Source organism: Haladaptatus litoreus, assembly GCF_900156425.1.
In the GTDB taxonomy this organism is placed as follows: domain Archaea; phylum Halobacteriota; class Halobacteria; order Halobacteriales; family Haladaptataceae; genus Haladaptatus; species Haladaptatus litoreus.
The window spans coordinates 1672154-1725446 of record NZ_FTNO01000001.1 but is presented as its reverse complement, the minus strand read 5'-3'; the positions used below and the strand labels follow the sequence as shown (position 1 = coordinate 1725446).

General features: G+C 59.5%; 65 protein-coding genes and 1 tRNA gene (2 of these 66 cut by a window edge). 26 read left to right on the top strand and 40 right to left on the bottom strand.

Features of this window, described 5'->3' with window-relative positions; all coding sequences use genetic code 11:
* The 7 genes from BW974_RS09115 to msrB form a co-directional block, all read right to left on the bottom strand.
* Positions 1-425: the 5' portion of a DUF4013 domain-containing protein gene (locus tag BW974_RS09115; RefSeq protein ID WP_076429822.1), read on the bottom strand. 520 nt of this gene lie to the left of the window's left edge; the window shows 425 of its 945 coding nt (coding positions 1-425); its start codon is at positions 423-425; its stop codon lies beyond the left edge, outside the window.
* An 87-nt stretch (positions 426-512) separates the two neighbouring features.
* Positions 513-1205, bottom strand: a complete 693-nt coding sequence (locus BW974_RS09110; protein WP_076429821.1) for a DUF4013 domain-containing protein — start codon at positions 1203-1205, stop codon at positions 513-515.
* Between the two features lie 103 nt (positions 1206-1308).
* Positions 1309-3411, bottom strand: coding sequence for a ribosome rescue protein RqcH (gene rqcH, locus BW974_RS09105; protein ID WP_076430323.1), 2103 nt, complete (start codon positions 3409-3411; stop codon positions 1309-1311).
* A 110-nt stretch (positions 3412-3521) separates the two neighbouring features.
* Complete coding sequence (locus tag BW974_RS09100; protein ID WP_076429820.1) at positions 3522-3941, bottom strand: hypothetical protein; 420 nt, start codon at positions 3939-3941, stop codon at positions 3522-3524.
* Between the two features lie 55 nt (positions 3942-3996).
* Positions 3997-4569 (bottom strand): SHOCT domain-containing protein, encoded by a 573-nt coding sequence (locus BW974_RS09095; protein WP_076430322.1) that lies wholly within the window; start codon positions 4567-4569, stop codon positions 3997-3999.
* 77 nt (positions 4570-4646) lie between these two features.
* A complete protein-coding gene (locus BW974_RS09090) occupies positions 4647-5405 on the bottom strand; it encodes an SDR family NAD(P)-dependent oxidoreductase (RefSeq protein ID WP_076429819.1) in 759 nt (252 codons plus the stop codon).
* Positions 5406-5597: 192 nt separating this feature from the next.
* Positions 5598-5999 (bottom strand): peptide-methionine (R)-S-oxide reductase MsrB, encoded by a 402-nt coding sequence (gene msrB / locus BW974_RS09085; protein ID WP_076429818.1) that lies wholly within the window; start codon positions 5997-5999, stop codon positions 5598-5600.
* An 87-nt stretch (positions 6000-6086) separates the two neighbouring features.
* On the opposite strand from msrB, the gene BW974_RS25530 reads away from it, so the two are divergent.
* Together BW974_RS25530 and BW974_RS09080 are read left to right on the top strand one after the other, a co-directional pair.
* The gene (locus BW974_RS25530) at positions 6087-6239 is read left to right on the top strand and encodes an HVO_A0556 family zinc finger protein (RefSeq protein ID WP_175609593.1); all 153 of its coding nucleotides are present in this window, start codon (positions 6087-6089) and stop codon (positions 6237-6239) included.
* A gap of 129 nt (positions 6240-6368) precedes the next feature.
* Complete coding sequence (locus BW974_RS09080) at positions 6369-7244, top strand: hypothetical protein (RefSeq protein WP_076429817.1); 876 nt, start codon at positions 6369-6371, stop codon at positions 7242-7244.
* 34 nt (positions 7245-7278) lie between these two features.
* Here BW974_RS09080 and BW974_RS09075 read toward each other — a convergent pair whose 3' ends face one another.
* Complete coding sequence (locus BW974_RS09075; RefSeq protein ID WP_076429816.1) at positions 7279-8250, bottom strand: D-2-hydroxyacid dehydrogenase; 972 nt, start codon at positions 8248-8250, stop codon at positions 7279-7281.
* A 69-nt stretch (positions 8251-8319) separates the two neighbouring features.
* The gene (locus tag BW974_RS09070) at positions 8320-8775 is read right to left on the bottom strand and encodes a hypothetical protein (RefSeq protein WP_076429815.1); all 456 of its coding nucleotides are present in this window, start codon (positions 8773-8775) and stop codon (positions 8320-8322) included.
* 687 nt (positions 8776-9462) lie between these two features.
* On the opposite strand from BW974_RS09070, the gene BW974_RS09065 reads away from it, so the two are divergent.
* Together BW974_RS09065 and BW974_RS09060 are read left to right on the top strand one after the other, a co-directional pair.
* Positions 9463-10026 carry a hypothetical protein gene (locus tag BW974_RS09065; protein ID WP_076429814.1) on the top strand — a complete coding sequence of 188 codons (564 nt, stop codon included), beginning with the start codon at positions 9463-9465 and terminating at the stop codon, positions 10024-10026.
* 121 nt (positions 10027-10147) lie between these two features.
* The gene (locus BW974_RS09060) at positions 10148-10414 is read left to right on the top strand and encodes a hypothetical protein (protein WP_245799975.1); all 267 of its coding nucleotides are present in this window, start codon (positions 10148-10150) and stop codon (positions 10412-10414) included.
* A 4-nt stretch (positions 10415-10418) separates the two neighbouring features.
* Here the strand turns inward: BW974_RS09060 and BW974_RS09055 are convergent, their stop codons facing one another.
* Positions 10419-11375, bottom strand: a complete 957-nt coding sequence (locus BW974_RS09055) for a zinc-dependent metalloprotease (protein ID WP_076429813.1) — start codon at positions 11373-11375, stop codon at positions 10419-10421.
* 61 nt (positions 11376-11436) lie between these two features.
* A complete protein-coding gene (locus tag BW974_RS09050; protein WP_076429812.1) occupies positions 11437-11628 on the bottom strand; it encodes a hypothetical protein in 192 nt (63 codons plus the stop codon).
* A 111-nt stretch (positions 11629-11739) separates the two neighbouring features.
* On the opposite strand from BW974_RS09050, the gene BW974_RS09045 reads away from it, so the two are divergent.
* From BW974_RS09045 to purF, 4 genes are all read left to right on the top strand, one after another.
* The gene (locus tag BW974_RS09045) at positions 11740-12807 is read left to right on the top strand and encodes a M20/M25/M40 family metallo-hydrolase (RefSeq protein WP_076430320.1); all 1068 of its coding nucleotides are present in this window, start codon (positions 11740-11742) and stop codon (positions 12805-12807) included.
* Between the two features lie 72 nt (positions 12808-12879).
* Positions 12880-13062 carry an LSM domain-containing protein gene (locus BW974_RS09040; protein WP_049970133.1) on the top strand — a complete coding sequence of 61 codons (183 nt, stop codon included), beginning with the start codon at positions 12880-12882 and terminating at the stop codon, positions 13060-13062.
* Positions 13059-13235, top strand: coding sequence for a 50S ribosomal protein L37e (locus BW974_RS09035; RefSeq protein ID WP_076429811.1), 177 nt, complete (start codon positions 13059-13061; stop codon positions 13233-13235). The genes BW974_RS09040 and BW974_RS09035 overlap by 4 nt, the downstream gene beginning before the upstream one ends.
* A 158-nt stretch (positions 13236-13393) precedes the next feature.
* Positions 13394-14857, top strand: a complete 1464-nt coding sequence (purF, locus tag BW974_RS09030) for an amidophosphoribosyltransferase (protein WP_076429810.1) — start codon at positions 13394-13396, stop codon at positions 14855-14857.
* Positions 14858-14895: 38 nt separating this feature from the next.
* Here the strand turns inward: purF and BW974_RS09025 are convergent, their stop codons facing one another.
* The 4 genes from BW974_RS09025 to BW974_RS25520 form a co-directional block, all read right to left on the bottom strand.
* A complete protein-coding gene (locus BW974_RS09025; protein ID WP_139328845.1) occupies positions 14896-15264 on the bottom strand; it encodes a hypothetical protein in 369 nt (122 codons plus the stop codon).
* Positions 15265-15527: 263 nt separating this feature from the next.
* Positions 15528-15704, bottom strand: a complete 177-nt coding sequence (locus BW974_RS25525; RefSeq protein WP_175609649.1) for a DUF8027 family protein — start codon at positions 15702-15704, stop codon at positions 15528-15530.
* 71 nt (positions 15705-15775) lie between these two features.
* Positions 15776-16336: a DUF420 domain-containing protein gene (locus BW974_RS09020; protein ID WP_076429808.1), complete on the bottom strand. Its 561-nt coding sequence runs from the start codon at positions 16334-16336 to the stop codon at positions 15776-15778.
* 58 nt (positions 16337-16394) lie between these two features.
* A complete protein-coding gene (locus BW974_RS25520; protein ID WP_175609648.1) occupies positions 16395-16535 on the bottom strand; it encodes an FmdB family zinc ribbon protein in 141 nt (46 codons plus the stop codon).
* Between the two features lie 141 nt (positions 16536-16676).
* On the opposite strand from BW974_RS25520, the gene BW974_RS09015 reads away from it, so the two are divergent.
* Positions 16677-16761 (top strand) — tRNA-Leu (locus tag BW974_RS09015).
* 438 nt (positions 16762-17199) lie between these two features.
* Here the strand turns inward: BW974_RS09015 and BW974_RS09010 are convergent.
* The 4 genes from BW974_RS09010 to BW974_RS08995 form a co-directional block, all read right to left on the bottom strand.
* On the bottom strand, positions 17200-17535 hold the full coding sequence (locus tag BW974_RS09010; RefSeq protein WP_076430319.1) for a DsrE family protein: 336 nt from the start codon (positions 17533-17535) through the stop codon (positions 17200-17202).
* Between the two features lie 55 nt (positions 17536-17590).
* Positions 17591-18049: an acyl-CoA thioesterase gene (locus BW974_RS09005; protein ID WP_245799973.1), complete on the bottom strand. Its 459-nt coding sequence runs from the start codon at positions 18047-18049 to the stop codon at positions 17591-17593.
* Between the two features lie 76 nt (positions 18050-18125).
* Complete coding sequence (locus BW974_RS09000; RefSeq protein WP_076429806.1) at positions 18126-18476, bottom strand: glyoxalase; 351 nt, start codon at positions 18474-18476, stop codon at positions 18126-18128.
* Between the two features lie 69 nt (positions 18477-18545).
* The gene (locus BW974_RS08995) at positions 18546-18749 is read right to left on the bottom strand and encodes a TOBE domain-containing protein (RefSeq protein WP_076429805.1); all 204 of its coding nucleotides are present in this window, start codon (positions 18747-18749) and stop codon (positions 18546-18548) included.
* A 116-nt stretch (positions 18750-18865) separates the two neighbouring features.
* Between BW974_RS08995 and BW974_RS08990 the strand changes: the two genes are divergently transcribed.
* From BW974_RS08990 to BW974_RS08970, 5 genes are all read left to right on the top strand, one after another.
* Positions 18866-19375 (top strand): helix-turn-helix domain-containing protein, encoded by a 510-nt coding sequence (locus BW974_RS08990; protein WP_076429804.1) that lies wholly within the window; start codon positions 18866-18868, stop codon positions 19373-19375.
* A 65-nt stretch (positions 19376-19440) separates the two neighbouring features.
* Positions 19441-20739 (top strand): alanyl-tRNA editing protein, encoded by a 1299-nt coding sequence (locus BW974_RS08985; protein WP_076429803.1) that lies wholly within the window; start codon positions 19441-19443, stop codon positions 20737-20739.
* A gap of 87 nt (positions 20740-20826) precedes the next feature.
* Positions 20827-21951: an acyl-CoA dehydrogenase family protein gene (locus BW974_RS08980; RefSeq protein ID WP_076429802.1), complete on the top strand. Its 1125-nt coding sequence runs from the start codon at positions 20827-20829 to the stop codon at positions 21949-21951.
* Positions 21952-22011: 60 nt separating this feature from the next.
* Positions 22012-22416 (top strand): DUF7522 family protein, encoded by a 405-nt coding sequence (locus BW974_RS08975; RefSeq protein WP_076429801.1) that lies wholly within the window; start codon positions 22012-22014, stop codon positions 22414-22416.
* A 67-nt stretch (positions 22417-22483) separates the two neighbouring features.
* Complete coding sequence (locus BW974_RS08970) at positions 22484-23002, top strand: HAD family hydrolase (RefSeq protein WP_076429800.1); 519 nt, start codon at positions 22484-22486, stop codon at positions 23000-23002.
* A gap of 29 nt (positions 23003-23031) precedes the next feature.
* Here the strand turns inward: BW974_RS08970 and BW974_RS08965 are convergent, their stop codons facing one another.
* Positions 23032-23682 carry a helix-turn-helix domain-containing protein gene (locus tag BW974_RS08965; RefSeq protein WP_076429799.1) on the bottom strand — a complete coding sequence of 217 codons (651 nt, stop codon included), beginning with the start codon at positions 23680-23682 and terminating at the stop codon, positions 23032-23034.
* Positions 23683-23932: 250 nt separating this feature from the next.
* Positions 23933-24175, bottom strand: coding sequence for a DUF5822 domain-containing protein (locus BW974_RS08960; protein WP_076429798.1), 243 nt, complete (start codon positions 24173-24175; stop codon positions 23933-23935).
* 130 nt (positions 24176-24305) lie between these two features.
* On the opposite strand from BW974_RS08960, the gene panB reads away from it, so the two are divergent.
* Entirely contained in the window at positions 24306-25115 is an 810-nt protein-coding gene (gene panB, locus BW974_RS08955; protein WP_076429797.1) for a 3-methyl-2-oxobutanoate hydroxymethyltransferase, read from the top strand.
* A gap of 26 nt (positions 25116-25141) precedes the next feature.
* On the opposite strand, the gene BW974_RS08950 is transcribed toward panB, so the two are convergent.
* On the bottom strand, positions 25142-25918 hold the full coding sequence (locus tag BW974_RS08950) for an alpha/beta fold hydrolase (protein ID WP_076430318.1): 777 nt from the start codon (positions 25916-25918) through the stop codon (positions 25142-25144).
* A 171-nt stretch (positions 25919-26089) separates the two neighbouring features.
* On the opposite strand from BW974_RS08950, the gene BW974_RS08945 reads away from it, so the two are divergent.
* The 3 genes from BW974_RS08945 to BW974_RS24625 all read left to right on the top strand — a co-directional run bounded on the left by BW974_RS08945 (position 26090) and on the right by BW974_RS24625 (position 29045).
* Positions 26090-26332, top strand: coding sequence for a DUF7127 family protein (locus tag BW974_RS08945; protein ID WP_076429796.1), 243 nt, complete (start codon positions 26090-26092; stop codon positions 26330-26332).
* A complete protein-coding gene (locus BW974_RS08940; RefSeq protein ID WP_076429795.1) occupies positions 26329-28593 on the top strand; it encodes a CDC48 family AAA ATPase in 2265 nt (754 codons plus the stop codon). The genes BW974_RS08945 and BW974_RS08940 overlap by 4 nt, the downstream gene beginning before the upstream one ends.
* A 269-nt stretch (positions 28594-28862) precedes the next feature.
* Complete coding sequence (locus BW974_RS24625; protein ID WP_139328844.1) at positions 28863-29045, top strand: hypothetical protein; 183 nt, start codon at positions 28863-28865, stop codon at positions 29043-29045.
* A gap of 18 nt (positions 29046-29063) precedes the next feature.
* On the opposite strand, the gene BW974_RS08930 is transcribed toward BW974_RS24625, so the two are convergent.
* The 3 genes from BW974_RS08930 to BW974_RS08920 all read right to left on the bottom strand — a co-directional run bounded on the left by BW974_RS08930 (position 29064) and on the right by BW974_RS08920 (position 31843).
* Entirely contained in the window at positions 29064-29933 is an 870-nt protein-coding gene (locus BW974_RS08930) for a DNA replication complex subunit Gins51 (protein ID WP_076429793.1), read from the bottom strand.
* Complete coding sequence (priS, locus tag BW974_RS08925; RefSeq protein WP_076429792.1) at positions 29930-31102, bottom strand: DNA primase small subunit PriS; 1173 nt, start codon at positions 31100-31102, stop codon at positions 29930-29932. The genes BW974_RS08930 and priS overlap by 4 nt, the downstream gene beginning before the upstream one ends.
* 252 nt (positions 31103-31354) lie before the next feature.
* Complete coding sequence (locus BW974_RS08920) at positions 31355-31843, bottom strand: GNAT family N-acetyltransferase (protein WP_076429791.1); 489 nt, start codon at positions 31841-31843, stop codon at positions 31355-31357.
* 104 nt (positions 31844-31947) lie between these two features.
* Here BW974_RS08920 and BW974_RS08915 point away from each other — a divergent pair, with 104 nt between their 5' ends.
* The 3 genes from BW974_RS08915 to BW974_RS08905 all read left to right on the top strand — a co-directional run bounded on the left by BW974_RS08915 (position 31948) and on the right by BW974_RS08905 (position 34503).
* Positions 31948-32358 carry an archease gene (locus BW974_RS08915; protein ID WP_076429790.1) on the top strand — a complete coding sequence of 137 codons (411 nt, stop codon included), beginning with the start codon at positions 31948-31950 and terminating at the stop codon, positions 32356-32358.
* 64 nt (positions 32359-32422) lie between these two features.
* Positions 32423-33880: an RtcB family protein gene (locus BW974_RS08910; protein WP_076429789.1), complete on the top strand. Its 1458-nt coding sequence runs from the start codon at positions 32423-32425 to the stop codon at positions 33878-33880.
* Between the two features lie 83 nt (positions 33881-33963).
* Positions 33964-34503, top strand: coding sequence for a hypothetical protein (locus tag BW974_RS08905; RefSeq protein WP_076429788.1), 540 nt, complete (start codon positions 33964-33966; stop codon positions 34501-34503).
* A 24-nt stretch (positions 34504-34527) separates the two neighbouring features.
* Here BW974_RS08905 and BW974_RS08900 read toward each other — a convergent pair whose 3' ends face one another.
* The gene (locus BW974_RS08900; protein ID WP_076429787.1) at positions 34528-34890 is read right to left on the bottom strand and encodes a DUF7969 family protein; all 363 of its coding nucleotides are present in this window, start codon (positions 34888-34890) and stop codon (positions 34528-34530) included.
* 129 nt (positions 34891-35019) lie between these two features.
* Between BW974_RS08900 and BW974_RS08895 the strand changes: the two genes are divergently transcribed.
* Positions 35020-35871, top strand: coding sequence for an eIF2B alpha/beta/delta subunit family protein (locus BW974_RS08895; protein WP_076429786.1), 852 nt, complete (start codon positions 35020-35022; stop codon positions 35869-35871).
* A 20-nt stretch (positions 35872-35891) separates the two neighbouring features.
* Here BW974_RS08895 and BW974_RS08890 read toward each other — a convergent pair whose 3' ends face one another.
* On the bottom strand, positions 35892-36992 hold the full coding sequence (locus tag BW974_RS08890) for a Gfo/Idh/MocA family protein (RefSeq protein ID WP_076429785.1): 1101 nt from the start codon (positions 36990-36992) through the stop codon (positions 35892-35894).
* 352 nt (positions 36993-37344) lie between these two features.
* Entirely contained in the window at positions 37345-37554 is a 210-nt protein-coding gene (locus BW974_RS24620; RefSeq protein ID WP_139328843.1) for a hypothetical protein, read from the bottom strand.
* Between the two features lie 71 nt (positions 37555-37625).
* On the opposite strand from BW974_RS24620, the gene BW974_RS08885 reads away from it, so the two are divergent.
* Positions 37626-38057, top strand: a complete 432-nt coding sequence (locus BW974_RS08885; protein WP_076429784.1) for an NUDIX hydrolase — start codon at positions 37626-37628, stop codon at positions 38055-38057.
* A gap of 14 nt (positions 38058-38071) precedes the next feature.
* Here BW974_RS08885 and BW974_RS08880 read toward each other — a convergent pair whose 3' ends face one another.
* The gene (locus BW974_RS08880; protein ID WP_076429783.1) at positions 38072-39043 is read right to left on the bottom strand and encodes a sugar phosphate isomerase/epimerase family protein; all 972 of its coding nucleotides are present in this window, start codon (positions 39041-39043) and stop codon (positions 38072-38074) included.
* Positions 39044-39119: 76 nt separating this feature from the next.
* Between BW974_RS08880 and BW974_RS08875 the strand changes: the two genes are divergently transcribed.
* On the top strand, positions 39120-40130 hold the full coding sequence (locus BW974_RS08875; protein WP_076429782.1) for a DUF2332 domain-containing protein: 1011 nt from the start codon (positions 39120-39122) through the stop codon (positions 40128-40130).
* 1 nt (position 40131) lies between these two features.
* On the opposite strand, the gene BW974_RS08870 is transcribed toward BW974_RS08875, so the two are convergent.
* The 7 genes from BW974_RS08870 to BW974_RS08840 form a co-directional block, all read right to left on the bottom strand.
* Positions 40132-41199 carry a Gfo/Idh/MocA family protein gene (locus BW974_RS08870; protein WP_076429781.1) on the bottom strand — a complete coding sequence of 356 codons (1068 nt, stop codon included), beginning with the start codon at positions 41197-41199 and terminating at the stop codon, positions 40132-40134.
* 128 nt (positions 41200-41327) lie between these two features.
* Complete coding sequence (locus BW974_RS08865) at positions 41328-41531, bottom strand: DUF8005 family protein (protein ID WP_076429780.1); 204 nt, start codon at positions 41529-41531, stop codon at positions 41328-41330.
* 1 nt (position 41532) lies between these two features.
* Positions 41533-42720 (bottom strand): ABC transporter ATP-binding protein, encoded by a 1188-nt coding sequence (locus BW974_RS08860; protein ID WP_076429779.1) that lies wholly within the window; start codon positions 42718-42720, stop codon positions 41533-41535.
* 6 nt (positions 42721-42726) lie between these two features.
* Positions 42727-43674 carry a carbohydrate ABC transporter permease gene (locus BW974_RS08855; protein ID WP_076429778.1) on the bottom strand — a complete coding sequence of 316 codons (948 nt, stop codon included), beginning with the start codon at positions 43672-43674 and terminating at the stop codon, positions 42727-42729.
* Entirely contained in the window at positions 43675-44655 is a 981-nt protein-coding gene (locus BW974_RS08850; protein ID WP_076429777.1) for a carbohydrate ABC transporter permease, read from the bottom strand.
* A gap of 12 nt (positions 44656-44667) precedes the next feature.
* On the bottom strand, positions 44668-46137 hold the full coding sequence (locus tag BW974_RS08845) for an extracellular solute-binding protein (RefSeq protein ID WP_084186220.1): 1470 nt from the start codon (positions 46135-46137) through the stop codon (positions 44668-44670).
* Between the two features lie 258 nt (positions 46138-46395).
* On the bottom strand, positions 46396-47382 hold the full coding sequence (locus BW974_RS08840; protein ID WP_076429776.1) for an aldo/keto reductase: 987 nt from the start codon (positions 47380-47382) through the stop codon (positions 46396-46398).
* Between the two features lie 563 nt (positions 47383-47945).
* Here BW974_RS08840 and BW974_RS08835 point away from each other — a divergent pair.
* Entirely contained in the window at positions 47946-48749 is an 804-nt protein-coding gene (locus BW974_RS08835) for a DUF8054 domain-containing protein (RefSeq protein WP_076429775.1), read from the top strand.
* Positions 48750-48764: 15 nt separating this feature from the next.
* On the opposite strand, the gene trmB is transcribed toward BW974_RS08835, so the two are convergent.
* Positions 48765-49826: an HTH-type sugar sensing transcriptional regulator TrmB gene (gene trmB / locus BW974_RS08830; protein WP_076429774.1), complete on the bottom strand. Its 1062-nt coding sequence runs from the start codon at positions 49824-49826 to the stop codon at positions 48765-48767.
* A 585-nt stretch (positions 49827-50411) separates the two neighbouring features.
* On the bottom strand, positions 50412-51158 hold the full coding sequence (locus tag BW974_RS08825) for a proteasome assembly chaperone family protein (RefSeq protein WP_076429773.1): 747 nt from the start codon (positions 51156-51158) through the stop codon (positions 50412-50414).
* 130 nt (positions 51159-51288) lie between these two features.
* On the opposite strand from BW974_RS08825, the gene BW974_RS08820 reads away from it, so the two are divergent.
* On the top strand, positions 51289-52275 hold the full coding sequence (locus BW974_RS08820; protein ID WP_076429772.1) for a mechanosensitive ion channel family protein: 987 nt from the start codon (positions 51289-51291) through the stop codon (positions 52273-52275).
* 23 nt (positions 52276-52298) lie between these two features.
* Here the strand turns inward: BW974_RS08820 and BW974_RS08815 are convergent, their stop codons facing one another.
* Together BW974_RS08815 and BW974_RS08810 are read right to left on the bottom strand one after the other, a co-directional pair.
* The gene (locus tag BW974_RS08815) at positions 52299-52697 is read right to left on the bottom strand and encodes a universal stress protein (RefSeq protein WP_076429771.1); all 399 of its coding nucleotides are present in this window, start codon (positions 52695-52697) and stop codon (positions 52299-52301) included.
* A 41-nt stretch (positions 52698-52738) separates the two neighbouring features.
* Positions 52739-53293, bottom strand: partial view of a bifunctional metallophosphatase/5'-nucleotidase gene (locus tag BW974_RS08810; RefSeq protein ID WP_076429770.1) — the 3' end only. 801 nt of this gene lie beyond the right edge of the window; only the last 555 of its 1356 coding nucleotides appear in the window; its start codon lies beyond the right edge, outside the window — the gene reads right to left on this strand; it ends in the stop codon at positions 52739-52741.

The window sequence follows — 53293 nt, the reverse complement described above, 5'->3', positions numbered from 1 at the left end:
AGCCGCCGTTCTCGCACGAAGTGGGTCACCAACGCAGGGAGGAAAACCAACACAGGTAACGCTACGGTGAGGAAAAACAGCGAGAGAAAAACGAAAAAGAGAACGCCGACGAAAGCCCCGCCGAAACCGATTTCACCGAGGAATAGCGAGAACAGGCCGATTACGGCGAAGCATGCGACGCTGATACCGGCATAACAGACGAGAACGAATCCGGACAGCAAGCCGTTTTCGAACAGGTCGTCCCAGTTTTCGAACGAGGGAACGGATTCGCCACGCGAACTCGAATCCAGCACTCGCCCGATGTAACCGACTGCCAACACCATCGGAATCACGAACACGCCGAGCGCGCTCAGCAGCAGCCCGATGACGACCGTTCGCCGCGGACGGTCGCCGGAAACGGGGTATCGAAGCGCGTCGGCTATCACTATTCTCTCGGAGACTATCTTTTCAGGACAATTAGTTGTTCCGGGTACAACTATCCTTGCACACAGGTGAAAAGGAACGGTGAACTATCAGACCGCCGGTCTGCGGTCGTCCACTTCCGGTCCTTCACGCAGTTGGTGTTCGGTGGCTTCCGCATACGACCGAGCGTAGATGTACGCCGCCGTAACCTGCGCGTAGAAGCCGAGGAACACTGCCGCCAGCCAGCCAATCAGCGGAACGACGGAGACGACGCTCACGATGACACCGGCCACGACGATGACGCCGAGTGCGAGGAGCCAACCGGTCGCGTACTCCCTGTCGCGGACGATGGGCGTGAGCGATTCGTAGTCGAATCCCGACCCCATCGTCCCCTCTTCGGCAAATCGGACGAGCGCGGCGGGCACCAGGTACCAGACTGCGAGCGTCGCAAGTAAGGTCGCCAGACCGCCGAACAGGGCCACGAGGCCGCCGATAAACGGCGCGTCGTTTGCGAGCGCGGCTCCTCCACCGACGAACACCGCGGCGAGTATCGCAGGCACGAGGAAGTAGACGAGCGTTATGATGGCGGCTTTCAGGCCGTCAACCGTGAGTGTTCCCCAATCGCCGAACGTCGGCGCGTCGATGTCGCCCGCCGACACGCGGCGCAGGACGCGAATCACGTAGCCTTGTACGATGAGCGCCGGGATGATGAGGAAGCCGAAGATTGCGAGTACTCCGCCGATGAGTACTGTTTTTGCGGCGTCATCACTGTCCTTCAGATAATTGATGCTTTCGTTGAACATTTTTGTCCCCCTGAGCGCGGTTTTGTGCAGTGCGCGAAACCGCTGACTCTACCAGAGAGACGTTCGCTAAGAGCTTAATCCTTCTTTGCGAAAACTGGACGTGTCAGTCCACCATTCGACTGCCTCCGGCGGGCAAGAACTCCTGAATCAGGTCGGGACTCGCCACCTTTCGGACGAAGGAAGTGTCTTTGAATCGCTCGCGGAACTCGCGGTACAGTCGCTTCGCGGCGTCGTTCTGGGCGTACTGGCCCGGTTCGACTTCGATGTGCGTTTCGGCCTGCGATTCGATGGCCGACGGCGGGCCGCCGATGACGCGAGTGTGCGGTTCCACGGTGATACCGACCGCGATGCCGACCGGCGTATCGTTGAAGTAGGTTCTGTCGCCGCGGATGGCGAACGCGCCCTTTTCCAGATATTCGCCGCTTTCGGGCGTCTTCGACACCTGTTCTGGCGACACCACGTAGGCGTCACCCGAAAAGCGTCCGTCTTTCCAGACCGACGAATAGGACACCGCGAACTGGGCGGCCTCCTCTTTGCTTTGGTCGGGTACGTCAATATCTTTCGACGGTTCACTCGGGTCGGACGTTTTCAGGATGGTAATCGGGCCGCCGTGGGCCTGCGAGTGGAAGAACAGGTCGGTTTTGTCCATGTATTTTTTGACCAGTTCCTCGTTCTGGTCGGCGTTGCGCCCGCCGATAACGAGGAAGCCGTCGGAGGTTCGGAACCAGCGGAATCGCTCGTACCACTGCTCTTGGTTCCGAATCGGAATCGACGCCCGCGATAGCCAGTCGATGTCTTTCGGTTCGTCGTCTTCTCGCGCTTCTGCCGGTTCCGCTTCCCACTCTTCCTTTCGTTTTTTGACGGCTTCGAGTTCCTCGCGGGTGTCCTCGATTGCGGCTTGTGCACCTTCCTTTTTCTCCTCGATTCGTTTCGCTTCTTGATACAGGCGGTCTGCGTTCTTCTCGACGCCGTCTTCCGGATTCAGCGTGATTTCGGTGTCGTCGATTTCGACGGTGACGGTTCCCTCGCTTTCGTCGATTCTCTGCACGGCCGCCGCCGCTTCGATTCCGCGCTCCGCGCCCTCCTCGAATCTGGCTTCGATGTCCGCCCACGGCGTGTCCTCGGCACGGGCGTTTTGCACCGTCGAGAGGATTTCATCGACAAAGCCGTAGTTGCCGTACAGCAGTTCCGCCTTCTCGCGCTCGACGTCCGCCTGCTGTTCGAAGCCCTCGATTGCGCCCTGCTGCTGGTCGATGATGCGCTGTTGTTTCTCGATTTGCCCTTGGAAATCCGGCTTCTGCGGTTCGTGTGCGTTCGCTCCGCCGCCGTCGCCGTCGTCGCTCAAATCGAGGTTCGTGAAGTAGTCGTCCAGTGCGGCGTTGAACGAGTCGAACGCTTCCACGTCACGCTCTTCGTACTCTTCGAGCGGGAACGGCGTCACGTCAACCCGAGTGTCGTCCTCGTAGTAAACGCGGGGGTCGAAGTCGCCGGTTTCGAGCGGTTCTTTGAGTCGCTCGATGGCGGCGTACAGTCGCTCGTACTCCTCCTCGCCCGCGTCGGTGATGTCCATCGCTTTCTCGACGTTCGCGCGGGTACAGACCTCCTCCGCGTACAGGCCGCCGAAGTTGAGTTGGGTCGCCAACGTCCGAACCACGTCGGTGTCCGAATCGTTCATCCGGTATTCGAACTCCTCGTACGCTATTTCGAGCGGGTTCACCCGCGAGTCGGGGAACTCGTAGCGCGAACCCGGGGCGACGGTTCGGGATTTGAGTCGAACCGTATCGAGGCTGTCCACGACTTCGTAGTTCTCGCCCAGCACGGCGATGTTGCCCTGCCCGAACAGTTCCGCGACGATGGTCGTATCGCCGTCCTCGCGCCGGAACTCGAACTGGAGGATGCGGTCGAACTCGAACTGTTCGACGCCTGCGAAATCGGCTCCCGAGAGCCGATTTCGCAACATCTTGGCGAAGTTCGGCGGTCTGCCCGGTGCGGCCGGAACGTGTTCCGGCGCGGCGGTGTGGGCGCGTTTGATTTCGCCCACTTCGATGAGTAGTTCGAGGCGTCCCCGGTCGAAATCCCGCATCTTGAGGCGCAGGAGGTCGTCGCCGTAGAGGTACGCTTTATCGACCTTCGCGCCCTCGTAACTTGCCAGTTCGCGGACGACGGCGGCGAGGTCGATGCTCGAAAGCTCTCGCTTTCTGTCCATATCCGGATTTTCTCGGGCGGGAGGAAAGGCGTGTCGTTCGGCAGGCGTCTCGTTCGGCAGGCGGGTCGGCGACCTGCCTACCAACTTTTGTCGCTGATTGCTTTCGTCGTTCAGTTTCGTATCCACGATACGAGCCATCGGGCACCAGCACCGACGACGTAGGCAGGAACGCCGAAGACGAGCGCAACCGCGAGTCCTGTGAGAAGGGCCATCCCAACCGACGACGACGGATAAACGAGGTTGAACAGTCCCAGTGGAAGAAAGAATCCGAGTGCGGGGGCCGCGGCGAGCGCGAGACAAATCAGCAGTCCGTCGTTCCAGTAGGCGGCCACGAGGGCCGGAACGACGACTAAGAGCGCGAGGATTCGAATGTCGAGTCCGAAAATGAACGAGGTGGGAGATACTTCGGGCGGAGTGTGCGCGAGAAACGTCAGAACGAACACGAGGAATGCGAGGCCCAGCAGTCGCTTCGAGAGCGCGAGATTCCGGCCGAGCATGATGCCGCTGTGTTCGGTTTCCACGGAGGCCATGGCTAAACTATCTTTCAAGTAATAATAATTCTTCAGGTTGGAATCCGTTTCCGACTCATTCGCCTTCCGAAGTCGTTTCGGGTGGACTGAAACTGTCCTCCGCATTTTCGACGGTGTTCGTCGCCCGCAGTTGTGCGTATTTTCGCTCGAACTGCTCGTCCGTCAGTTCGCACGTGGCATAACGATGGCGGAGTGCGGCGACAGCAGCATCTCCGCCGTCGTCACTGGCGAGCAATCTCTCCAATCGGTGTTCGAACTGCTCCTCGCTCACCTCGCCGTGGGCGTATCGCTGGCGGAGTTCGGTGAGGGCGTCGTCAGTCGTGTAATCGGTGTCGGCGGAGCGGTTCGTCGCGTTGTCGATGTATTTCTCTGGCTTGCTTTCGTCGTTCTCTGAAGGAGATTCGACAGCTGAAGAGGTATCCTCTGGTTCGTCTTCCTCGGCTTCTTCTGGTTTCAACAGGAGATGTCCACCCAAGCACAGTCCGACCAGAAACCACAACAACAGCGCCCCGGAGACGCTCCCCCCGATGTAGGCTCCGACCCCGCACAGAGAAAGAACAATCGCCACGAACGCGATGATGACCTTTCTCGTGGAGAGTTCGATTGTTTTCTCGTCCGGACGGTCCATAATCGAGCGATAGAGATAACGGGTGAAAAACAATCCGAATGAGACGATGGATTCGACGCGGTTTCGCTCGCTCGAAATCACGTCTTTACGAACCGCTCGGTGCCTTTTTTGACGATGGACGGGAATCGCTGGGCGAGATACAATCCCGCTTTCGTCTTCCAATCGGTCATGATAACCGGGTCGGTCGATTCGATTTTTTCGGCCAACTTTCGCCCCACGTCTGCGGGGTCGCTCAGCATGGATGCTGGATAGCCCAGTTTGGCCGCAGAACGGGTGTTCGACAGAGCGGGATGCATTATCGTGCACGAAACGTTCTCGTTCTGCAGTTCCAGTCGCAGGGTGCGGGTGAGTGCCTCGACCGCACCTTTCGTGGAGGCGTACCCCGAGAGGCCCGGATGGCCGACGAGTCCGACGCCGGAACTGACGTTGTGAATGATACCCGAATTTCGGGATTTCATGTGCGGTAAGACGGCCCGAATCGTCCGAACGTACCCGAAGTAGTTTACTTCGAACTCGCGCTTCGTGTCTGCAAGGGTCTGCTCCTCGAAGGGGGCGAAATTGAATACTGCGGCATTGTTGACCAGAATATCTATCCGACTCCACTGGTCTAGGATTTCGTCAACCGCGGCTTGGACATCCTCATCCACCGTCACATCACATCTGTGGAACTGTACGCGATTGGGGTTCGTTTCCTGAAGCGACTGGACGTTGTCCCCGTTAACATCCAAACCGGCGACTCGGTAGCCGTTTTCGAGTAGTGCGGTTGACATGTGATAGCCGATTCCCTCGTTTGCACCTGTTATGACGACGACTCGTCCATCCTCGGCAGTACTCATAGAGCCGTTTAAACGACCCTCAGTGTCATCATTCTATTGATAGTACGGGGCTCTGACTGAATGATGGCAAACCAGTTTTGCGCCGTGACGCGGGTTAGAAGTTGCCTCCCGACCCGAGCAGGGTGATGTCCATATCCACTCGTCTATCTATCGGATGAAAACAAAATCAGTCGTACAGACGAAACTGCCGGACTACTCTCCGTCGAAATCCATCGCCACGCTGTTGATGCAGTAGCGTTGGCCGGTCGGTTCCGGGCCGTCATCGAAGACGTGACCGAGGTGGCTCCCGCAGTTCGCACAGACGACTTCGGTTCGAACCATGCCGTGGCTTTTGTCCTCTCGGGTTTCGACGTTCCCTTCGGGCACGTCGTAGAAACTCGGCCACCCGCAGTGCGAATCGTACTTCGTGTCCGAATCGAACAGTTCCGCGCCACAACCGGCGCAGACGTATGTTCCGTCGTCCTTTCTGTCGAGGTGTTCGCCGGTTCCCGGACGCTCAGTGCCCTGTTCACGCAGGACGTGATACTCCTCGTCGGAGAGTCGCTCGCGCCATTCGTCCTCGTTTTCGGGCAGGTCGGATTGCTGTTCGCTCATGCCTATTCGTAGTGCGCCACGAAGGATAAACTCCCTGTAAGGTGGGCCAGCAAATTCATAGCGGGGGCGATGAAACGTGGGAACGAGATGAGTTTGACGACCCAGCCGAGCGTCATCGGACGCCTCGAAGGAGAGGATTGCCAGTGGTGCCACGACGGCCGACTGAAACAGGGCACCTACAAAGGAAACGACGCGGTCGTCTGCGACGCCTGCGAGACGCCCGCCGCACAGCTCTGGTGAGGAGGCTGGCCGAACCGTCTTCCCTGACCGAACTGCCGTCCTCCGACCGAATCACCACTCAACTACCATCTAACCGCCCTCCGATTTTTCGACGGAATGTATATGCTGTTGACACACAGTGAATAGAACGTGTCCTCCAACGGTGCGCTCTCCGACGAGACGATTCGATGGTCGCTCGACCCGACTGACAGCCGTCTCGCACTCGTCTGCTTGCACGGTGCCTACGGAATCATCGGCGGCGTGACGCTCATCGTCCTTCTCGGAATCGCGCTCGTCGGCGTGACGACGGTGCTTTCGGGCCAGTTCGAGATTCTCGCGCTCGCCCTCCTCCTCGGATTGATCGGCGGGCCGTTCTCCCTGCTCTATCTGCTACCACTGGTTACCGAGTCGAACCAACCGGTATTTTTGGGATTTGCCGAGCATCTTCGACCCCTCCCGCTGGTCGGCTCGTCGATTATCAGCGCAGTGGCACTCATCGGCACGGTGTTTGTCGTCTCGTGGCTACTACTGCTCTTTCCAGCTTTCTACGGAGCGATGCTCGTCGTCGTCAGGACGTTCGAATCCTCCGGCGAGTTAGACCCCGTTCGGCGCGTTCTCACAATCGACGGCACCAACTTTCGCCCCGCCCGCGAACTCACGTTCGACGACTACGACGGGTTCCGCCGATTCGAACTCGCCGGAATGACCGTTTTTCGGCTCTCCTCCGAGGCACAACGCCTGAGCAACAAACAGTGGCTTACGGTTCCTGCGTCGGTCGCACCGGACGTCGAACGGGTTATGGAAGATGGAATCGGCCACGAACCGACGAGCCAACCGACCGAAGTGAATCGAACTGTGCAGGCGACGCTCGTGACGTTCGGTCTGCTACTCGTCGGCACTGCCGCAGGAATCGTCGTCGTGGGGCGCTCCGCGGGTCAGGACGTTGTGGTTTCGCTTCTGCTCGCGTCGATGGTCGGCGTGTTTGGATTCATATTTCTGTATCTCGCCTACGATTACCGAACCTGAGGCGGGTTCCACGGTGCCGCGGAATCCGAAACCACTATCGAACCTGATTTTGCAGGTCGTCGTACTCTCCGGTTTCGCCCACGCGCCGAACGTTTTCGGCGACAATATCCGCTAGTCGGGCGAAATATTTCGGCGTGTGGCCCGCCATGTGGGGCGTGATGAGGACGTTTTCGAAGTTCCACAGCGGATGGTCTTCCGGCAGCGGTTCGGGGTCAGTCACGTCCAACGTGGCCCCGCGAATCTGATTTCCACGAATCGCCGAGAGGAGCGCGTCAGTTTGTACGACTTTTCCGCGAGCGACGTTCACCAGCACGGCACTCGGCGGGAGCGTGTCGAACGCCGCGGTGCCGACCAGACCTTCAGTCTCGTCGGTCAGCGGACACGCCAGCACGAGGTAGTCGGTTCGGGAAAGTGCGTCGTGCAACTCGTCGAATCCCAACACTTCGTCGGTCGGGCCGCCCTTTTCGGATGAGTAGCGCACGCCGATGGTTTCCACGCCGAAACCGTCCAATCGTTCGACCACGGATTTCCCGATTGCGCCCAATCCGACGACGGTCACGGTGCTTCCTTGCAGTTCGTCCGCCTGAAAATGCCGCCACTCTCTGCGGGACTGCTGGCGGCCCGCGCGGAGAAAATCACGGCTAAACGTCAAAATCGCACCGAGGACGTGTTCGCCGATGTTGGGGCCGTGAACCCCAGAGGCGTTCGTCACCGCCACGTTCTGTGATTCGAGAGCATCCAGCGGCAGATGGCCCGTCCCGGCGTAGGCGCAGGCGAACAGACGCAGGTTTTCCGCGTGGCTGAGCAGTTCTTCGTCGATGCTCATGCCCGCCACGATGTCGGCGTCGGCGATGAACTCGCGTTCTTCCTCGGGCGTTCGCGCGTGGAGAATTTCGTGATTCGGCAGTCGCTCTCTGAGTTCGGCGACGTAGTCGAAGACGGGCATTCCGTGGGTTCCGCGTCGGAGGACGAGAACTGTGGGCGAGTCGCTTTCTGCGTCGGTCATGGCGTTCGGTTTCTCCCGGAGGGAAATAGAACTGGGTGTCCCGGTAAATGACCGACCCGAGAATCGGAGTTACGGCGCGGCGTCGGCGGATTGCAGTTCCGTCCGAACTCTGTCTTTCAGATAGTCGATGAGGGCTAACGAGGTCGGAACCGAGACGCAGAAACCACCCAACAGCGCCCAATCGCGGAGCGTCAGGTGAACGCCCAGCACCGCCATCGCGGCGACGAACGTCAAGACGGCCCCGGCGACCATCCCGACCGTCTGCACGGCACGGCGAAACCGGAATCGCTCGGTGGGGCGCGCGACCAGATTCTCCGCGGCGACTGCCAGTCCGAACCCTTCCACGATGCCGAGCAGGGCGTAGAGCGCGACCGGAAGTTCGGGGAGTGGGTCTGGAAGCGCGACAATCGACACGACTGTACAGATGCCGAGGACGCCGACGACCGGGTGTTTGATTGCAGATAGCAGTCTGGCGGTCGGGTGGTTCGTGTCGCGGAATCCGAGGTCGGCGAGGTCGTACGTCATATATCAGCGTCCGATGGAGTTCGTTATCAATCTTCTACGAAACTGAAATCTCTCAGACGGCGTTTTTCCGACCGTTCGAGTATGTCCTCGCGTGTCGTTTTTCGTCTCTTTTTGATCAGAGTTCGCGGTTCCCGACAACACATACCGCCACCGCATCCGCCCGCAAGCCTCCCCCAACCGACTCCTTCACTCGCTATCGCTCGTTCAATCGTCCCTCGCGTGATATTCCGCAGACCCTCGGCGGTGAACGCCTCGGGTCTGCTGGCGCACGCGCCAGTGTGCACTCATGGGGATTCTGGCAGTCCGGATATGCGATTTCGACAGTCCGGATTTCCAATGGCGCGCGCTGGCACAGGGATGAGGACTTCACGTCCGAAGACCTGTGCTGGCAGCGCGCGAGGGATGAGGCTTGCAAGACGCAGAGCGACTTGCTGACCTGCGGCCGTAGCCTGCAGGCATCGCAGGCAGAAAGCCGAGAAGCGCAATCGGTTGGGGAGGCGTGTGGGCGGTTACAGTAGCGGTTATTTTGGAGTCGTGATTACCTAGCGAAACCTCTTCCAAAAATCACTTTTTGTAGTAGTTGCACAATCGATATTCCGAAAAATCGAGTCAAAAACTCCGACTCCGTATCACGAACTATCCCGTAGAAGCGACACGTTAATCTCCCCGGCGTGTCACGGTGTACCTATGCGGGTTCGAGAGTGGCAGGAAATCCTACAGGACGTTATCGACCGCGACGTTGACCCGGACGGGTGGCGGGCCGCAGGGGGACAGAGAGCGGGCGGTGTCGGCGAAGATTTGTATCTCGGCCACCGGAAGGCCGGACTGTATCACCTGAAAACCTACGCGAAAAATCCCTACGAGGTTCGCGGCGTGGGGGCGCGCGTCGCCCGGAAGTTGGACGACGAAATCGGAAGCTATCTCCCGGAAAAGAACTCCCGCGAGGGACGTTTTGCGGTTCGAAATCCTGAGGAAAAAACGCCCGACGAAAAAGAAGCAGAAGCGCGCGCAAAACATCTCGGCGAGGTGCTGAAAGCACACGCCGACGCCCCGACATCCGGCGCAGACCTCTTCGACGACGTGATGGAAGTCGTCGAGAGTCCGGCGTTCGGCCCGATGGATTTCGACGGCTACGACCGCCCCGAATCGGTGAGCGACCTCGGAGAGACGTTCGAGGAGAGCGAGAAACTGCTGACCGAGGAACTGGACGACCTCATCGACGAAGACGAAGTGGGCAGAGGATTCCAGTAGTAATCACTCGATCGCGTACCCGAATTTCTAGTCCGAATCGCAGTTCCACTCGGAACCTCGTCCCGTCGGGGTTTAAGAACCTCCCAATCGCGCCTGTTTTCATGGGGGCAGTACACCCGGAATGCGGCGATGGTACGCAGGTGAATCTCCGAAATCAACGAGCGACGCGCAAAAATCGGGTGCGATGATGGTCACCCCGATGAGTCGTGAAGACCGGTCGTCGGCGATGAGTCGCCTGAAAATCGCAATCGTCCTGTTGGTCGGCGTGTCCGGCGGCCTCATCGCGTTTCAGAGCGGCGCGGACACGGTCGGGATGCTCGCCGCAACCGTGAGCGGTCTTCTTCTCGGCGTACTGTTGACGTGGTATCTAACGTGGATTACGCGGTGATTTCCTATTCGATTCGCGCAAGCCACCGTTCCGGATGGTCGAGTTCGTCGTCGCTGGGCAGGTTCTCCGGGCCGTCCCACACTTTCGTCGCGGTTTCGACGCTTTCGGCGTCAACGACGTACTCGAAGAACTCCTTGCCGCGTTCGTACTGTCTGCGTTTCATGCCGAGGCCGAGCATCCGCCGAACGAGTTTCGAGAGGGGGTTCATCCCCTTCCGCCGAGCCTCGATTTTCCGCCGCAGGTCTTCGTACTCGTCGTCGAACGCCTCGTCCATGAGGAGTTCGGCGTAGCCCTCGACGGAGGTCATCACGGCGTCGAGTTCGCGGAAGGCTTCGCGGTCGACTTCGCCGTGGGCCAGCGCTTCGATGCCGGACTCCATGCGCGATTCGAGGTGGCCGGAGAGCCACGGGGCCGCGCCGAACTCCGCGGCGTGGGTCACTTCGTGGAAGGCTATCCAGCGCCTGAATCGGTCGAAATCCACGTCCAACTTTCCGGCGATGCGCTCGATGTTCGGATGGACGAAGTAGAGCGCGTGGTCGTCGCCCTCGCCGTCAGCGAGCAAAAGAGGGTCGTATTGCCCGAGGACGTTGTTGCCGAGGAGGGCGAGCATGAACGACATCGTGCCCGTGTTGACGACGCGGGAAACGCCGGGGAGCACCGACGGCCCGTGTTCCTCCACGGGTTCCATCACGCGCTTGAACGTGGTGATGTTCGCGTCTATCCAGTGGTGACGGTTCTGGATTTCGATGGTGTCCGGCACGTCGAACGAGACGCCGGAAACCTCCCGAACGCGGGTGCGAGCATCACGAACGTCGGTCGCGTACCCTGTTTTCTGTTCGGCGGAGAGTTCGATAGAACCCGGTTCCGTCGCAGACTTCGCCGCCTCGGCGACCGCGGCCCAATCGATTGGGCCGTTTCCGGACGCGCCGGTGACGGCACGCACACTACGATAGAGATTCACGCGGTTACGTTGTAGTTGCGCGGACAAAATCCTTCTGTCCGCGCCGATTTCGATACCTCTCTTACTCCCGGCGTCGATTTCGGAGGAGTGCCAGCACGATGACTGCGAGCAGAATCAGCACCGGGGCGAGTTTCCCCGTAATCGGTGGCGGTTCCTCCCCACCGTCGGTTTGGCCCCAACCGAGTTCCGGTTCGTTCTCGCCCGTGTTGAGCGTGAAGTTCGGTTCGTGTAGGTGTAGTTCGAAAACCCCCATAGTCATCCATTCAACGATGTCTCCCTTATCGGTTCGGGATAGTTCTCTATCGAATTACATGATGTAGCGATGTTCGGGAAGTTGAAGACACACCATCCCTCGTGGTTCGATATGCACGAACGACATCGTGAGTTCTTACAGACATTGCTGACGACACCCAGTCCGTCGGGATTCGAAGTCCCCGGACAGCGCGCGTGGGTCGAGTACGTCTCCGAGTTCGCGGACGAAGTCCGAACGGACGAGTACGGGAACGCGGTGGCCGTCGTCGAAGGTGACGGCCCCGAAATCGCCTTCGCGGGCCACGCCGACCAAATCGGCCTCATCGTCGCCGGTATCGACGAAGATGGATTTATCCGCGTCGATAAAATCGGTGGCTCCGACAGAACCGTCACGAAGGGACAACAGGTCGATATTCACACCGACGACGGCGTGGTCAACGGCGTCGTCGGCCAGCGCGCAATTCACCTGCGCGACCCCGCGGACGACGAGTTCGAAGACATCACCGAACAGCACGTCGATATTGGCGCGAGCAGTGAAGCGGAAGCCAAGGAACTCGTGGACGTCGGCGACCCCATCGTCTTCACCCCGAACATCGAGGAACTCCACGGCACGCGACTCGCCGGGCCGGGCATCGACAACCGCGTTGGAACGTGGGTTGCCGCGGAAGCACTTCGCCGCGCGGCGGACAAGGGCGCGGACGCGACAGTCTACGCCGTGAGTACCGTGCAGGAAGAAGTCGGATTGCAGGGTGCCAAGATGGTCGGCTTCGACCTCGACCCCGATGCAATCGTCGCCGTGGACGTGACCCACGCGATGGATAGCCCTGACGTGACCAACGAAGAGCAGTTCAAGGACATCGACATCGACCTCGGCGGCGGGCCGGTCGTCGCACGCGGCAGCACGAACCACATCGAAGTGGTCAAAGCAATCCGCGAGGCGGCGAAAAACGCCGATATTCCCGTCCAGCTGCAAGCCGCGGGCATTCGAACGGGAACGGACGCGGACGCCTTCTACACGGCCAGCGGCGGCACGCCGTCGCTCAATCTCGGTTTGCCGAATCGCTATATGCACACCCCCGTCGAAGTCATCGACACGGATGATTTGGAGTTATCTGCCGACCTACTCGCCGAGTTCGCCGTGCGAGCGAGCGACCGCGATGGGTTCTCGGTTGATCTCTAAATTCCGGTCAAAACGAAGGTTTCCGACTCGCGTTCCGGTACGTTTATGAACGCAAACACTGGGTTTGTTGATATGAGCGGACGACCACTCGACGTTCTCGAAGCGTCGCTGAACTCTGTCGTGACCGTACAGTTGAAGGGTGGCGAGGAGTACACCGGCACACTCACCGGCTACGACCAGCACATGAACCTCGTCATCGAAGACGAAGACACAACCATTATACGCGGCGATAACGTCGTTTCGATTAATCCATGACTGGCGCAGGAACCCCAAGCCAGGGCAAGAAGAATAAGACGACACACGTGAAATGCCGCCGCTGTGGCGAGAAATCCTACCACTCGCGCAAGAAGGAATGCTCGTCGTGCGGCTTCGGTAAGTCGAGCAAGAAACGAAGCTACGAGTGGCAGAGTCGAGCAGGCGACAACTAAACGCCTGTTGCTGATTTTCCCTCTCTCACGCAAACCGATGAGCCGTTGGCTCATCCATCATAACGAATATGCACAGTCGTGCATATTTAATGTCTTCGAGGTGCTGAATACGGCACGATAGCGAGGGTTTTTACTACCCACCCGCACAATGGATAGCTATGTCAACTGGCCGGGACGGGAACCTCGGCGGGCCGACGGAGAAATGCGGCGTCGTCGGCGCGTCACTCGCAGGTCGAGACGCGGCACGCCCCCTCTACTACTCGCTGTACGCCCTCCAGCACCGCGGACAGGAGTCGGCGGGCATCGTCACCCACGACGGATTTCAACAGCACGACCACGTTTCGATGGGCCTCGTCGGGGACGCCTTCGACGAAGCGGACATCGACGGGCTGAAAGGGAGCGCCGGAATCGGACACGTCCGCTATCCGACCGCCGGAAGCGTCGATAAGAGCTGTGCACAACCGTTTACCGTTTCGTTCAAGAGCGGGTCGCTCGCGCTCTCGCACAACGGCAATCTGGTCAACTCCGACGAGATTCGGGACGAACTCGCCGGAAAGGGCCACGCCTTCACGTCCGACGGCGACACGGAAGTCATCGCACACGATTTGGCGCGCAACCTACTGGAAGAGGACCTCATCCGAGCCGTGAAACGGACGATGAACCGAATTCACGGGTCGTACTCGCTCGCCATCATGCACGACGATACGGTTCTCGGCGTGCGCGACCCGGAGGGCAATCGCCCGCTCGTTATCGGAAAGGTGGACGAGGGCTACGTCATCGCGTCAGAATCGGCGGCCATCGACACCATCGACGGCGAACTCGTTCGCGACGTGCGCCCCGGCGAACTCGTCGTTCTCCAAGACGACGGCGAAGGATACGACTCGTATCAACTCGTGGAACGCGAGCAAACCGCCCACTGCTTTTTCGAACACGTCTATTTCGCCCGCCCGGACAGCGTCATCGACGGCAGTCTCGTCTACGAGGTTCGGCGGGAACTCGGCCGAAAACTCTGGGAGGAAAGCGGTATCGAGAGCGATGTCGTCATGCCCGTGCCCGACTCGGGTCGCGCGTTCGCGTCGGGGTACGCCGAGGCCGCACAGGAGGACGGTTCGGACGTGGAGTTCGCGGAAGGGATGATGAAAAACCGCTACGTCGGGCGGACGTTCATCATGCCGACGCAGGACGAGCGCGAGCGCGCGGTGCGCCTCAAACTCAATCCGATCAAATCGACCGTCGAAGGCAGAACCGTCACCATCATCGACGACAGCATCGTCCGTGGAACGACCTCGACACAACTCGTCCAACTACTCAAAGACTGCGGGGCAGAAGAGGTTCACATGCGAATCGGTGCGCCGCCAATCATCGCGCCGTGTCACATGGGCATCAACATGGCCACCCGCGAGGAACTCATCGCCTCGGACAAATCCGTCGAGGAGATTCGGGACGCCATCGCGGCGGACAGCCTCGCCTACCTCTCCAAGGAGGCTATCGCGGAATCCCTCGCCGTCCAGCAGGGCGACCTTTGTTTGGGCTGTGTAACCGGCGAATACCCCTACGATATCGAAGACGAGGAAACCGACCGCGACGTGTCGCGTCCCGTGATTGCGGGTTCAAGCGACTGAGAACGAGTTTTTAGAACAGTTTGTGAGCAGTTCGCCCCTCAGTTCGAGAGATAGAGCGGGACGACGACGAGATTGCTACAGGCCAGTCCAAGTATCCCCGAGAGCCATTTCGGCGTGAAGTGGAGTTCAGCAACCGTGATTACTGTGGCGAAGAGGACGAAACCGACGACAATCACGAGAGCCGTAATCGCCATCGAGTTTTCCAGCACTGCACTGATTTCCCTCCCTATTCGTGTTCGATACTCCATCACAATCAACGCACCACCGACCAAAATGCCACCACCGAGCCAGTACGGATTCGCCGCGCTTCCCGGGGCGTATTCCATATGAAACGCCCACACCATCGCAAACCCCATCAGGGCCGAGATGAAGTGGTGACCCACCCGGCGACCAGTGATTTCCGACACGGTTTCGAATACGATGTTTCTCGCCCTTAACTATATTCAATTTTAACCATTTCTCGGCGGATGAAGGGCGAGGACGGAGCGAGTGAAACGAGCGAAATTCGAGGGCCGGAGAAAATCGGAGATTTTCTCCGGCCCTCAGTCGTCTCGAAAGACTCGTATCACTCGTCTTTCTTCGACTCCTTCGCCCTTCATCCGACGAGGCCCGCAGGTTGGTTGTGTAGATTTCGATAAAATAGAGACCCAGTCTGCTCCACGTTCCGAAATTACGCTTCGTCGTTCAACAGTCGGTGAATGTCGTCCTCGCTGAGGATATCGAGGAGGCTGCCGCCGTTTTCGTACTCTTCGCGTTGACTCGGCGTGAGAAACTGCTCGTCGCGTTTTTCCAGTCGTTCTTCGAGCATTTCGTCCAAATCGTCCTCGTCGTATCCCGGAACTGGCATAGGTGTCATTGGCGTTGCTGGCGGAAATATCGTGTGGCTGATTGCCAGACGGAATCCGACAGTCGTCGTGTTCAGTACACGACGTAGAGGAGGGCGTAGACGACCACGCCGAGGGAAAAAGAAATCAGCCAAAGGCTCGCCGCAATGCGCCCGACTCGGGGGTGGTTCGTCTGCGACAGTTCGTTGATTGGGTGCGAAATCGCCAGTAGGAGGACGTAGTAGAGGAGCGGAATGCAGGCGATGGCCAACAGCATGTGAATCGCCAGCACCGGCAGGTAGACGAACTGGTAGATGGTTTCCGGGCCTGCGAAACTGGTCGGCCCCTCCAGCGACACGCGGTAGAGATACAGACCGAGGAAGGCGACGAACAGCACCACGCCGGTTAGCATCCCGGCGCGGTGGCGGGCGACGTTTCCGCGGCGAATGTCGCGCCACGCGGTTCCGATGACCGCAACTGCGACGATGCTGATGACGGCGTTGACGTGCGGAATCGCGCCGAGAACTGAGTCGGGAGCGCGCGGAATCGACCCCTTGGGAACGATGCCGAGCACCGCGGCGAACACCAGCGCGAGCGAAACCACAGTCAACAGCGCGGTCAGCGCCGGAACGTTGTTCCGAACCGTAGACTCCATGCTCGTGCGTTAGGACTCCCGCGGCATACCTGTTGCTTTACCGCAAACGGTATCTCGGTCACTTCACGATTCGGTGCAGAGGTTCACTCTCACACGAAGGACAGGAATCGAGTGGGAGGTCGAACGCTCGCCCGCAGTTCGCACAGACGTAGTCGATGTGGTTGTTTCGAAACCGATTGATGAGTCGCCGGAGGGACATCTTTCTTCCGAACGGGCTCGAACGATATGAACGTAGTGGCCCTCATCTATCATTTCTGTGCGAACCGTTCGCGTCGGCGATTCAAATGAAAGGTCTTTTATTAGGCTACCGTCTACGACTGAGTGCAGAAAGACACAGCGAGCGTGGGTAGCCAAGCTAGGCCAACGGCGCAGCGTTGAGGGCGCTGTCCCGTAGGGGTCCGCCGGTTCAAATCCGGTCCCACGCATCGCAAGATGCAGGTGGTGCCCTTCGAGGACATCACCCACGCACAATTCCTATCGAAGTAATATTCGCCAGCCACTGCTGGTTTGTTTTTTCACAACGACTCCATCGAATGGTAGAACGTTGAGGGCGCTGTCCCGTAGGGGTCCGTCGGTGAGCAGTCGGCGGTTTCGACTGCGAACGTTGTCGTGGAGCGTAGCAGAGCTTGCTCTGCAAGCGTAACGACAGAAGTTCAAATCCGGTCCCACGCATCGCATACGCGGCAACGCCGCGAACACGTGAGGCGGTTTCACCGCCGAACACGATGCAGGTGGTGCCCTTCGAGGACATCACCCACGCACAATCCTACTGAAACTACACTCACCAGCCGTGGCTGATGAGTACTGTTTTGCTATTCGTACCGGCCAGCTTTCGCTAGCTCACTTTCATACACAAAATCGAATCAGAGCCGAATGTAGGCGTACTCTCGCGCCTGGAGTCGGGTCAGTTCACCTACTCCCGAAGAAACTGTTTCGACGCCCGCGACGAGATTCGATTCGTCCACTGCGGGGTTTTGAATCGCGTTACTGCACACCTTGTATTCGACGGTCCAGTCGAGCAGTTTCCGAACATCGTCGGCGAGGTTTGAATCACGTTCGAGGATTGCGATGGCTTCTCCGGCATCGAACAGGACGGCGACGGTATCGCTTTCGAGCGTCTCGTCCGCGAGGAGATTTTGTACTTTCGCAATCGAGCGTTCGGCGGCCTCCGGCGTCGAGACGTGAAAAACGGTTTTCATGCGAACGATTCGCATACGAGGATGAAAGCAGTTGCGGTCAAACAACTAGTGGTGGTCAGAAACCCTCGTGCGTCACGATTCTGTCACGCAGTTCGGGTGCAATCGGGCTCGGTTCGCCCGTCCCCCGGTCGATAGCGACCTGCACGACTTCGGCAGTGGCGGCTACATCGTCTCCTGCGCGAATTTCGTGTTCCATCGTGATGCTCGATTCGCCGAGTTCCGTGACTCCCATGGCGACGGTCACCTCGTCTTCGGGCGTTATCGACCGCTGATAGTCGATTTCGAGATGTGCGATGACACCGCTGATTTCGTTCAGTGGCATCCCGATAACGTCCCGAAAGTAGTCGATTCGCGCCTGTTCGAGGTAGGTCGCGTACACCGCGTTGTTGACGTGGCCCATCGTGTCGAAATCGCTGTAGCGCGTTTCGACTTCGGTTGTGTAGCCGAACTCGTCCATGCAAACCGTAACCGGAAGTGAGTAAATCGGTCTGTCGGTTCGGCGCGCTCGTTCCATTCGTATTTTTATACCTCATGTGACGACTGGTTCTCGCAGTCGAACGAATCGCCGACACGATGGAAGGGTAGTTCGCTCACACCGATTCAATTTCGTGGTCGAACGTCTGCACTTCGACGGCCCGCCCCTCCGGGTCGTTTGCGAAGAAGTGATAGATGTCGTACTCCGGATTCGCACTCGGTTCCTCGTGTGCGCAGTCTTCTAACTCCTCGTACAGCGAATCGACGCCAGCACGGTCGTCCGTGACGAACGTCAGAATTCCGTCGGTGTCTACCGAGTCACGCGCGCAGAAGCCGAACAGCATGTTGTCGTACTTCAGAATCGTGCAGTCGGTTTGTTCGAGCCACACGTCCGCATCGAGTCGGTTGGTGTAGAACTCGACGGTTTCCGCGCGACTTTCGCTGGCGAAAAAGATGATTCCGCTCATATTTCGAACGACACGACGCGCTGAAAAAGCGTTTTCGTCCGCGTTTGGTTTTCGCCACTCCCCACTCGCTCAGTCCGACCGAACCATCACGTCGGTCGCTTTGACCACCGCGGTCAGTTCCATTTCTTCCTCTATTTCGAGATTTTCGACCGATTCGCGGGTGATAACCGCGGTTATCGTCTCGCCGTTTACGTCGATTGTGACCTCGGCGGTCACGTCGCCGGTTTGGAGTTCTACTACCTCTCCCGTCAGTCGGTTTCGTGCGCTTAGCATCCCAGTTCCCCGGCAGGGAGACGACGACGCCGAGGATAAACGTTCGGGCGAGTTTCCGCTACTTTGCTCCGGAATGCAAACGCGATATTGAAATGTGGCCCCTCCCTAACAGGTGTATGGCTAAATATTCGACCGGGAACTCCTCCGGCGGCGGTGGCAGCGGTTCCTGTGAACTCTGTGGCAAAGCGACCGACTCGCTGACCGAGGCGAGTGTCGCGGGCGCGCAGTTGTCCGTCTGTGAGAACTGTGCGAGCCACAACGACGCGGCACAGCCCACGAAAACCGAGAGCCGAGAACCGAGCGAACAGGACAGAAAGCGCCGGGCTGCCCAGCGGACGGCGCGGATGGACGACGCCCGAAAGGGCGACTCCCGCCACTGGGAAGAAGAGGGGACGAACTACGACAGCGACCCACTGCCGTACCTCGTCTCCAACTACGGCGACAACGTCGTGGCGGCGCGACAGGACGCAGGCCTTCAGCGCGAGGAACTCGCCGACGAACTCGACATTCCGGAAAAACACCTTCTCGCGGTCGAACAGAACCGGGCCAACCGCGCGGGCGTCGGCGGGTCGGTCATCGAAGCGTTGGAAGACCACCTCGACGTGACGCTCTCGGAATCGGCGTAGATTCGACTCGGTGCGGATTTTGACTCGGCAGAGCGTTTTTGTTCACCCGTTTCGGAGAACGGAGTATGACTCGCGCGCCAGCGGAACCCTATCGAACGCGCTTCGAAACGACTGTGAAACGACGAGACGGGCGCGACGTGGTTCTCTCGGAGACGTATTTTTACGCCGAAAGCGGCGGTCAACCCGCCGATAGAGGAACCCTCGGCGGCGTCCCAGTCGTGGACGTACAGAAGCGCGACGGAGAAGTAGTTCACACGCTCGGAACGAAAACGAAGTCGGGAGTCGAAATGGAATCCGAGTCGGGAACTGAAACGAAAGCCCACGTGGGAGCCGAAAATCCGGCCGAATCCGGGTTCGACCCGGATTCGGCCGCCAACCTGGAGTTTGACGCAGGCGACACAATCGTCGGGCAAATCGACGAGGCGTTCCGTATCTACTGCATGCGGGCGCACACCGCGAGTCACGTCCTCTACGGCGCTGGCAGGCGAATGTTGGACGACCTCGGCTACGGTGGCTTCGACATCGGCGAGGAGAAAATCCGCGTCGATTTCGAAACCTCGACGGACATCGACGACGAAATTCTCGTGGAACTCGAACGCCTGACGAACCGGGCGGTCTGGGATTCGCTTCCGGTGTCGTGGGAGCAAGTTCCCAAAGCAGAGGCGATGGAGCGCGAAGAAATCGCGTTCAACACCAAAACCGAGGAAGGCGTCCTGAGCGATTCTGATACCGTTCGAATCGTGGAAATCGAGGAGTGGGACGTGGCGGCCTGCGGCGGGACGCACGTCGAAAACACCGCCGAAATCGGCCCAGTTACCGTGCTTTCACGCTCGAACCCCGGCGAAGGACTGACGCGCGTGGAGTTCGCGGTCGGCCCGCCAGCAATCCAGCAGCAAGCGGACGAAAAATCCTCGGCGCTCGATTCGGCGCGACTCGCGGGGACGAGCGTCGAAGATTTGCCCGAAGAAATAGACAGACTCACCGGCGAACTCGACAGCCTCGAAAGCGAACTGGCGGACGCGAAATCCCAACTCGTCGGCGCGAAAATAGCGGAGTTGGCGGACGAAACGGTGTCCCGAAACGGCAGTGAGTGGCTCGTCGGCACCATCGACGGCGTCGGCCCGAACGCACTCGCAGACCGCGTCCGGGAACTTGCAGGCGATGCGGCGGACGTAGTCGCGCTCACCGGAAAGGACGGCGCGACGTTCCTCGTGGTCGGGGCAGATGGCGACGTAGAGGCCGGTGACGTGATAGACGAGGTAACCGCCGAATTCGGCGGTGGTGGCGGCGGCAGTCCGACGTTTGCGCAGGGTGGGGGATTGTCGGCGGAACCGGAAGCCGTAGTTGAATATTTGCGCAAGTAGGACACGAAACAGGTGCTTGCGGACTCTCCTCCCACCTGCTCCGTTGTAGAACGGGTATCTTTTTCCCCCGGCACTCGAAGAACCGCCATGAACCTCTCCCCGGAACAACGGGCCATTCGTGACGTGGTTCGGGAGTTCGCTGTCGAGGAAATCCAGCCGACTGCGGCGGAATGTGACGAGAACGAGGAGTTCCCCGAGGACGTGTGGGACGGACTCGCAGAACTCGATTTGACGGGCATGACGGTGCCCGAGGAGTACGGCGGCATCGACGTGGACAAGATGACCTACAGCATCGCCAACGAGCAGGTCGCCTACGGCGCGCTGTCGGTGGCCACGGCGCTGTCGGTTCACTGCCTCGCAACGTCCTGTCTCGCGGAGTTCGGCGACGAGGAACAGAAAGAACGCTGGCTTCCCGAGATGGCCGACGGAAGACCGGTCGGCGCGTTCGCGTTGTCGGAACCTGAGGCCGGGTCGAACCCGGCGGAGATGTCCACGGTGGCACGAAAGGAGGGCGACGAGTACGTCATCAACGGCAAAAAGCAGTGGATTACGAACGGCAAGCGCGCCGACGTAATCGTCCTGTTCGCCAAAACCGACCGGGACGACCCGCGAAGCGTCACCCAGTTCGTGGTTCCGAAGGACGCTGGCGTCGAAGTCGGCAAGAAGGAAGAAAAACTCGGTCTGCGCGCGAGCGACACGACGAGTCTCATTTTCGACGACGTGCGGATTCCCGCCGACTACCGCCTCACCGAGGAGGGCAAGGGACTCTCCGCCGCATTGCACATTCTGACCGGTGGCCGCATCGGCATCGCCAGTCAGGCGGTTGGACTTTCGCAGGCGGCGCTCGACCAAGCTATCGACTACGCCGAGGAGCGCGAGCAGTTCGGCAAGCCGATTGCCGACATCCAAACCATCCGGCACAAGTTCGCCGACATGCAGACGAAACTACAGGCAGGACGACTGCTGACTCGGGATGCTGCCCGACTCGCAGACACTGGCGAAGAACACCAGATGGCGGCGAGCATGGCGAAGTATTTCGCCAGCGAGTCCGCCGTCGAAATCACGAACGAAGCGGTACAGATTCACGGCGGCTACGGCTATACGACGGATTTCGACGTGGAGCGACTGTACCGCGATTCGAAAATCACGACTATCTACGAGGGCACCTCCGAGATTCAAAAGAAGGTCATCGCCCGCAATCTGCTGGGCTAACCCCATAGATTTATGCCACATCGCCGGGATGGCTGATTCGATAACCAGTTTCGTGATTCGATGACCATCTCCAACCGTTCATCCCTCGTCTCCTTCGATGTCGACTCGGCAGTTGCCGTTCTCAAAGACGTAGCAGGTGATTCCGTTCACCTCTGCGTGGAGTACGACACTGAGGACTTCAACGCCCTGTATGTCGACCAACTGACCCTCGATTTGTACGACAGCGAGCGGGAAATGGTAGACCACTTCGAGGAAGTCCTCTCCTACGTCCACGTCGATTTTATGGAAAAAGACCTCTTCGAGGAGGTGTTCCGCGATGCGGGCGGCGTCCGTTCGTTTGCTACTTTCATGGACCACGTCACCCTCGTTCGGATGCTCGTCGGGGAAGAGGGACTGTTTTTCACGGTCGACCCGGATTCCGACGTGACGGCGCTGGTCGAGACGGTCGAAGACGCAATCGAGTAATCCGACCGAACAATCGAGTAGTCCACCGACCGAAGTCCCTTTGCGCCCATCCTGCCTACAGCAACCTGTGACTGGCGACGTTGCAGCGGTGGTGTACGACCTCGATGGGACGCTCGTGCAACTCATCGTGAACTGGAAAGCGGTGGCACAGGACGTAGCGATGGAACTGGAAACTCACGGCGTCGATGCGAGCAACGCCGACCTCTGGCGGATGCTCGACTTGGCCGACGAGGCGAACGCCCGCGACGAAATCGAGACGATAATCGGCCAGCACGAGCGCGACGGCGCGCGACGTTCGACGCGCCTCCCGCACGCGGATGAATTGCTTTCCCAGGATGTTCCGGTCGGCGTGTGTTCGCTGAACTGTGAATCGGCCTGCCACGTCGGCCTCGAAACGCACGGACTCGCAAGACACGTCGATGCAGTCGTCGGACGGGATTCGGTTCCGACGCGAAAACCGCATCCGGAACCACTGCGTGCGACCCTTCGGGAACTCGGTGTGGATGGTAACGCCGTTTTCGTCGGGGATTCACCGCGGGATGAACTGACCGCAGAACGCGCTGGCATCGCCTTCGAATACGTTTGATTGAGTCGTATCTTCCGACTTCGTCCCGTCTACCGACCGCCAGCGAGCGTATTTTTCACGAGATTTTCGTGCCCGCGGCGAAGTCGCTCCGAGAGGGATTGATGTGTCACACCGAGTTCACCAGCGAGCATTTTTGCGGAGGTTTCCCGCGGAACGGAGTAATACCCCCGGTCGTGGGCGAGTTGAAGTGTCTGTCGCTGACTTTGGGTCAGACCGAACTGGCCGGTTCGTTTCTGTGTGAACTCCTGAATCGTGTTGATTTCGAGGTCGATTCCTTGAGTTTCACAATGTTCGTAGGTACGAGCGAGTGCGTCGTGGTCGCCGAATAAAATTCGGAGCTTCCACGTATCTTTTTTCCCGGTTGCGGTGAGAATCGCTCCTTGTTCCTCCACGAGAATTTGTACGAGTGCGTCGATTTTGGCGACCCACTCCAACTGGTAGAGACATTCGGTGTCGAACTCGGCGATGAGCTGGAAATTTCTCACGCTGTCGTCGGTGAGGAGGGCGGATTCGACGGCCTCGCGGTCGCTCGTTCCGGCCCAGACGAACGGTAGCAGCCGATTTCGACTGTGTGCTACGACCTGTTCGATGTCGAACCGAGTCGTGTCGAGTGTCTGGAGAGTTCGTTGGAGGGCGAACGTATCGGCGGGAAACATCACTTCGGCAATCGTTCCCGTCATACCCCCTTCTCACGCGTTCTTATTGATACCGTTATTGGCCGATTTTGGATAAATAAGCTGTACGATAGTAAAATCAAATCCCGTCCACGGTGCTTTTTCCGCGATGGCGGCGTGGACGCGGTAACAACGTATTCCCATTCGTACCAACAAGTCCGTGGCGTATCGTATCGCCAAATGTGGTCATTTCAGCCCGGTTCGCCGTTTTCTGTCCCTTCGTCCTATTTTCTTACCCTCGTCGGATTTCGGCGTCTCAGTCCGTCTGCTGACGGCGAGCGTAGAAAAACACGCAAATCGCGGTGACGAACCATACGATTGCGCCGACGCGAACCGCGAAGGAGACGCGCGACGCCCACGTCGGCAGGGATACCCCCGAAAAAAACGCGATGAGTGCGACGAGCGGCGCACCGACGACGATGGTCGTGACGAAGGTGACCTGCATCACCCACCCGTAATCGACGCCGTCCGGACTGTAGGTTTCGACTGGTTCGGGCACAGATAAACGCGGGAACCGGGCGGGCTTAAGAGTTATCAGGTCTGGTCAGCAGGCCGAGTAAGGCGGCCAATTTCCGGTTAATCCGTGGCCGACCGCGGGGGTTAAGCCCTCCGAACATGGAGTTCGAGGTATGCCAACGGTGAGGGATATTCGCGCCAAAGCGGGCGAAGCGCCGATTACGATGCTCACGGCCTACGACGCGCCGACAGCCGAAATCGTAGACGACGCCGACATCGACATGATACTCGTCGGGGACAGCATGGGCAATGCAGTGCTCGGATACGACTCCACGCTCCCGGTCACGGTTGACGAGGTTGCGAGTCGAACCGGGGCCGTCTCCCGCGGTGCCGAAGACGCGCTGGTCATCGCCGACCTGCCATTTTTGAGTTTCGGCTTCGATACGAAGACGGCGGTCGAACACGCAGGTCGAATGGTGAAAGAGGAAGGTGCAAACGCCGTCAAAATCGAGAGTGGGAGCCACACCGTGGAGTTGACCGAGACGCTCTCACAAATCGGCATTCCGGTGATGGCCCACCTCGGGCTGACGCCACAGCACGTCAACCAGTCGGGATACGCCCGACAGGGAACGTCGCAGGAAGCCGCAGAGGAAATGCTCGAACTCGCCAGAGAGCACGAGGAAGCGGGGGCGTTCTCGCTCGTCCTCGAACACGTTCCGGCGAACCTCGCGGAAACCATCACCGAGGAACTCGACATTCCAACTATCGGAATCGGTGCCGGGCCACACACGGACGGACAGGTACTCGTCATCACCGACGCAGTCGGATTGGGCGACTGGAGTCCGTCGTTCTCGAAGCAGTTTGGCAACGTTCGGGGCGAAATGAAACGTGCAGTTTCCGCGTACCGCGACGAAGTCGAATCCGGCGAGTTCCCGGCAGACGAACATTCGCACGTCGAGGAGAATTTAGACGACGTGTACTGATTCGGTGAACTTGTTCTGAATTTTTCCTACCGAACGCCTTCCAAAAACCGCGTCAGCGTTCCGTTGAACGCCTCCGGCGTTTCGAGCATGGTCAGATGCGCGGCACCTTCGATTTCGACGTATTGGCCGTCGATGACGTTGTCGGCCAGATATTTGTGATACCGCGGCGGCGTGAGCATGTCGTACTCGCCCACGATGGCGAGCGTCGGGGCGACGATTTCGTTCAACTGGTCGCGAACGTCGAAAGTGTGACAGGAATGGAAATCACGGCTCGTCACTCGCCGTCCGACGTCGTACATCGACTCCTTCGAGAGTTCGATGTACTGGTCTTCCGGGTCGTGAAACAGGCGGTCGCCGTCGTGGAGGAACTCGACGGCGCGGTCGAAATCCGATTCGAGCCAGATGAGCAAATCGTCGAGTACGGCCAGTTTCGCACCGGTTCCGACGAGTGCGAGGGCGTCCGGTTCGAAGTCTCGGTCGAGGACGAGATGCATGACTATTGCGCCACCGAGCGAGTTGCCGACGAGGGTTTTTGCGTCCGTTTCCTCGGCGACGGCCAGCACGTCGTCGGCGTAGGCCGAGATGGTGCTCCAGCCGGGGTCGGCCTCCACGTCCTCGGAGTCGCCGTGGCCACTCAAATCAAGTGCGACGACGGGGAAAGAAGAAGCGAGGCGGGCGAGTTGGGCTTTCCAGAGTTCGTGGGTGCCGCCGCTTCCGTGCACGAACAGAACCGGGTCGCCATCACCACCACGGTCTGCAATGCGATAGGCTGTCGTCCGGTCGTGGTGCGTGACTGTTTCCATGTGGTATCTCTCACGCGCGTAGAGCATAAAGTTCCGGACGAATACGCGGCGGTTTTGGACGACAATCGACGGAACCGCATTTCAACCGATTGTTCGGTAATCGAGGTACTGTAGCTCCTTCGCCAGCAAAAAGTTTAAATACTTTGGCGACTAACCACAGGTTAGCTAAACATGGCACTCGAACGTATCACACAGCAGAGTGGCAGCATCTCCCGTCGCTACAGCTACGACGACGGAGATGTCGTCGTTGCCGACTTCGGCACCGCGGACGTTTCCGTGGACGTGCTCGAAGATGTGGCAATCGTCGTCGTTGAGGACGGCGACGATGAATTTCAGACGGAGATCGACCTGCCAACCGGAGGGGCAGAAGTGTTAATCAACAACGGAATCCTAACCATAATGGAGGAACGATGAAACTCACTGTCAAGCCGTTAAAGCAGAAGGACGCGGGCCGCGGACTCGCGGCGGTTGACCGACGTTCTATGGAGGAACTTGGCGTCGAGAACGGCGACTACATCGTTATCGAGGGTCGTGGACAGGGTCGTGCAGTCGCACGAGTCTGGCCGGGTTACCCCGAAGACGAGGGTCGCGGTATCATTCGTATCGACGGCAAACTCCGTCAAGAGGCTGGCGTCGGTATCGACGACAAGGTCAGTATCGAGAAAGCCGACGTAAAACCGGCGAACAAAGTCACCATCGCGCTCCCGCAGAACCTTCAGATTCGCGGGAACATCGCGCCGCATATCCGCGACAAGTTGAGCGGACAGGCCATCACCCAAGGGCAGGCGATTCCGTTCGGCTTCGGCCTGATGGGAATGGGTTCCGGCCAGTCCATCCCGCTCAAAGTCGCCAGCACCGACCCCGAGGGAACCGTCGTCGTGACCGACTCCACCGAAATCCAGATTAGCGAACGCCCCGCCGAGGAAATCGCGGCGGGAGCGGGCGGTGGTGGTGGGACGGCACGGCCCGACGTGACTTACGAGGACATCGGCGGCTTGGAGCGCGAACTCGAACAGGTTCGGGAGATGATAGAACTCCCGATGCGGCACCCCGAACTGTTCAGTCGCCTCGGTATCGACCCACCGAAAGGTGTGTTGCTCCACGGGCCGCCCGGAACCGGGAAAACCCTGATGGCGAAGGCTGTCGCCAACGAAATCGACGCTTACTTCCGAACCATCTCTGGTCCGGAAATCATGTCGAAGTACTACGGCGAGTCGGAAGAACAACTCCGTGAGGTGTTCGAGGAGGCAGAACAGAACTCCCCGGCCATCATCTTCATCGACGAAATCGACTCCATCGCGCCGAAACGCGAGGAAGCAGGTGGCGACGTGGAACGCCGTGTCGTCGCGCAACTCCTCTCGCTGATGGACGGACTCGAAGAACGCGGTGAGGTGACGGTTATCGCCGCCACGAACCGCGTCGATGCGGTCGACCCCGCGCTCCGCCGTGGCGGTCGCTTCGACCGCGAAATCGAAATCGGCGTGCCAGACCGCGACGGTCGCCTCGAAATCATGCAGGTTCACACCCGCGGGATGCCCCTCGCGGACAGCATCGATTTGGAGGAGTACGCCGACAACACCCACGGCTTCGTCGGTGCCGACCTCGAATCGCTCGCCCGCGAGTCCGCGATGAACGCGCTCCGCCGCGTCCGCCCGGAACTCGACCTCGATTCGGAGGAAATTCCAGCCGACGTGTTGGAGGCACTGAAGGTCACGGAACGAGACTTCAAGGAGGCGCTGAAAGGTATCGAACCCTCGGCGCTCCGCGAAGTTTTCGTGGAAGTGCCCGACGTGTCGTGGCAGGACGTTGGTGGTTTGGAGGACACGAAAGAGCGCCTCCGCGAAACCATCCAATGGCCGCTCGACTACCCCGAGGTGTTCGAATCGCTGGACATGCAGGCCGCGAAAGGCGTCCTGATGTACGGGCCGCCCGGAACCGGGAAAACCCTGATGGCGAAGGCTGTCGCCAACGAGAGCGACAGCAACTTCATCTCGATTAAAGGCCCCGAACTGCTGTCGAAGTGGGTCGGCGAGTCCGAGAAGGGCGTCCGAGAAGTGTTCAGCAAGGCCCGCGAGAACGCCCCGACAGTGGTGTTCTTCGACGAAATCGACTCCATCGCCACGGAGCGCGGACGCGACGGCGGCGGTGGCTCGCAGGTCAGCGAACGCGTCGTCTCGCAGATGCTGACCGAACTCGACGGCCTCGAAGAACTGGAAGACGTGGTGGTCATCGCCACCTCGAACCGCCCCGACCTCATCGACTCGGCGCTCTTGCGTCCCGGTCGCCTCGACAGGCACGTCCACGTGCCCGTTCCCGACGAGGATGCTCGTCGGGCCATCTTCGAGGTTCACACCCGGAACAAGCCGCTGGCCGACGACGTTGATTTGGACTCGCTGGCGCGGAAAACCGATGGCTACGTCGGTGCCGACATCGAGGCCGTCTGCCGCGAAGCGGCGATGGCCGCGAGCAGGGAGTTCATCCAGAGCGTCTCGCCCGAGGACATCGGCGAAAGCGTCGGCAACGTCCGCATCACCGCCGACCACTTCGAGAATGCGCTGGGCGAGGTGACGCCGAGCGTCACCGAGGAAACCAAGGAACGCTACGAGGAAATCGAAGAGCGATTCGACAGCGCGGAACCCGAGACAGAAGAACAGTTGGGTCGGACGTTCCAATAGCACCTTTTGCCGCGTGAATGCGCCTTTGGCGCATTCACTGGCAAAATCTGCACCAAAAGCCTCCTCCCCCCCCAGCGGTCAGTCGTCGGTCCGGAAAATCTTCGATTTTCCGGTGAATAAACTGGCCGCGGTCAGTTGTGGAGGTTGCTGATTTTCGTGGTCTGTGTCGATTGCTGTTTTTCGCGATTGTGTCGCCGGTCTACGTCCCCGAAGCGAGAAACCACGCTATTTTCCCAAAACTTTTACACGTTGTTCGAAAAGAGAGTTCCATGTCCTCCCAATCGAGGCCCCTTGAGTACGCCGACGTGGTCGCGTTCGTCGTTGCTCTCGCTAGCTTCACCGTCCACGGTTTGGTGCGCTCCGATGGCATTTACCGGACAGGAACGACAGTGTTCGGTGCGTTTAGCCTCGTCGTAGCTATCGCTCTCACGATGAAAATTTGGCTTCGATAGGACGTTTCGACAAAACCGTTAGTCCAACTTTTCGGCGGCATCGCGCTCGATAAGCGGCCCAGCGTTTTCGGCGGGGAGCGTCACCACGTCCTCGGTTGCGAGGTCGTACTCGCGCTCGTCCACGCCGAGGATTTCACCGATGTCGCGGGTGATTCGAACCGTGGTTCGTTCGTCGGAGAGCGAGGGTTCCGGTTCGTCCACTGGGTCGTGTTCCTCGGCGCTCGTCTCGCTCGTCCCGTCTGGGGTTTCGGTCGAGGACGCCGTTCCGGCCGGAGCGGCGTCCTCGGAATTACCCGCGATTGCCGCCGCTTCCGCAGACGGCCGGTGGTCGTCGGATGCGGAGTTCGGTTCGGAACCGGTCGTCTCCATCGAGGTTTCCGCTTTCGAAGTTGCCGCCGCCGACTCCGCTCCGACCGGATCGGAGTCGCTCTGTTCAACCTCAGGTGATGCGGAATCCGCACCCCCTTGTTCGGTCGGTGGCTCTGGCGACCCTCCGGATTCCTCACCGGCTAGCACGTCGAGAACGGTGGATTTGTTCGATTCGATTCGTTCCACGAGGTCGGAAAATAGTTCCTGTTCCTCGTTCGTCAGTCCCTCCTCGTCCGCCGGAATCCCGGCGGCCGAGAGGCTCGCGCGTTTGACGACTTTGCCGACGCGTCGTTCGTATATCGCTTCCACGACATCCTCTGCCGTCTGAATTTCGTCGGTCAGTCGATTGACTTCGCTCGAATCGAACGGGTTGTCCGCTCGCTCCGCGGCCCGTTCGCGTTCGTCGCGCAAACTCCCGATGTAGCTCCCCACGTCCTCGTAGAAGGATTCGCGCAGATGTTGCAGACTATCCTTCGAGCGCTCCTTGCTCTGGACACTACGGAGTTCGTCGAGATTCATTCTTTCCCTTTTTCTGCCCGGCCACGCGCCATGAGAAAGTTGGCCACGTATTCCGGAGTTGATACATCTCCCGCCGGAAGCCTAAAGCTTTCGCCAGCGAGTTCGACCTGTACTTCTTCGTCCAGTTCAATCGTCACGTCGTGTCGCGTGAACGTCTCGGGAACCGCATCCCGAAGCGGGTCGAAGTCGGCCAGTTCGTCGTGCGGAATCCGTGTGACTTCCAAACTGCTCCCACCGTGGAGACTGCCGGGAAGGCGAATGAGTCGATGCGTGTCCGTCGTCACGGGTTCGTCCACCGCGGCAGTTTCGGATTCGAACACGTCTTCGGCGAGAATCTTCGCCAAGCCGTAAAACGCCGGATGCACGTCCACGTTGCCGCGCTTGATTTCCGCGTGGTTGTTTTTCGCGGCTTTGTACGCGCCGGCCGCCTTCCCCGCGCCGATGCCGTCGAACTCTTGGAGGCGTTCGAGTGCGTCGTCTTCTTCCATCGTCAGCAGTTCGTCCACGAACGAACAGAGGTGGTCGTGAACCCGCCCGCCCCATCCGCTGTCGGTCGGAAGCGTGCGCTTTTGGGTCGGATTTTTGAGGCCGATTCCGGCGACCGCTTCGGATTGGATGAGCGATTCGAAATCCGCGTCCGCCGCCCGGACGTAATCCACGATTTCTCGGCGGGCCTCGCGGTCTAGTTCGAGAACGCCCTCGTCCCGAACGTGGACGTGGTAGCCCCGACCACCCGAAAAGACGACCGTCATATCCTCGAAGCCGAAATCCCGGTCGAGCAAATCGAGTAAGTCTAACAGTTCCTCCTTTCCGCGCGCCAGCATGTCGGCGTAGGGCGTCTCGGGGGTGACGCCGGGCAGGTGGTCTGCGTCCAAGTCGAACACGAGGTCCGCGCTTCGCCACCCCTTTCCGTTCATGCTTCCCGCACCGGGGTTCCTGTAGCGCCCGGCGGAAAAATACACGTGCCGCGGACGTTCGCGTTCGAGAAACCCGCGAAGGGTTCCGAGGTCGAGGAGCGAGTTGTGGCGAACCATCGTCGTTCCCGTGCCGGGCGTCCACGGAATGTAGCCCCACTCGCGCTCGTCCGCGGCGGGCGGGAGTTCCGGTTTTACCGTCCGGTAGTGGTCGCGGAACCGTCCCCGAAGATACGCTCGCGTCCGCTCTTCCATCGTCAGTGGCAAAAACACCGAGCGGTTAAAGCGTTGTTTCTTCGCTTCAAGCAGCCGTTTCGGTTCGGAAATCGAGATACTACGGGAGAGTGGAGGGTTTGGGCAAATCCCGAGACAGCTCTGTTCACGACATTCGGCCGAATCGAGAACGTGAAGTAATGCGACGTTACTCGAAGCGAGAAAACGAATCGAAAAGTGAAACCACAGACGGAACAGCAGTCGTCCGAAAAACGAAATCGCACTCGTTCGGTTTTATCCGCGCATGAAGTCAGAAAGACGCTTCGTGATGCTCTCTTCTTCACCCAATCGGAGATAGAAGGCGTCACCGCCGTCTTCGTAATAGTTGTCGATTCGGCGTTCGACGGAGAAGCCGAGATGTCGGTAGAAGTCGAGTGCGTTCTGGTTCGTGCTGCGGGCGTGGCAGGTGACGGTCGCGTGGTTTTTCGCAACCCGTGCGACCAACCGCTGGCCGAAGCCCTCGCCCCGGAAGTCGGGATTGACTGCGAGGAAGAGAATGTAACCGTCCCGGCGTACTGCCGCAAATCCAACGATTTGTTCACCACCCTCGCCGTCCGTGAGGTAGCAGTAGACGGTTGACCGGCGGTATGCGTCGGTAAAGAACCCTCGCCGTTGTTTCAGCACGTCCTCGCTCTGCCGGATTCGCTCTTTCAACTGCCACGCCTCCTCGACGTAGCGGTTGTCGCCCGGCGAGACGACGCGCGTGTCAATATTTACACTCACTGGGAGAGAGTAGCAGACAGGTGAATATAATTCCACCGGCATCGCTCGCGGTTACCAGCCGCCGTTTGGCAAGCCTGATACCCACGGCGATGGATAATCCGATAATGACCTACGCGCTCCGCGAGCATACCGCCGACGTTGCGGTCGAAGCCACAGGAAAGTCTCTCTCTGCTGTTTTCGCCGCCGTCGCCGACGGACTGGCCGCCGCGATGTGTGACGACATTCCGGACACGGGCGAGCGATTCGATATCGAAGTGAGTGCCGAGAGTCGGGAAGCACTGCTGTTCGACTATCTGGACGAACTCATCTACGAGCGCGACGTTCGGGCCGTCCTCCCCGTCGAAAACGAGGCGAGCGTCCACGACGCCGACGGCGAGTGGACGCTCGCGGGAAGCGCGCGAGGCGTGCCCCTCGCGGGACTCGGGGCACGCGAAATCAAGGCCGTGACGTACTCCGAGATGGCAATCGAGGAAACCGCGGATGGATGGCGGGCCTACGTGGTTTTCGACGTGTAATTAACGCAGAACTGTCGAACCGAACCCCGAAACGTCTTCGGGGTTCGGGAATCTACCTTCGAGTATGAACACGTACACCGCGGGAGACATCACGCTCGAACAGGTTCGAGAGTACGTCTGGGAAATCCCGCAAGAAGGGGACATGGGGACGCCAGCGCGGGTGTTCGCCAGCGAAGAGCTACTGGAACAAATCGCGGACGACAAGACGTTAGAACAGTTGAAAAACACGACACATCTTCCGGGCGTGCAAAAGTACGCTCTCTGCATGCCGGATGGCCATCAGGGGTACGGCTTCCCCGTCGGCGGCGTGGCCGGAATCGACGCGGAAAACGGCTGTATTTCGCCGGGAGCGGTCGGCTACGACATCAACTGCGGGGTTCGGATGATGCGGACGAACCTCACCTACGACGATTTGCGCGGGAACGAAGAAGAACTCGTGGACGCTCTCTTCGCCAACATCCCGTCGGGGCTCGGCGGCGGCGGCGTCGTAGAGGGCGACATCGACGCCGTCAACGACGTTCTCGACCGCGGAATGGCGTGGGCGCTGGACGAAGGCTACGCGACGGAAGCTGATTTGGCCCACTGCGAGGACGAAGGGGTTCGGCAGGAAAGCGACCCGTCGGCAGTTTCACAGAAGGCGAAAGACCGCGGCAAAAACCAGTTGGGGAGCCTCGGCAGCGGCAACCACTTCCTCGAAGTCCAGCGCGTGACCGACGTGTTCCGCGAGGATGTCGCCGAGGCCTACGGCCTCTCGGAAGACCAAATCGTCGTCCTCATCCACTGCGGAAGCAGAGGGCTGGGCCATCAGGTCTGCAACGATTACCTGCGAAAAATCGAGAAAACCCACTCCGGTCTGCTGTCGAAACTCCCGGACAAGGAACTCGCCGCGGCCCCCGCGGGGAGCCAACTCGCCGAAGAGTACTATCAGGCGATGGGTGCGGCAATCAACTTCGCGTGGGTGAACCGCCAACTCATCATGCATCGAACGCGGCAGGTCTTCGAGCGCGTGTTCGGCCAGTCGTGGGAGGCAATGGAGATGGAACTGCTGTACGACGTGGCGCACAACATTGCGAAAAAGGAAACCCACGACGTGAACGGCGAAGAAAAGGAACTGTTCGTTCACCGGAAGGGTGCGACTCGGGCGTTTCCTGCGGGCCATCCCGAGGTGCCCGGCGCGTACCTCGACGTGGGACAACCAATCATCATCCCGGGAAGCATGGGCGCGGGAAGCTACGTCCTCTGCGGCGGCGAGGAGTCGATGAACCTCAGTTTCGGTTCGACTGCCCATGGAGCAGGTAGAGTGATGAGCAGGACGCAGGCAAAAAAGGATTACTGGGGCGGCGACGTGCAGGACGAACTCGAACAGGAACAGATCTACGTCAAGGCCCAGAGCGGCGCGACGGTGGCAGAGGAAGCACCGGGCGTCTACAAGGACGTGGACGAGGTCGTGAAAGTATCCGACGCGCTCGGAATCGGCGACAAGGTGGTTCGGACGTATCCCGTCTGTAACATCAAGGGGTAGGCGAAGGAATACATAAACGGATAGGTAAAATAATCCTTTCACTAATCAAAATATTTTGATACCTCTTGTGACGAAGGAAGAGTATGCGACGACGAGCGGTGCTCAGCACGCTGGCCACGGGTACCACCGCTGGCTGTATCGGTGGGATTCTCGGACTGTCCTCGGATGATTCTCGATTCAGTATCGAGAACGATTCGGTGCCGGATGGACTACCAGCGACGCTTTCGGCGACGCTCGTTTCGGGTGCGACCGCGGAGCATCCGCCGATGCTCCGCGTGACGTTCGAATGTACCGCAAAATTCGAGCAGACGATTCGGTTCGGCTACCCGAGTCCATTTTCGGACGTGGTCAGCGCCGACACAGATGGGTCGAGACTCGTCCTCCAGTACAAACCCGATTCGAACGACAGACGCGACGGATGCTGGCAAAGCGGCCACCTCGGCGGACGGGGAACGACTGAGCGGCAGACGCTCGAACCCGGCGAGAAATCACAGGTCGAATGGGCGGTTCTTAATTACGCGAAAAACGAGTCCTGTTTCCCGAGCGGACGCTACCGGTTCGAAGACCAGTACAGCGTCGGTGGAAAAACGTACAGTTGGGGATTCTGGTTCAGAGTACGGTGAATCCGCTGGACGAGTGTTGCGCTTTCAGGTTCTGAAATCGAAGTTCGGCGCGTCTTCGGGACGGAGCGGAACGTGCGGGTCGAGTTCTTCGCCGTCCTCGAACTTCACGAAGTTGAGGTAGTACAGTTCGCCACAGCCATCTTCGTCAGTTTCGCTCGTCCTCGCAGGAATCTCCGATTCCTGCTGTTGTCGAGAATCGAACCCCAGTTCTAAACCGCCACAGACGATTTGGACGCCGTCTGCATCCTCGAAATCGTCGTAGGCATTGGCGTACTCCCACCCATCCAAGGGGTCGGCAGTCACCGATTTGTCGGCGAGGTTGGCGTCGCGTTCCAGCGTGGCGATTGCACCGCAGTGAGGGCAGTAGTAGCGGACAGGGACAGTCATCGTTGGAGGTTGGTGTCGAACGGATGTAAACTGCGCGTCGGCGCGTCGGTTCGTCTCAGCGAACCGACGCGCAATTCGTGAAAACGCAAACCCAGAACAATCTTGTAGCCCGGCGAACACCGTTATTGCATGATAGACGAGACAGTCGAGGAGATACAGGAGATGCAAACGCACAGCTCCTCGACCGTCGCGGTGAAAGCCGCCCGCGCGCTAGAAGACCTCCTCAGCCGCGATTTCGAGACGGTCGAAGAGTTCGAGCGAGCGCTCGACCACAACAGCAACGCCCTCCGGCGTGCGAATCCATCTCACGCATCGCTCGTGACGACCCAGCGAGCAATCGTGAAGATGGTCACCGACGCAGAGAGCGAATCGGTCGAGCAGGCGAAAGAGAGGATGTCACAGGCCATCGACAGCGTGGTCGAACAGGTCGTCACCGCAAAACGCAGGGCCGCGGAAAACGCCGCCCCGCAGTTCGAGGACGGGATGACCCTCATGACCCACGATTACTCTTCGACGGTGCTTGAGGCGATCGAAAACGCCGTTGCTGACGGAGTCTATCTCGACGTGTACGTGCTAGAAGCCAGACCGCGCTACCTCGGGCGCAAAACCGCCCGCGTCCTCGGGGAAATCGACCAAGTCGATGCGACGCTCATCATCGACAGCGCGGCGGGCCACTACCTGCCGGAGTGTGACCGCGTGTTCACCGGCATGGACTGCATCGTTGACGGCACGCTATACAACCGCGTCGGGACGTTCCCGCTCGCCGCCACCGCAAACGAGGTGGACGTGCCCGTCACTACCGTCGGTTCCAGCGCGAAAATCGTCGGCGAGGCGTTCCGCTTCGAGAACGATTTCAGGTCGGCCAGCGAAGTCATTCGAGAACCAGCCGAAGGGTTTTCCGTGGAGAATCCTGCCTACGATGCGACTCCCACCGATATGCTCGATTCCGTCGTGACGGACGAGGGAACGTGGGAGTACTGAACTGAAACAACTAATCTGTTCTACTCGACGCTCACCCACTCCCCGTTTTCGTCACTTTCCTCAATCGCGTTCAACACCGTCTGCACTTTCAGCCCGTCTGCAAAGTTCGGATGGTATTCCTCGCCCGAATCGACTGCCGAGAGGAACTCGTAATTCTCGTGGACGAAGGTGTGTTCCCAGCCGATGACGTGGCCCGGTGGCCACCAGTGGTCGATGTAGGGGTCGGATTCGTCGGTGACGAGAATCGTCTCGTAGCCGCGGTTGTCGTCCCGTAGGAGTTCGAGTTCGTTGAGGCGTTCGAGCGAGAACTTCAGGCTTCCCTCGGAACCGTGAACCTCGATGGTGTGGTCGTTCTTGTGCCCCGTGGCGAATCGCGAGGCTTCGAAGGTTCCCATCACGCCGCCCGCCAGTTCGGCCTGCGCGGAGTAGGCGTCGTCCACCGTGACGGGTTTGGTTTCGTCTTCGCCCTCCACTGGGCGCTCGTCCACGAAGGTTTGGAGGTGCCCCGACACGCGCTCTACGTCGCCCACGAGGAACTGCGCGAGGTCGATGGTGTGCGCGCCGAGGTCGCCGAGTGCGCCACTGCCCGCCAGTTCTGCGTCGTTGCGCCACGACCACGGAGCCTCGGGGTCAACCAGCCAGTCCTGCAAATATTTCCCTCGGAACTGGTGAATCTCGCCGAGTTCGCCGTCCTCGATGAGTCGCTTGGCGTACCGAATCGCCGGAACGAATCGGTAGTTGAACGCGGTCGCGGTCGGCACGCCCGCCGATTCCGCCGCGTCGGCCATTCGCTCGGCGTCCGAAAGGCTGGCCGCGAGCGGTTTTTCGGAGAGAACCGGGGTGCCTGCTTCCAGTGCGGCGATGGAGGGTTCGGCGTGGACGAAGTTCGGTCCGAGATTGTAGAACACGTCAACCTCGTCGATTACTTCCTTCCAGTTTGTGCTCGTGTTTTCGAAACCGAGACGGTCTGCGGCCTCCGTAAGTGCCTCCTCATCTCTCCCGACGAGGACGTGGCGCTCTACGTCCGGCGCGTCCGGGAAGAACATTGGCAGGCGGGCGAGGGCGTTCGCGTGGGCTTTTCCCATGAATCGGTAGCCTAACACTCCGACTTTTAGACTCATATCTTGTGTAGGGTTCTTTGCGGGACCGCTTAGTGTTTGATGGCCACGGCGAAAATAGCGGTGACGAGGATAGATTCTGTGGAAAAATTATTGTTCTGTAATTGAAATCGTGTATTTCAGTTCGGTTTCTGTTGTCGCTGTTTGTTCGATTTTGCTAGCGATATCCGACTCCAATCATACCACACACATCGAGGAATAGCAGTACGCGATTCGAAATTGTGTAGGTTTGCCGGTAGCAAGTCACGACTCCAATCATACCGCCACCGCATCAGCCACACCCTCCCCAACCGACTCGCTTCGCTCGTCCCTCGCGCGGGCGACTAAAGTCGCCTTCGCGCGCCACATCGCTTGACTAACCGGCCGAATGGTTGCGCCAGCGCGTTCGCATGAACGAGACGAGGCGACTGCGTCGCCTCGCTGGCGAACGGCGAAGCCGTGAGCGCCGAACGACAGTGAGGCGTGAATGCAGTCCCGCGCTGGCGGGGAGGAGTGGGGAGACTGGCGGTGCGGGCCTTGGTGGATGAAGGGCGAGCGAAGCGAGGGCTTCGTTTGGAGTCGGCATCGGTCTCCGACGATTGAAATACCGCAATCTACTTGAGAGAATCCAGAATATTGTCACGTCTCACAACATCAATGCACAACAATCACATCCGCGTCTCCGCCCGAGGACTCGTCTGGCGGGACGACGAACTGCTCGTGGCGCAGGACACCAAACCAACCGAGGAAGAGCCATTCTACTATCCTCTCGGCGGCGGTGTCGAGTTCGGCGAACACAGCGAGAACGCCCTCCGGCGCGAGTTCGGCGAGGAGTTAGGCGTCACGCTGAAAAACGTCACCTACCGCGAAACCTACGAGGGATTGTTCACGTTCGACGGCAATCCCGCGCACGAACTCTGGCGCGTCTACGAAGCTGAAATAGTGGAGTCGTGGCCATACGAACGTGACGAGTTCTCGGGCTACGAAGCCGAGTTTAACGAAGAAATCGAGTGCTTCTGGAAACGCCCAGCCGAGTTTTCCGAGGAGAAAGTGACGTTCTACCCCGAGCAACTGGTTTCCGATTTGTAGCCCACTGATTCGCTCTATTCCGCCCAGTAGGCTTCGCCGGGAGTCGTTCGGAACACCACGCGCTCTAGCATCTCGACGGCCTTCTCCAGTCCTTCGGTCGAACTGGTTAACGAGTCCTCGTGTTCGATGGAGAGCGTGCCGTCGTACTCAATCATCCTGAGCGCACTGACGATGTCCTTCCAGTGTTCTTCGCCGTGGCCGTAGCCGACGGAGCGGAACAGCCACGAGCGGTTGGCTTCCTCGTCGTAGGGCGTCGTGTCGAGGACGCCTTTGTAGCGCGCTTGGGATTCGTACACTTTCGTGTCCTTGGCGTGGAAGTGGTGGATTGCGTCGTGTTCGCCGAGGAAGCGAATGGCCTCGACCACGTCGATTCCCTGCCAGTAGAGGTGGCTCGGGTCGAAGTTCGTCCCGATTCGCTCGTTGGTCGAGTTCCGGAGTTCGAGCATCCCGGCGGGTTCGTGGATGAGCATGTTCGGGTGCATCTCGATTGCGACATCGACGCCGTGGTCTGCGGCGTGCTCCGCCAAATCGCGCCAGTACGGAATGGCGACCTCTTCCCACTGGTAGGTGTGCGCCTCGTCGTGTTCGGTCGGCCACGGGGCGGTAATCCAGTTCGGCACCTCGTCATTCGGGCCGCCAGCGGGGAGTCCGGAGAAACAGGTGACCGTATTTACATCCAACTGGTCGGCCAACTGAATGGCTTCGCGGAGTTCGGTGTCGGCCTCCTCGGCCTGCTCGTCGTCGGGATGAAGCGGGTTGTTGTGGGTCGCCAGCGCGCTGATATGCATGTCGTGTTCGGCCAGCAGGGAGTGCAGCTCCTCCTGTGCGTCGTCGTCGTCCAGATACTCGTCGCGGGGGAGATGGGTGTCGCCGGGATAGCCGCCGACGCCGGGTTCGATAGCGTCCACGCCGATATCATTGAGATACGCGAGCGCGTCGGAAAGCGATTCACCGTACAGTGGCGGAGTGTGAACGCCGATGTCCATAGCATGAACCATTACTTCGTTCGGGAATAAAACTTCGGTGGCAAGGCTTACGCCGCCCGTCTTCCATTCTCCGAACATGAGCCTCGCCGAGCAGTTCGAGTGGTTCGCTGACTGGTGTGTTGGAACGTCGCCCCTGTACGAGGAGATTTCGCGCGAAATCGCGGACGACCCGGATTTGCTCGCGATCGCGGAGGAAATCCCGCCGAAACGCGGCACGCCGAACATCCTGTTCGCGGCGATTCACTGGCATCTGCTCGGCGGTGCTAACCACGAACTCGCGGAGTACTATCCGACCCTCACGGACGACCCAAAATCGGACAATCCATTTCCCGCGTTTCGGGAGTTCTGTCTCGTGTTCGAGACAGAACTCCTTCCACTCCTGCGAAACCGGAGAACCCAGACCAATGCGGTTCGGCGGTGTACCGCGCTCTTTCCGGCGTTTTCGCACGTTTCAAAGGAAGTCGGCGGCGACCCACTCGCGCTGGTCGAACTCGGCCCCAGCGGCGGCCTCAACCTCTGTTGGCACCAGTACGCCTACGATTACGGCGATGCTGGCCAGTTCGGGACGAGCGACTTCGTCCTCGATTCGGAAATCAGGAGTGAGAAAACCCCACCCATCTCGGACGACTTTCCCGCAGTCGCTTCACGTATCGGAATCGACCTGAATCCGCTTTCCATACAGGACGAGAAAGACGTTCGTTGGCTTCGCGCACTCATCTGGCCGGAACACGGAGACCGCCACCGTCTGCTTCAGCGCGCCGCGGACGTGGCACAACAGCACCCGCCAGAACTCCGGCAGGGTGACGCAATCGAGGAACTGCCGGACGTGCTCGCGGAAATTCCGGACGATGTGCCCGTCTGCGTCTTTGACACGCAAATGCGCTATCAACTGCCCGACTCGGCACAAGACCGACTACGGGCGCACATCGAATCCGCCGCGCAGGAGCGCACGATTCACTGGCTATCGGGCCACGAATCGACTGACGAGTGGGATAACGCCTTCACGCTCGACTGGTTCGACGGCGAGGAGTACGAACCGCTCGTCGCCTACGAACAGCACGGAAAATGGATTCGGTGGCTGTTGTAATCTATTCTAACTGCACTGCCTGTTCGTTCTTCGAGGAACGATAGACCGCGTCGATGACGCGCTGAACCGTCAGCGCCTGTTCGATGGTGTTCATCTTCGGCGCGACGCCGTCACGAACTGCTTCGAAGAAGACGCGCTGTTCTGCTTTGTGGGCGTCTTCCTGTCGGGTTCTGACGCTGGTGTCCGAGAAGTGGTCTGCGCCGACCATACTCGTCTCGTACATCGTGAGCGAATCGTCGCTCTTGTCGAAACTCGCTCCGGCGTCGGTTCCGCGGACGTGGTATTTTTCGCTGGATTCGCGGTTCGCGGCCCACGCGACTTCGAGCGCGATTGTTTTTCCGTCTTCACAGCGGATAAACGCGCTCACCGAATCGTCAACCGTGAACGCGCCGGATTCGGTGTCGTCGCCCCACATTTCGAGATAGGTGTAATCGTCGCGACTTCCGAACTGCGAGCGGACTTCGCCGCTGACTTCCTTGACCGTCGGGAAGTCGTGCAGATGCAGTGCGAGGTCGATGGCGTGGACGCCGATGTCGATGAGCGCGCCGCCACCCGCCACGTCACGGTTCGTGAACCACGAACCGCGACCCGGAATGCCTCGGCGTCGAATGTAGTTCGCTTCGACGTGGCGTGTCCTGCCGAATCGACCCTCGTCTTGGTAGCCTTTGATGACTTCGACGGGGTTGCGGAATCGGTTGTGGAAGCCGACCATACAGAAACCGTCAGCGTTCCGGGCCGCCTCCGCGATTCGCTCCGCGCTCTCCAGCGTGTGCGCGAGCGGCTTTTCCAGAAGAACGTCGAGTCCCGCGTTCAGCGCGGCGACGGCGTACTCCTCGTGAAACTTGTTCGGTGTCGTGACGATGACACAATCGACGTCTGCTTCGTACAGTTCTTCGTAGCTCTCGAACGAGCGGGTGTCGTATTTCTCGGCAAATCGCGCACGGGCGTCGGGGTTAATATCGACGCCGCCGACGATTTCGTGACGCAAATCAGTGATTCTATCAGCGTGATAATGTCCAATATTTCCGAGACCGACGAACCCAACTCGAACCGGCTCACTGGCACTCATACTTACGGCTCACCTGTGAGACGGTGTTATTCTTTTCCTTTCGCTCGCTCGGTTTTACCGAGCTGGTACTTCCGCTTCGAAAACGGAACGATTGTCCGACACAGTTCTGATGGTCACGGGGAGTCACGTCAGTACAACTGCTGTTTTTTGTCTTCGCGTTCACGCTCCCGCTCTTCTTCCGCCTTCTGTGCGCGGCGATTGTCGATAAGTGTTCGGAGGCCGGGGATGATTTTGTTTTTCAAATCGAGGACGAACGAGACGATACCGTAGGCCCAAAAGAAAAACAGGAGCGTCCCTGCCCCGAAATACACCAACCTGAACTCCACCGCCATCTCAGTCGTCCCCCTCCGCTTCGGTGCCGGTGGGGCCTGCTTCGACGGGCGCAAATTCGAGGCCGTGCGCGATTGCGTCGCCGGTGTCGGTGTCGAACAGATGAATCCGCTCCCTGTCGAGGACGATTTCCACGTCTTCGTCCGTGTCGATGTCCTTGTCTGGGTTCACGCTCATCAGCAGTTGATGAGCGTCGTCAGCTTCGGCGTCCATTCCCACAGTCTCGCCCTCTCCCGTGAGGATGTAGACGAAGATTTCGTCGCCCATCGGTTCGAGAACGTCCGTCGTGGCGTCGATTCTGCTGGTCGGGTTCGACACGTTTCCGGCATCTTCGACGAGATACACGTCTTCGGGACGGACACCCATCGTTAGCGTGTCGTCCACCGACACGTCGTTGAGTTGTCCGGTGTCGAACTCGACGTGGTAGTCCGGCGTCTGGAGGCCGTTGGAATCGACGACGCCCTCCACGAAGTTCATGCTCGGCGAGCCGATGAAGCCCGCGACGAACAGGTTCTCGGGTTCGTTGTAGCAGTCGAGCGGCGGGGCGAACTGCTGGAGTTCACCTTTGTTGATGACCGCCACGCGGTCGGACATCGTCATCGCCTCCGCTTGGTCGTGCGTGACGTAGATGATGGTCGCGTCGAGTTCCTTGTGGAGTCGCTGGAGTTCGGTGCGCATGTGAACGCGCAGTTTGGCGTCCAGATTCGCCAGCGGTTCGTCCATCAAGAACACGTCGGGTTCGCGCACGATTGCGCGCGCAATCGCAACGCGCTGGCGCTGACCGCCGGACATCTCGTCCGGCATTCTATCGAGCAAGCCTTCGAGTTGGACGATCTCCGACGCGTTCTCGACGCGACGATCAACCTCGTCCTTCTCGTAGTTTCTGAGTCGTAGCCCGAAACTGATGTTGTCGTACACGTCCATGTGCGGGAACAACGCGATATTCTGGAACACCATCGCGATGCCGCGGTCTTTTGGCGGAAGTTTGGTGACTTCTCGCCCTGCGATGGAAATCGTCCCGTCCGACGGAATCGTCAGCCCCGCGATGGTTTCGAGCGTCGTGGATTTTCCACACCCCGACGGGCCGACGAGCGTGACGAACTCGCCGTCCCGGATATCGAGGTTCATGTCATCGACTGCCGTTACATCTTCGTACCGTTTCGAAACGTGTTCTAAGTTGACTTCACCCATTGTGTATCACTCCTTCAGTGCGCCAGCGGTGAGGCCGCTGACGATTTTTTCCTGTGCGATGACGACGAGGATGGCGATGGGCAGGACGCCCACGATGCTCGCCGCCGCCATCAGGTTGTAAAACTCCGCGTACTGGCCTTGGTAGCCGAGGATACCCCACAGCAGTGGTGCCCAGTTCTGTACCTCCCCGTTGGTCATGAGGAACGAGAAGAAGAACTCGTTGTACACCGAGATAAACGTTAGCACTCCTGCGGTCGCCACGCCCGGTGCGGACAGCGGGATGATGACTCGGAACAGCGCGCCGAGTCGCGTCGTCCCCTCGATTCGTGCGGCGTCCTCCAAGCCGTCCGGAATCTGGCCGTAGAACGTCGTCAGGATGAATATCGAGAGGGGCATGAACAGCGCGCTGAACGGAAGCACCATCGCGCCCGGCGTGTTGTACAGCATCGGACTGCTAAGGCCGAATATCTCGACGTTCCCCGTGAATAACCGGAACAGCGGCAGCAGGAACGCCGCTGGCGGGAAGTACGAGATAGCGAGGATGAGCAACATCAGCGCGCCCCGTCCCGGGAACGACAATCGCCCGAAGACGTAGCCAGCGAGACTCGCTAACACCAACACGATTGCCGTGGTGACGAGCGCGAGCACGAAGCTGTTGAACATGTACAGATGGAACGGTAACTGCTCGAAGATTTCGATGAATACGCCAGGGTTGAATCCTTTCGGGAGGAACCAGACGTTTATAATCGACTCACGCGGCGTCAGTGCCAGCACGAGGAGCCAGTAGAACGGGAACAGCGTGGTGAACAGGAAGAAAATCGTCACCACGTAAAACATCGCCTGATAGGTTCGTTCCGGATCCTGAATCGACCCCTGCACCCATCGCTGGAACGGCCCTTGCGTCGTCTCTGCCTGCTGCCGACCGTCGGTTTGTGTTTGTTCTGTTTGTGCCATTCAGAAGCCTCCCTGTGAGTCGCGGAATTTCACGATGTATATCGACACCACAATTCCGATAATCGCCGCCGTGACGAACGCGACTGCCGCCGCGGTGCCGTATCGTCGCGTACTGAACGTCGTGACGACCAGACAGGACAGCGACGGAACCGTCGTACAGCCGGAGACGGTTTCGATGAGTCCGTACACCCGCATCGCAGCGATGGTGCGGAACAGCAGTGCGACGAGCACCGTCGGAAGCACGAGCGGCAGGGTAATCATCCGGAACTGCTGCCATTTCGACGCGCCCGCGACCTTCGCCACGTCGTAGAGGCTCCGGTCGATACTCTGGAGTCCGGCGAGGATGAGCAACGCCATGAACGCCGTCGTCTTCCAAATGTCCGCGAGGATGATGATACCCAGCGCGGAACTGCTGTTGGCCAGCGGCGTGCTGGTTAGCCCAATCATCTCGGTGAGGTTCGCACCGAACCCGATGCCCGGTTGGAACATCAGGTAGAAAATCATCCCCTGAATGACGATTGGAACCGCCCACGGGATGATGATTGCCACGCGCACCCAGCGTCGCCCACGGAAGTCTTGGTCGAGAACGAGTGCCTGTCCGAAGCCGATAATCGTCTCGACGAGGACGCTTGCTATCGTGAAGATGAACGTCACGATGAGCGCGCTTTTGAACGGTTGGCTGAAGTCGATGAACGGTTGTGGCAGTGCCACCGTGTCCAGCTTTCCGGCCAACAGGTCGGTGTAGTTCTGGAGGCCGACGAACTCCCCGACTTGCGATGCGCCGCGGAGGCTGTCGGCACGGAGGGACATCTCGAACGTGCTTAGCAGTGGCCAGAACGCGATGACGCCGAGCAATAACAGCGCGGGCATCAACAGCAGGTAGGCGAACTGCGTTTCGCTCAAGTTCTCTATCCATCTGACCGCGCCAGCGTACGCTCCTGACTTTTCTTGTCGTTTGTCGCTCGCTTGTTCGGTTGACATTCTTTGCTACCTCTACTTGTTGTACTCCTCGATTTCCGTTATTTGGCTGTTCAACGTGGACATCGCCTGTTGTGGGGACTGGTCGCCCGCGTACGCCGCGAAAACGCTCTGGGAAATCTTCCCAGATTCTTGGGGCCAGACGACCGACACGGGGCGCGGAAGTGCGTTCTGTCCCGCGACTTTCAGCGTATCGACGTAGCGGCCCATGATGGGCACGTCTCTCGCTCGCTGTGTTTCGAGCAGGTCTGGCTCGGGCGGAATCCAGCCGATGATTTCGAACAGTTTGAGCTTGAAACTCTCCGACGTCATCGCTTCGAGAACCTGTAACGCCTTGTCCTGCTTTTTGGTGTTCGGGTTGATGGCGACGTTCCACCCACCGAGGGCGGAGGCGACGCCGCCGAGTCCCTGTTTGTTCACCTGTCCTTTCTTGACGCCATACGGAATCGGCATGACGCCGAGGTCTTCGCCGAAGCCGCCTTCCGATTTCGGGGCTCCGTTGATGTTGATGGAGTACGGCCAATTGCGGTGCATGACCGCGTTTCCGTTGCTGAACGGCGCGCGCGACGTTTCCTCAATCCAGCTCAGAACGGCCCGTGGGGCGATACCGCCCTCGAAGTCGTTCAACGTATTCGGGGCGTTGTTCCCGTGGATGAACGTTCGAATCATCTTGATAGAGTCGATGACGTTCTGTGAATCCAAGGTAACCGGTCGCTCCCCAACTGGGCCGAGCAGGTTGTCGACACTGCCGAAGTACGTCCCTCCCCAACTGGTCATGAACTCGTTGAAGTCACAGCAGGACAAGCCCTCGTAGTTGCTCGCTTGGAAGGTAAATCCGTAATCGATGTTCTGATTGTCCTGGAGGACTTTCTTCGTAACTCGTGAAAATTTCTTCCACGAAATCCCCTCCGTCGCCCAGTTTTCCTGATCCGGATTGAAACCAGACTGCCGTACCAAATCCTTCCGATACTGTATCGTTCCGAAGTCGGAAAACAGCGGGATAGCGTAGAGGTCACCGTCAGTCGATTTGCCGGTGGTGACGCTCCCCTGAAAGTAATCGTTGTTGACTTTATTGAGTGCCTCGCTCGCCATGTTATCGCTCAAATTGAGCAGTTGGCGGCGCGCGATGAACGGAATCGCCCACCCGCTGTCTACGAGCAACAGGTCGGGTTCTTCGAGGTTCGCGGACAGCCACCGTTGGTATTGGGACTGGCGAGCACCAGTTTGTTCGTTCCCCGCGAGAACTTCGAGCCTGATGTTCTCGTCGAGTCCTGCTTCGTGCAGTGCGGTTTCTATCGCATCTTTGTTGGTTCTGACGTCGTCGTCGGCGGCCCACTGTACCACGTTGGGGTTGGTACTGCTCCCCCGTCCAGTACAGCCAGCAAGACCCGCGGCGGCACCGGATGCCCCGACGGCCTTCACGAACTTCCGTCGTGAAACGCCATCTCGCCGACGACGGTCATCACCCTCGCTAACACCAACCATACGGTTGTAGGACGGAAGGATTGCATTTATAACTTTGGTGCGATTGACTACTTGCGTTGTTATCTTTTCCGACCACGAACTATCACTTTCGTGCGGATTGAGTAGATGATGAGTAAAACTATTTATGGCCGAACGCTATCAGTTTAGCGGATAACCACCCGAAAAAACGGCGGTGACCGTGTTATTCGTTGCTGACACAGTCACGCACTAGTACATTTTTCGCTCGGCTTCGTTTCCTCGAATCGCAGAAGTTATCGGTTACAATCCGGCGATTTCCCGCGACCAGACCGGTGATTTCGGCGATTCGAGTCGTTCCAGTTCGGAATCGGAGAGTGCGACATCGAGTGACGCCACGTTCTCCTCCAGATGCTCTTCGGTTCGCGGGCCGATAATCGGCGAATCCACGACGGGTTTGTGAAGCAACCACGCCAGACTCACCTGCGCTGGCGTCACACCCTTCTCCTCGGCGATGGTGCGAACCTCGTCCAAGACGGCCCAGTTTTCGTCGGTGAACCGCGCTTCGGTGTGGTCGTCCTCCGTCGCCCGCCCCTCGGTCGGTTCCTCTCCGCGGTCGTACTTCCCGGTCAAAAACCCGCCCGCGAGCGGCGACCACGGAATGACGCCGACGCCCTCCGATTCACAGACGGGCAAAATATTTTCTTCCTCGTGGCGGTCTACGAGGTTGTACTCGGGTTGCATGCAGGTAAACCGCTCGTACTCTTGCAGGTCGCTCTCGGAGAGGGCTTTTGCGAACTGCCACGCCGCCATCGAACTCGCCCCGATGTAGCGAACTTTGCCCGTCTCCACGAGGTAGTCCAGCGCGGACAGCGTCTCTTTGATTGGTGTCTCGTCGTCCCAGCGATGGATTTGGTAGAGGTCGATGTAGTCGGTTCCCAGTCGGTCGAGGCTGGCCTCCGCTTGGTCGAGAATATGCTTTCGGGAGAGGCCCTGTCCGTTCGGATAGTCGCCCATCTTCCCGAACACTTTCGTCGCAATGACGAGTTCGTCGCGGTTTCGTCCCTCGATTGCTTTGCCGACGATTTCCTCGCTTTCACCCCGTGAGTAGACGTTTGCTGTGTCGAGGAAGTTGATGCCCATCTCCAGCGCGTCGTCGAGTAGTTCCAGACTTGCTTCCTCGTCGTTCATCATCCACGGCTGACTGCTCCCGAAGTTCATACAGCCGAGACAGAGGCGCGAGACGTCGAGGCCGGTGTCGCCGAGTTTCGTGTACTCCATTTCGGTCATGGTTCGCTAGATTGGTTCTGTAGGGTTGGATAAAGGGCTGTGGGCGGCCGGCGTGATTCGATTGTCATCAAATAGTGTGGATTCCCGCCGACGTTGCCGACGCCACTGAAACCGCACCGCGACAAGAAATACTATTTCTGGGACGATCTAGTTTCGAACAAGTTGATAGCAGTTCCCGACTCCAATGAAAACCGCAGCCGCCCACACGCCTCCCCAACCGACTCCTTCGCTCCTTTCAGTCGCTTAGTCGTCCCTCGCGCACTATCAGTCCGAACCGTCGGGCGAGATGCCCTCCGGTTCGCACCAGCACGCGCCACATCGCTCGATTGACCAGCCGGAAGGGTGCGCCAGCGCGTTCGCGCGAACGGTGAGCGAAGCGAACCGCAAGCGCACCTCCGCGCTGGCGGGGAGGAGTGGGGAGACTGCGGTGGCGGGGCCGTGGCGGTTTCAGTGCAGTCGTGACTTGCTACCTGCACAGCGAGAAAATCACGCTAAGAATTCAAAAATAGTCAAACACTTAATCGCCCGAACACTGAAACGAGCGGCCCACCAACCACTCGTCAATGCTGGAACGACTCCGAAAGCCGGAGTACACGGGCGAAAACCGGTGTTGGCCGTGTACCGTACTGAACACCATCCTCCTTCTTCTCGCGTGCGCAGTGATAGCAGTGTTCCCGAAAACGCGTTCGCGTCGTCTCGGACTCGCCTCGATAGTCGGACTCGTCGGCGGTTCCGCAATCGCCCTTCGTGGCTACTTCATTCCGGGGACGCCGCACGTCGCCCCTCGTCTGGCCGAGCGTCTCGGGTTCGAATCCCACCAATCGAACCGACAACCGACCGAAGCCGGGTCGCTCGCGGGCGATTCGAACGAGGTGTCGGGCGAACGGGCGATGGAAACCCTCCTCGATTCGGGCGTCATCCACGCCGTCGGCGAAACGCTCCATTTGGACGAAAACTTCCGCGCGGACTGGCGACAGGAGATGGAACATGCCAGGGATAGCGACCTCGAAAAGCACGTCCGAAAAGTCGCGCCTGACAAAGCAGTGGTGGAAGTGATCGAAAACGGCGATTGGGTCGTCGTCTCGGCCGGCGGCCCCGAAACCGAACAGTGGCTTTCCCGCCCGGTCGCAATCGCCGAGGTCGCGGGAGTGCGCGCGCTGGCCGATTACGGCATCGACCGAGACGTTCGGACGCAATCCGCGTCGGCACTGCGGGCGTTCCTCTACGACTGTCCGGACTGTGACGAACGACTCGAAGAAACCACCGCCAGCCGGTGCTGTGGCAGCGGTACGGGCACCAGTCCGCTGTCGCCGCCGGACGAAGTGCTTGCGTGTCCGGCCTGCCGCCAGCACGTCTTTACCTTTTAGCTTTCACTCTGTCATCTACCGCTCGTAGGCGGGCGGTTCGTCGGTGCCGATTCGGATTTCGTGCGCTTCGATGTCCTCTAGTGCGGCGACCTGCCCACCCACCGTAACGACGCCGCTCTCCGTTTCGACCGACATTCCGGCGACTCGCTCGCCGCCTTCGAAGGAGAAGCCGACGACTTTACCGCGGATGACCCGTTCCGCGCCGCTTTCTATGTCCCGGCCTTTGATGGTCGCGTAGAAGTCGCCCTCCATCCCTTGAATCTCTTTCACACAGCGACGGATGGAAGCGTAGCGTCGGGGGAACGTTCGCCCGTCGCCGTCGGTCGAGAGGGTTCGTTCCGCAGTCGTCCAGAGGACGGTGCCGAAAAAGCCGGAGACGAGGAAGCCAAGCGCCGAGCGGTTGAAGATGACGCCGTAGCGGTCGCGGTCGTCGCGCAGGGCGTCCTGCGTGGCGTACATGGAATACTCGCCGTCCGCCACCGCGATGACGGGCGTGGTGATTCCGCGTCGTGCACGGGCGGTCGTCGCCACGGATTCGTAGTCGAACTCCTCCGGATCGGGCGCTTCCGAGGCGGGCGTGACGAGCAGTTCGATGCTCACGCCGGAGTCGATTGCGTTTTTCAGGTCGTCTTTGAACCGGACGAGTAGGTCAGGCGTCAACGACAGCGCGACTTCGTACTCGGCGTTATCGATAACGTCTTCGAGATAGCGAAGGATGGTCGAGCGCGATTTGACGAGCGAGACGGCTTCCGTGTCTCGCGTCGGCGCGGTGTAGCGCGCTTCGAGGTTCGTTATCATGTCGTCGAGCGACGACTGCACGTCGGAGAACGCCTCTTCGGGGTCGATTGCGATGACTTTCATCGGTCGGGATTCACGAAGTTCGACCAGTCCCCGGTCGCTCAAACTGCGGACGGTGTCGTACACCCGCGGTTGCGGGATGTCCGTGTGGTCTGCGATTTGGCTCGCAGTCAGTCGTCCGTGTTCGAGCACTGTGAGGTATGCGTCGATTTCGTACTCCCCGAGATTGAACCGTTCTCCGACTCGTTCGAGCGTCAGATAGAGGTCGTCGGAGGCCATTACCCAAAGCAAACAAACGGAGGCCTATAGTACCACCTTTTCGCCTCCACCTTTTACGACGGTCGCAGGCAGGCGTGACGACAACCGCCGTCGTCACGCCTGCTGGCTCCCTGTAAAAGCTGGACCAAAAGCACTCCTCCCTCGCTTCGCGTTGCTCCGCTCGGTCGTCGGCCCGCTCACTCGTCACTTCGTTCCTCGCTCGCGGTGAACTGCTAGCCGCAGGCGGTTGTGTCGATTTCAGATTTTGGTGGTTGTGTAGTCTTGACCTCTAGTTGCTGTGTCACTGTCTATCGCTCGCGTTGCTGGTTGTCCCGCGCTAGCGACCGCAGTTCTCGTGAGTGACAGAGGAGTGAACAAGAGCATGGAGGAGCTCTGCTCTTCCGGTGGGAGCGATAGCTGGCCTGCTTTTCAGCGAGACGAGAATACTCTCCGCGAGCGAAGCGAGCGGGCCAAGGAACCTTCGACGGAGCGAGAAAACGAGCACCGCGAGTTTTCGACGCGACGGAGGAGGTGACGCCGTGCTTTTGGTCCAGATTTTTATCGAGGGTCGCGCGGTTTGCGACCCTCGCAATAAAAAGATGGTATTTACATGTACATCCGGTCGTCAGGCCTGTCCGATTCGCGGGCGGATTCGACGCGGGCCGCGAGTTCGGCATAGTATTCGCCGACTTCCTCGGCGAAGGCTTCGAGCGGGCCGGTGTCGACCGACAGGTCGTACACGTCGGCGATGGTTTCGGTGAGTCGCAGTGCGGCCTCCACGTCCGGCGTCTGGGCGTGAACCGGCGTGACGAACACGCCAGCTTCGAGGTGGGTGTCCATGCCGCGCCTGACCAGCGTGGCGTTCACACCATCGAGGAAGCCACGGCCCATCCCCGGAACGTCGGTGCCGGCGAGTCGATTCTGGCGATAGTCTTCGGTTGCGATGTAGAAGACGCGATGCTCGTCTGGGCCGTGGGGCACGGGTACACCGGAGAGAACCGCGATTTCCTCGACGCCGTTGTCGCCCGTCCAATCGAGGATGGCGTTTGCGAACGACCCGGCGGCCCAGACGGGAACGAACAGTTCGCCGACGAGGACGGTCACGTCGAGGTCTGGCCGGGAAAACAGCCTCGTGTGATGGCGTGGCTTGCCGTTTTCGAACGGTGTGATGGTGGGCAACTGCTCGGCGGTGACGTGGCCAGTCTCTTCGAGGGAAAGGTGTTCGACCAGATATTCGACCGCGGTTAGTCCGGCGAGTCCGAACTCCGAAAGCCCAACGAGCAGGGTTTCGTTCGGCTCCTCGTCGGCGGTGATTTCGAACGATGCACTTGGCGGGTGCGATTCCCAAGACATGCATCGTGTTCGACGCGGTGGGTCTTAGTTCGTACTCCCGTCGTCCGGTCGCTCCGGCTTCCATCGCCCCAGAGATACGTCAAATCCGGAAATAGGCGGGTTTTACTTGTCCGAGTGAGAGGCACGAGTCATGCCGACGCTCGAAGACAGACTCGCCGGAGTGCTCCAATGGTTTGGAGAGGTCGGCGGGTGGGAGGTGCTTGGACGAAGGTCTGCTGACCCCGTCATCGTCACCGAACTCGTCCTCGCGGCGCTGTATCTCCTCCTCGGGTGGTACGTCTCGCAGTTAGTCGTTAGCCTCATCGGACGGCAGGTCGCCCGCCGGTTCCGCAGACCCAGTGTGACGAAGACGATTCTCCGGAGCGTGCGCGGGGTCGTCCTGTTCGTGGCGATACTGTTCGCGGCGGCGCAGGTCGGCCTCGGGACGTCGAACATCTTCGTGTCGGTGACGGTGTTCTCCGCGGTCATCGGCCTCGTGCTCGCGCCAATCGTCGGGAGCGTCATCAACGGTTTGTTCGTGTTGGCAGACCAGCCATACGAAATCGGCGACCTGATAGAACTGGTCGGCAACGGGCCGGACGGCGGAACGCGGGGCTACGTCGAGGACATGACCCTGCGATACACGAAGATTTTCACACTGGAAAACACCTTCATCGTCATTCCGAACGCAACGATGCGCGAGCGCGACGTGATAAACTACTCCGCGGAGGACACTCGCTCTCGACTGTCGCTGAAGATACAGGTGACCTACGAGGGAGACCTCGAAAAAGCGCGAGCAATCATGGAACGGGCCGCCCGCGAAACGCCGGAAGTCGTCGCGTCCGGGCCGGACATCCGAATCGGAAGCGCCCGGTATCCGAGCGCCCCAGTCGCACAAATCCGTGATTTTGCCGACCACGGCGTCCTCCTCGAACTGCGCTACTGGGTGAAAGACCCGTACTACATGAGCCGAGTATCATCGAAAATTCGAGAGCGCATCTGGGCTGAAATCGACGGTGCGGACGTGGAAATGGCGTATCCTCACTCCCACCTCGTCTTCGACGACACGAGCGGAACCGCCCGAGTATCGGTCGAAGCCCAACAGCAATCCCGTCCGGTCGAGTTCGACGAGCGATAGTAAAGCGCCGACGACTGTTCGCCTCACCCGACCGTAATCAGTTCGCAGTCGATTTTCTCGCGGAGGAAGTTCTCGATGTTCGGGTCGTCCACGAGTCGGCGAATCGCGCGCCGCCAGCGACCCATCTGTTTTCGACCGATGACGACCACGTCGGCTCGCGTCGCGGCGACTTCTTCGAGAATCGTCTCTTCGATCAAAAAGCCGTCCCGAACGACGTACCGGGCGTTTGCGAGGCCGCCAAAGGCCTGCTCGACGGTACGTTTCAGGTCGGTTCGATTCGTCTCATTTCCGCGGTGATAGAGATTGACGTGAAGGATAGTGAGGTCTGCGCTACGCTCTTCTGCCACGCGGATGGCTTCGGAAAGCGTCCGCTGGGAGTGTTCTGACAGCGGGTATCGAACCGGAACGAGGACGCGACTCATGTGAGGTCGAATGGCGTCTATGGGGGAGAACCTTCCGTCTTCTACTGGCGCGTGATTCGCCCGTCGATTTCCGGGTCGATGCCGAACTCGCGGGCGTAGTCGGCCAACACCTCGTACTGCACGTCGCCGGTTTCGACGCGGTGACCTTCGTGGAGCGCGGGAAACTCCTCGTCGGTGTGTAGCAGGTACTCCGTCGTGGCGACGGAGTACGTTTCCTCTTTACACACTTGCTCGCCGCCGACGGCGACTGATTCGATGTCGCGCTTGGCACGGTTCCAGACGAGTTCCACACCGCTCACGTGCGCGTGCCACCAGCCGGGTTCGCCGAACCCGATGGTGGCGTCGTGGGCCTGTCGGAACACGTCGCACAGTTCCTCGCCGGAGAGTTCCGCGACTGCGACGTGTTCCTGAAACGGAATGACACTCACGAGGTCGGCGACGGTTACGTCGCCGACCAACGGTTTGCCTTCGCGGATGCCGCCGCTGTTTTGCAAGCCGATGTCCGCGTCGGTCGCCCAGCGGTAGGCGTCCGCGACGAAGTTGCCGATACGACTTTCGCCGTGGAACATCGTCGTCTCGGTTCGCTCGATTGCGGT

What these genes read in the sequence shown, in the direction of transcription:
- BW974_RS08845 (WP_084186220.1), bottom strand. Translation starts at nt 46,137, where the DNA reads ATGGTTGGTGTTAGCGAGGGTGATGACCGTCGTCGGCGAGATGGCGTT.
- BW974_RS08995 (WP_076429805.1), bottom strand. Translation starts at nt 18,749, where the DNA reads ATGCTAAGCGCACGAAACCGACTGACGGGAGAGGTAGTAGAACTCCAA.
- BW974_RS08840 (WP_076429776.1), bottom strand. Translation starts at nt 47,382, where the DNA reads ATGACCGAAATGGAGTACACGAAACTCGGCGACACCGGCCTCGACGTC.
- BW974_RS08825 (WP_076429773.1), bottom strand. Translation starts at nt 51,158, where the DNA reads ATGTCTTGGGAATCGCACCCGCCAAGTGCATCGTTCGAAATCACCGCC.
- BW974_RS08915 (WP_076429790.1), top strand. Translation starts at nt 31,948, where the DNA reads ATGACCTACGCGCTCCGCGAGCATACCGCCGACGTTGCGGTCGAAGCC.
- BW974_RS08850 (WP_076429777.1), bottom strand. Translation starts at nt 44,655, where the DNA reads ATGTCAACCGAACAAGCGAGCGACAAACGACAAGAAAAGTCAGGAGCG.
- BW974_RS09100 (WP_076429820.1), bottom strand. Translation starts at nt 3,941, where the DNA reads ATGGCCTCCGTGGAAACCGAACACAGCGGCATCATGCTCGGCCGGAAT.
- BW974_RS09070 (WP_076429815.1), bottom strand. Translation starts at nt 8,775, where the DNA reads ATGACGTACGACCTCGCCGACCTCGGATTCCGCGACACGAACCACCCG.
- BW974_RS08990 (WP_076429804.1), top strand. Translation starts at nt 18,866, where the DNA reads ATGGCTAAATATTCGACCGGGAACTCCTCCGGCGGCGGTGGCAGCGGT.
- BW974_RS09090 (WP_076429819.1), bottom strand. Translation starts at nt 5,405, where the DNA reads ATGAGTACTGCCGAGGATGGACGAGTCGTCGTCATAACAGGTGCAAAC.
- BW974_RS09010 (WP_076430319.1), bottom strand. Translation starts at nt 17,535, where the DNA reads ATGAAAACCGTTTTTCACGTCTCGACGCCGGAGGCCGCCGAACGCTCG.
- BW974_RS08815 (WP_076429771.1), bottom strand. Translation starts at nt 52,697, where the DNA reads ATGAGTCGCGTCCTCGTTCCGGTTCGATACCCGCTGTCAGAACACTCC.
- BW974_RS09110 (WP_076429821.1), bottom strand. Translation starts at nt 1,205, where the DNA reads ATGTTCAACGAAAGCATCAATTATCTGAAGGACAGTGATGACGCCGCA.
- BW974_RS08820 (WP_076429772.1), top strand. Translation starts at nt 51,289, where the DNA reads ATGCCGACGCTCGAAGACAGACTCGCCGGAGTGCTCCAATGGTTTGGA.
- BW974_RS08930 (WP_076429793.1), bottom strand. Translation starts at nt 29,933, where the DNA reads ATGAATCTCGACGAACTCCGTAGTGTCCAGAGCAAGGAGCGCTCGAAG.
- BW974_RS08835 (WP_076429775.1), top strand. Translation starts at nt 47,946, where the DNA reads ATGCTGGAACGACTCCGAAAGCCGGAGTACACGGGCGAAAACCGGTGT.
- BW974_RS09095 (WP_076430322.1), bottom strand. Translation starts at nt 4,569, where the DNA reads ATGGACCGTCCGGACGAGAAAACAATCGAACTCTCCACGAGAAAGGTC.
- BW974_RS09000 (WP_076429806.1), bottom strand. Translation starts at nt 18,476, where the DNA reads ATGAGCGGAATCATCTTTTTCGCCAGCGAAAGTCGCGCGGAAACCGTC.
- BW974_RS08965 (WP_076429799.1), bottom strand. Translation starts at nt 23,682, where the DNA reads ATGACGGGAACGATTGCCGAAGTGATGTTTCCCGCCGATACGTTCGCC.
- BW974_RS24625 (WP_139328844.1), top strand. Translation starts at nt 28,863, where the DNA reads ATGTCCTCCCAATCGAGGCCCCTTGAGTACGCCGACGTGGTCGCGTTC.
- BW974_RS09075 (WP_076429816.1), bottom strand. Translation starts at nt 8,250, where the DNA reads ATGACCGACGCAGAAAGCGACTCGCCCACAGTTCTCGTCCTCCGACGC.
- BW974_RS08875 (WP_076429782.1), top strand. Translation starts at nt 39,120, where the DNA reads ATGAGCCTCGCCGAGCAGTTCGAGTGGTTCGCTGACTGGTGTGTTGGA.
- BW974_RS08940 (WP_076429795.1), top strand. Translation starts at nt 26,329, where the DNA reads ATGAAACTCACTGTCAAGCCGTTAAAGCAGAAGGACGCGGGCCGCGGA.
- panB (WP_076429797.1), top strand. Translation starts at nt 24,306, where the DNA reads ATGCCAACGGTGAGGGATATTCGCGCCAAAGCGGGCGAAGCGCCGATT.
- BW974_RS25530 (WP_175609593.1), top strand. Translation starts at nt 6,087, where the DNA reads ATGAGTTTGACGACCCAGCCGAGCGTCATCGGACGCCTCGAAGGAGAG.
- purF (WP_076429810.1), top strand. Translation starts at nt 13,394, where the DNA reads ATGTCAACTGGCCGGGACGGGAACCTCGGCGGGCCGACGGAGAAATGC.
- priS (WP_076429792.1), bottom strand. Translation starts at nt 31,102, where the DNA reads ATGGAAGAGCGGACGCGAGCGTATCTTCGGGGACGGTTCCGCGACCAC.
- BW974_RS09035 (WP_076429811.1), top strand. Translation starts at nt 13,059, where the DNA reads ATGACTGGCGCAGGAACCCCAAGCCAGGGCAAGAAGAATAAGACGACA.
- BW974_RS08860 (WP_076429779.1), bottom strand. Translation starts at nt 42,720, where the DNA reads ATGGGTGAAGTCAACTTAGAACACGTTTCGAAACGGTACGAAGATGTA.
- BW974_RS09065 (WP_076429814.1), top strand. Translation starts at nt 9,463, where the DNA reads ATGCGGGTTCGAGAGTGGCAGGAAATCCTACAGGACGTTATCGACCGC.
- BW974_RS09020 (WP_076429808.1), bottom strand. Translation starts at nt 16,336, where the DNA reads ATGGAGTCTACGGTTCGGAACAACGTTCCGGCGCTGACCGCGCTGTTG.
- rqcH (WP_076430323.1), bottom strand. Translation starts at nt 3,411, where the DNA reads ATGGACAGAAAGCGAGAGCTTTCGAGCATCGACCTCGCCGCCGTCGTC.
- BW974_RS08975 (WP_076429801.1), top strand. Translation starts at nt 22,012, where the DNA reads ATGACCATCTCCAACCGTTCATCCCTCGTCTCCTTCGATGTCGACTCG.
- BW974_RS08895 (WP_076429786.1), top strand. Translation starts at nt 35,020, where the DNA reads ATGATAGACGAGACAGTCGAGGAGATACAGGAGATGCAAACGCACAGC.
- BW974_RS09005 (WP_245799973.1), bottom strand. Translation starts at nt 18,049, where the DNA reads ATGGAACGAGCGCGCCGAACCGACAGACCGATTTACTCACTTCCGGTT.
- BW974_RS08980 (WP_076429802.1), top strand. Translation starts at nt 20,827, where the DNA reads ATGAACCTCTCCCCGGAACAACGGGCCATTCGTGACGTGGTTCGGGAG.
- BW974_RS08985 (WP_076429803.1), top strand. Translation starts at nt 19,441, where the DNA reads ATGACTCGCGCGCCAGCGGAACCCTATCGAACGCGCTTCGAAACGACT.
- BW974_RS25525 (WP_175609649.1), bottom strand. Translation starts at nt 15,704, where the DNA reads ATGCCAGTTCCGGGATACGACGAGGACGATTTGGACGAAATGCTCGAA.
- BW974_RS09045 (WP_076430320.1), top strand. Translation starts at nt 11,740, where the DNA reads ATGCACGAACGACATCGTGAGTTCTTACAGACATTGCTGACGACACCC.
- BW974_RS08870 (WP_076429781.1), bottom strand. Translation starts at nt 41,199, where the DNA reads ATGAGTGCCAGTGAGCCGGTTCGAGTTGGGTTCGTCGGTCTCGGAAAT.
- BW974_RS08880 (WP_076429783.1), bottom strand. Translation starts at nt 39,043, where the DNA reads ATGGACATCGGCGTTCACACTCCGCCACTGTACGGTGAATCGCTTTCC.
- BW974_RS08855 (WP_076429778.1), bottom strand. Translation starts at nt 43,674, where the DNA reads ATGGCACAAACAGAACAAACACAAACCGACGGTCGGCAGCAGGCAGAG.
- BW974_RS09040 (WP_049970133.1), top strand. Translation starts at nt 12,880, where the DNA reads ATGAGCGGACGACCACTCGACGTTCTCGAAGCGTCGCTGAACTCTGTC.
- BW974_RS08905 (WP_076429788.1), top strand. Translation starts at nt 33,964, where the DNA reads ATGCGACGACGAGCGGTGCTCAGCACGCTGGCCACGGGTACCACCGCT.
- BW974_RS09050 (WP_076429812.1), bottom strand. Translation starts at nt 11,628, where the DNA reads ATGGGGGTTTTCGAACTACACCTACACGAACCGAACTTCACGCTCAAC.
- BW974_RS08900 (WP_076429787.1), bottom strand. Translation starts at nt 34,890, where the DNA reads ATGACTGTCCCTGTCCGCTACTACTGCCCTCACTGCGGTGCAATCGCC.
- BW974_RS08885 (WP_076429784.1), top strand. Translation starts at nt 37,626, where the DNA reads ATGCACAACAATCACATCCGCGTCTCCGCCCGAGGACTCGTCTGGCGG.
- BW974_RS08950 (WP_076430318.1), bottom strand. Translation starts at nt 25,918, where the DNA reads ATGGAAACAGTCACGCACCACGACCGGACGACAGCCTATCGCATTGCA.
- BW974_RS09060 (WP_245799975.1), top strand. Translation starts at nt 10,148, where the DNA reads ATGCGGCGATGGTACGCAGGTGAATCTCCGAAATCAACGAGCGACGCG.
- BW974_RS08945 (WP_076429796.1), top strand. Translation starts at nt 26,090, where the DNA reads ATGGCACTCGAACGTATCACACAGCAGAGTGGCAGCATCTCCCGTCGC.
- BW974_RS08890 (WP_076429785.1), bottom strand. Translation starts at nt 36,992, where the DNA reads ATGAGTCTAAAAGTCGGAGTGTTAGGCTACCGATTCATGGGAAAAGCC.
- BW974_RS25520 (WP_175609648.1), bottom strand. Translation starts at nt 16,535, where the DNA reads ATGTCCCTCCGGCGACTCATCAATCGGTTTCGAAACAACCACATCGAC.
- BW974_RS24620 (WP_139328843.1), bottom strand. Translation starts at nt 37,554, where the DNA reads ATGCCGACTCCAAACGAAGCCCTCGCTTCGCTCGCCCTTCATCCACCA.
- BW974_RS08865 (WP_076429780.1), bottom strand. Translation starts at nt 41,531, where the DNA reads ATGGCGGTGGAGTTCAGGTTGGTGTATTTCGGGGCAGGGACGCTCCTG.
- trmB (WP_076429774.1), bottom strand. Translation starts at nt 49,826, where the DNA reads ATGGCCTCCGACGACCTCTATCTGACGCTCGAACGAGTCGGAGAACGG.
- msrB (WP_076429818.1), bottom strand. Translation starts at nt 5,999, where the DNA reads ATGAGCGAACAGCAATCCGACCTGCCCGAAAACGAGGACGAATGGCGC.
- BW974_RS08910 (WP_076429789.1), top strand. Translation starts at nt 32,423, where the DNA reads ATGAACACGTACACCGCGGGAGACATCACGCTCGAACAGGTTCGAGAG.